A 56,308-nucleotide genomic window follows, 5' to 3' on the forward strand; every position below is an offset into this window, starting at 1 on the left:
GGGCGCCGGGAGGCTTCTCCCCGCGCCCCGCCCCTACTGTGCCTGCTGGCGCACGTTCAGGCCCGGCCGTCGCCGGCTGCCGCCAGCCCAAGAGTTTCGGCCGCCAACTGCCGCCGGTGCCCGTGTGTCTGCTCCAGGTCCGCCATCAGCCGCTCGGCGATGACGGCCGGCCTGATATCGAGCGGCTCGACGGGCGGGTGCCCCGCGGCGAGGATCTGCCGGTACCCCGGCAGTTCCTGCTCGCTCATCCGGTTCCGACCCAGTGCCGTTAGTGGCTGACCACGACCTTGCCGAAACGTGAGCCGTGTGCGAAGTGCTCGAATGCCTGTAGGGCCTCGGAGAAGGGGAAGACTCGATCGATCACGGGGCGGACGCGGTGTTGGGCTATGACGCGGTTCATCGCCTCCAGGTCGCTGCGGCTTCCGACGCCGATCGCGCGGAGTGTGGCGAAGCGCAGGGAGAGAGGCATCAGGTCCATGCCCTGCCCGGCGCCGCCGAGGTGGCCGACCAGGGAGATGGTGCCGTGCAGGGCGAGGGCCTCCACGGACTGGGAGATGGTGGCGGCACCGCCGACTTCGACGACGATGTCGACGCCACGGTCGTCGGTGACCTTGCGGACGACGGAGCCCCAGTCAGGGGTCTCGGCGTAGTTGACGACGTCGGAGGCGCCGAGTTCGAGCAGGCGCTCGGCCTTGGCCTCGCTGGAGGTGGTGGCGATGATTCGAGCGCCGACGGTGCGGGCGAACTGCAACGCGAACAGCGACACGCCGCCGCTGCCCTGCACCAGCACGGTGTCGCCAGGCCCGACGCCGGCCACGGCGGACCAACCGGTCAAGGCCGCGCACGGCAGCGTCGCGGCCTCTTCAAAGCTGAGGTGCTCGGGCATGGAGACCAGGACGTTCTCGTCGACGACGGCGTAGTCACTGAGCCAGCCGTCGATGTCGGTGCCGTACATCTGGCCCAGCTTTCGCACCGAGCCGCCATACCATGTCGGGTTGAACGAGTTGACCACGCGGTCGCCGACCCGGAACCGGGTGGTGTCCGGCCCAACAGCCTCGATCACGCCGGCGGCGTCGGAGAGCTGGATCAGGTTCGGCAGTGGCGGGAACGGGTAGAGGCCGCTGGCGATCACCAGGTCACGGCTGTTCAGGGAGGTGGCCATGACGCGGATCAGGACTTGGCCACGTCCGGGCGTGGGCGTGGGGCCCTCTACCAGTTCGAGGACGCGGTCGGCATTCAATCGGTATGACTGCATGATCGTGACACTAGGATGCCCGGGCTGGACGACCGGTATCCTGGAGTCCAAAGTTTGCAACCGATCGTCCAGGGCCCAGGAGTCATGGATCTCGTCGACACCGTGCTCACCACGATGAGCATCAGGCCCTCCCAGTACGCCCGGCTCAACATCGGCGCACCGTGGGGCATCTCCGTGCGGTCGCGCGACTCCGCCCGACTGCTGCTGGTCGCGGAGGGCTCCTGCTGGCTCGGCACGAAGTCGCTCGACGAACCGCAACTGCTCGTCGCCGGCGACTGCTGCCTGCTTCAGAGCAACGTCGAGTTCACGCTCCAGGACGCGCCAGGCCGCGCCCTCGTAGACTGCGAGTCGCTGTCCGAGGGCCACATCGCCGAGCACGGCGGCGATGGTGAGCGGACGCTGATCCTCTCCGGCCGGTTCTCCTTCGACGCCGCAGCCGCAGGACCGCTCTTCGACGCTTTGCCGCCGTTGCTGCGCATCGATCTTGGCAACGCCGCCGGCCAGTCGCTTCGTGCCACCTTCGACCTGCTCGACGCAGAGGCGTCCGAGGGCGGCATCGGCTCCGCACTGATCGCCAGCCGACTCGCCGATGTGCTTTTCGTGCAGGCGATGCGAGCCAGCTGCGCCTCCATCGGCAGCGGCGGCATCGGCTGGCTCGCCGCGCTCCGCGACCCTCAGCTCTCCGCCGCCATGAACGCCATGCACGGCGACCTCACGCAGGCTTGGACCGTCGCCGAACTCGCCCGTACCGCCGGCATGTCCCGCTCCGCCTTCGCCGCCGCATTCCATGCCAAGACCGGGGAGACGCCGCTGGGCCACCTCACCTCGTGGCGGCTCTACCGGGCCAAGACCCTGCTCCGTGACACCCCGTTGAGCGTCCAGGAGATCGCCGTGCGGGTCGGCTACGAGACCGGCACCGCCCTCAGTCGCGTCTTCTCCCGCCGTGAAGGCGTCTCCCCTGGCGCTTGGCGCAAAAGTCGACGGCGCCCGCAGGCCGCTTGATCCAGGATCGGCCGTATGGCAGACGAAAGCTCCACCCATCCCCCGCCCGCCGCCTTCTACGACGTGCACGAGGGCAACCCGTTCGACCTCGTCGGCGCTCTCGCCGGGGTGCTGCGGGGCCGGGGTCGTGGCCAGACAGGCCGATACGTTCCCCCTGGGGCCGGACCCGAAGGTCTGCTGGGGCTCGCTGTCGGCAGATGAACTGTCTACCCGTACGGAGCACAGCGGATGGGACCCGGGGCTGGATGCCTCAGTCGAAGAGCTGACGCCGCGGTGGACAACCTTTGACGGGGCACCACCATGGAGGAACTGGGCACGCCGAAGGTGCTGATGGACGAGCGGATGGGGCACATCGATACGTCGGTGTCGGCGCAGTACGCGCAGGTGACGCCGGCCATGCGGGCGGCGCTGGTGCGGGGGCTGACGGAGGTGGGGGAGGCATCCCTCGACGCGCGGCTTGAGCTGGCGGACGGCTCGGCTGTGGCGGTTCTGGATCGGCTGTTGGGGGAACGGGCCGCCTCAAGATCGACTCCCAGCTGACTCCCAGATGTGCCCGGAAATGCGTCAGGGCCTGTTCTCCGTGAGGGAGAACAGGCCCTGACCTGCATCTACACCGTCGGGACGACAGGATTTGAACCTGCGACCCCTTGACCCCCAGATCATGGGAGTGGGCATTTCCGCAGGTCAGACTGACCGGCGGAAACGAGATGACGTAGGTGGGAGGTGCTTCGGGGCTGGGCTGTGCGCGACGTGTGGTCCCAAAGTGGTCCCAGCCTTGCAGGGGCGCCCGGCATCGGAGTGGTCGCACAAACGCGCCGACCTGGTCGGACGCGGGCGCCGAGGGGACCTGCGGGGCGCGGCTGTGCTTGCACGGTGGCCGGACCGACGCGGGTGTCACGCACGGGGCAACGACCTCTGGAGGGCCGACGCACCCACCCACGCTTCCGCAGTGAAACGAAAGTCTATGCCCTGTTCCCCCTCTCGCCGCAGGACCATGTTCGCGTCCTGACGCGCGGACGCCGCTGGGTGGGAGGGCGCCCCATGCCCAGGCTCACTTCGTAGGGCGTACCCGGGAGGTGGAGGTGGCGGCCGCCGTGCCAGCGCCTCGTGAGCTGGCGGCGGTCGGTCCGCTGTTGCACCGGGAGCAGGCGGAGATCCTGACGATTCTGCGGCCGGTGCTGCCGGAGTCCTAGGCCCTGTTGCGAAAGTGAGTGCTGAGGCGCGTTAGCTATGGAGTTAGGTGAGTTGTCGGTTGTGCCCCTGCTGCCCTGAGGATTTCGGCAGTGTCAGGGTGAGGGCCGCTGTTCGCCCAGTCCAGCGGGGACTTGCCTGTGCCGTGGTCTTCGTGAATGTTCGGATCGGCGCCATGCGCCAACAACTGCCGGATCGTTTCGGTGTGCCCCCAGCAGGCGGCTGCGCAGAGCGGTGTGCCCTCAGAGCCGAGGCCGCTGCTTTCGGTGTCGGGAGAAGCACCGGCTTCCATGAGTAGACGAGCTATCTCGGTTTCGCCCTGCACTGAAGCCAGGTATAGCGGAGTGGTGCCGTCACTGTTCCGTCTCTCTGGACTTGCTCCACTGCGCAACAGGGCTTTAGTGCGCACGGCGTCACCTGCCAGGACTGCTTCGAAGAGGTGGCGGGAGAGCTTCTTCTGCTGGCGCTGCTTCATAGCCGGTGAGGCTAGCAATCATGAGTACGCCGGAGCCGTTGATATCCATTCGTTGATCGCCGCGACCAACACAGTGGCTTCGTAGCGGACGGCGAGTTTGTCGTATCTCGTGGCCACGGCCGGTGCCGCTTGAGGCGATTGATCCCGCACTCGACCGCGTGGCGCTCGCGGTAGTCGGCAGGATCGAAATGCGGCGGCCGGCCGCCACGGGAGCCGAGCTTCTGGCGGTTGCGTGCCTGGTCTGCCTTGTCGGGGATGGTGCAGCGGATCCCGCGTCGGCGCAGGTAGGCGCGGTTTCTGCGGGAGGCGTACGCCTTGTCGGCCCGCACGCGATCGGGGCGGACGCGTGGCCGGCCCGGCCCGATGCGGGGTACGCGAACCTTCTCCAGCACGGGTTCGAACTGCGGTGAGTCCCCGCTCTGCCCGGCGGTCACCACGATCGACATAGGCTTTTGACCCTGCTCGACGGCCAGGTGCAGCTTGGTGGTAAACCCGCCGCGCGAGCGTCCCAGTCCGTGATCTCCGGGCTCGGTGAACACACCGCCCGGTGGTTCCTTCTGCAGGTCACCCTGCTTGCAGGCCCCAGCCGCATGCTGATGGGCGCGGCACACGGTGGGGTCGACACTCAGGTCCCACGCGATTGCGCCTTTCGCGTCGGCCAGGGACTGGAGCTGGGTGAGAATCCGGTGCCACGTGCCGTTCCGCTGCCACCGGCGGAACAGGTCGTAGACCCGGTTCCACGGTCCGTATCCGACCGGGATATCTCGCCACGGAACTCCGGTTCGGACCCTGAACCGTATGCCGTCGATCAGTTGCCGTCGGGGCCAGACCGGTGGCCGCCCCGCCCTGGCACCCTTCGGCAACAGTGGCTCCAGCACTGCCCACTGCTCATCTGTGAGATCTCCCCGACCCATGACCTGTGATCATTCACAACCCAAGATCCACTTTCGATACACGGCCTAGGCCACCGCAATGGGGAAGATCATCCTGGCGCGGCTGATGGGCGAGCGCCCTGAGCTGGAGCTGGCCGAGACGCTGCCGTAAGCGGCGATGTTCCTCGCGGAGAAGGGCCACACGCCGAAGACCGTCAGCCGGTTTCAGTCGAGCTTCGGCGCGCGGGTGTCCAACCGCTTCGGTGGCAGTGCACGCGCCAAGCGGCGCGAAGGCTCAACGGATGCAGACGTTGGCCCCTGCTCTGCCTGCCGATACCACCAGAGCTTCGTGGCCGCGAGTGCCTTCGTTCCCGGGCGGCCACAACGCATCTCAGCTCACTGCTTTACTGTCCACTCTTGCTGAGCGGGCTTCTTGTGTCCTCTGCCTGCCGGCCTTGCCCTGCTTGAGCAGATTCATCGCTGAACAGATGCGATGGCACCTCTGGCTCGACAACTCACTAACCTCCCCATTTCGCTTCGGGTGGCTGAGCTGGAGTGATGGCTGTGTAGTGGGGTTTCTGATCGTTGGCTGCCGGGCGGGCATGGTCGAGGCCCGACGCGCGGGTCGGGTTCTCCAGGGTTTCCTCGGGTCGTGGGTGTGCAGGGACGGTGCCGAGGTTCAGGTGGCTGGCCGTGGCAGTGCCGCAAGGCGGGAGAATGCGCTGGTCAGATCGTTTCGCCAGGGCCAGTTTGCGGCGATCCGCAGGTGCATGCGGCGCCCGCCGCGGGTGATGCGGGCAGCCGCGTGCAGCAGCCGGTAGCGGAGCTTCTTCGGCTCGGCGGCTGCCAGTTCGCCCTCCAGCAGCAGGAGGCGGGTCCAGGCGAGCAGGTCCAGGGTGGTCAGGGACAGCTCCAGCCACGCCTGGTTGACGTGGAAGTGCCGGGAGGGGAAGCGGCCGAAACCGGTCGTCTTGCCGCAGCGGATGCGGTCCTCGACGCGGGCGTGCGCGCGGTGGCGGACTTCCAGATACTGCAAGGAGCCTTCGCCGTAGGGGGTGTCGGTGAGGAAGACCTGGTGGCGCATGCCCTCGTCGAGATCGAACAGGGACAGTTGGGCGCCGGGATGCGGGCGCTCGCGGCGGACGATGATCCGTGTGTCCTCGGGCAGGCCCGGCAGGTCGACCAGGCCGGTGAGCTCGGCGACCTGGGCGCCTGGTCGCAGGGTGCCGTCCTGTTCGAGGGCAGGGTGCCAGACCTGGTCGGGCAGTTGGCGTATCGCCCGGCGGACCGGTTCGGTGATGGACCATCCGACGGAGAAGGAGGTGTGGATCCCGCGCGAGCGCAGGTGGCGGATGTGGGCCAGGAACGCTTTGGTGGATCCGGCGCTGTCCGCGCGGATGAGGATGCTGGTGCCGTGGCGGTGGGCGTTGGGGAGCTGGGCGAGTGCGGCGTCGAGCACGGTGATGTGGTCGGTGGCGGTGTTGGCCGCGGCGTTGCCGGGCCGCAGCAGGCCGGCCAGGGCCTCGCCGGTGTTGTCGAGGAAGCACAGCAAGCGCAGGGCCGTCTCCATCAGGTCGCCCGCCTCGCGCAGCCGCTGGTTGTACGCGCTTTGCGACAGCAGCCGGGGGAAGAGGTGCCCGACCAGAGCCGGGGCCGAGCGCAGCCAGTGCCGCTCGTCGTTGAACCGCAGCAGCACCTGGGCCACGGCCAGGCACACCAGCTCCGCGTCGGTCACCTCCCGTGGACGGCCGGGACCCGAACGCGGCATGCGCGAGGGGATGATGCCGTCGTCCAGCTCGACATACAGTGCGGTCAGGAGAGTGTCCAGATCGGTGTGCATGGCGATCCCTCGGGGTCGAACGGGCTTCAACACCACCGATTCTGGACACTCTTCGCCTTTCCGGGCAGCCCGCAAAGCAGATCAACCATCTGGAGGCAGGTCCTCGAGGTTCGGTAGCGGTGCATCGGCGACCGCCGCGGATCAGGTAGACGCACTCACGGGACAACTCTGCCGCTTCGGCGACGGCGGTGGCCAGGGCCTTGTTGCGGGCGAGGGCCGCCAGGATGGCCGGACGTCAAGGTCGCCGGAACCAGTGGACTGTGGTGCACGACCCACGGCCGAGAGCCTCTCGAGGTCGAGCCGGACCCCCGGTTCGACAAACTTACAGTCAAGCTTGTAGCGTGACTGTAAGTCGAGAGGAAGAAGGACCATGTCCAACGAACAGCGCAGTCTTGAGATCGCGATCGTGGTGTGCCCCGACTATGCACCGGTCGACGTCATCGCGTTCCACGCCGCCCTGGGCTGCATGCCCGGAGTGAATCTGCACCTCGTCTGGAAGGACTTGGAGGAGTTCTCGGGTTTCGCGGGGTTCCCCACACGCGCGACCACCACTTTCGCGGACTGTCCCGCCGACCTGGACGCCCTGTTGATCGGGGCGACGCCGCCCGAGCTGATGGAGGACCCCGACACGCTTGCGTTTCTCGCCGACCGGGGCTCCCGTGCGAAGTGGGTCGCTGGCGTGTGCGAGGGCAGCCTGGTTCTGGGTGCAGCCGGTCTGCTCCGCGGATACCGAGCCACGACCAACTACCACTTCTACGGCCTGCTGGGTCAGTTCGGTGCGACGGTGGTCGAGACCAGCGAAGTCGTGGAGGACCGGAGCCGGATCACCGCGGGCCCGCCGGCGACCGGGTGTTTCGAGATCGCAGAGCGGCTGATCCAGGACTTCTTCGGCACCGAAGCCGCGCGCCGGATGGAGCTGAATGCCGAGTACGCGCCGCACCCCCTGTTCGGAGTGGGCACCCCCGAGCTGGCCGGCCCGGAACTCACCCGGGATGCCCTCGCGGAAACGCACGCGTGGACAGAGGCCGTCTCCCCGATCGCACGTCGGGCTGCGGAACGGCTGGGGATCTCCGATCCGGTGTGATCCCCTGAGTCTGGGAGACTGTGCCGGAAGCATCCGACATGGGGAGAGACTCAGATGAGCGGCGAGGCGTCGGAGAGTGCACTGTCGACCGTGATGCTGCTGATCACTGGCGGCCGCCGTCTGCAGGAGAGACTGGACGAGCGGCTCGCCGGCCTCGGCCTGTCGATGCGCCTGCTCGGGGCCCTTGGCCACGTCGCCCGCGACAGCGACCTGTCCTACAGCGACCTGGCCCGCAGAGCCGGCGTCACGAGCCAGAGCATGCGCGCCACCATCCTCATGCTCGAGCAGCTTGGGGCGGTGCGCCGCACGCTGCCCGGACAGGGACATCGGGCACGTCTCGAACTGACCGACCGCGGCAGCTCACTGCTCTCCGACGCCCGCACCGTCGCCGCCGAGCTGGACGCCGAGCTGTTGGCCGGCATCACGGCGGAGAACAAGCGAGCACTGGATCACGTCCTGCTCCACGCCCTGGGGCCGGTCGGCGCCGGATCGCCCCCGACCGCTCCCGGCTCCCTGGGCTGAGCGGCACTTATTCGCAACCTCGCGGTCATGGACTCATGGAGCGGGCCGAACTCCTCGACACGAACCGCACCGCACTCCCGCACCCCGTCGGCCGGAAAGAAGGAGAGAAGGGGGTGCGGTGCGGCGCGGGAGTGCCTCCGGGGCGGTGCGTCGTCTGGCGGGTTGTGTGTCGGCGTGGCCCGCGTGCTGCACGCGCCGAAGAAGACCGAGACTAGAGAAGGGGCGAGAGGGAGTTGGTGGCGCGGCGTTATGGGGGAGAGGACAGTGCTTGCGGATCACCACCGAGCTGCGTGTCCTGATCACCCACACCGCGGCCCAACTGCTCGCGCTACCAAGCGTCGGCACCGAAACCGCCGGGCAGCTGTTGGTCACCGCCGGGGCCAACCCCGACAGTGAAGCTTCCCCTTGATCGTGGACACCTGGAGACTGGGACCTAGGCCGCTTCGTTTGGATCAGTCGGTCGTCGGTCGGGGTGTGCCGTTGACTGATGCGCAGTGGGCGCGGATCGAGCCGTTGCTCCCGGACCGGACGCCGAAGCGGGGTGGCCGCTGGCGTGACCATCGTGAGGTGATCGACGCGATCGCCTACACGTTCCAGACCGGCACGCGGTGGGTCCACCTGCCGGAGAAGTACGGTAACTGGCGAGGGGTCTACAACCGGCTGCGGATGTGGGCCGTCGACGGCACCTGGGAGCGGGTGTTCACCGCTCTGGTGGCGCAGGCCGACGCGGACGAGGACCTCAACTGGGCCGTCTCGGTCGACTCCACGATCGTGCGGGCCCACCAGCACGCGGCCGGAGCCCGCAAAAAGGGGCCCCGGCCGGCGAGCCGCCCGATCACGCCATCGGCCGCTCCCGCGGCGGACTGACCACAAAGATCCACCTCGCCGCCGATGCCCGCTGCCGGCCCCTCGCGTTCGTCCTCACCGCAGGCCAGGCCGGTGATGCACCTGCCTTCACCGAGGTCATGGCCCGCCTGCGTGTTCCCCGTCCGCGAGGCCGGCCCCGCACCGGACCGGACGTGGTCCTGGCCGACAAGGCGTACTCCTCCCGCGCGATCCGCGCACACCTGCGCAAGCGCGGTATCCGGGCCGTGATCCCCGTTCGCGCAGACCAGCGCAGCCACCGGCTCCGCCGAGGCAGCCGAGGCGGCAGGCCACCGGCATTCGACCGCGAGACCTACAAGCAGCGCAACACCGTCGAGCGGTGCATCAATCGCCTGAAGCAGTGGCGAGGCATCGCCACCCGCTACGAGAAGACCGCCACCATCTACCTTGCCGGACTCCACATAGCGGGCATCTTCCTCTGGTCCGCCCGATGATCCAAACGAAACCGCCTAGCTCGCGGGGCTGGCGCACGGTGATCGAGGCCATCAGGGTCTCGATGACGGCTTGGTGGTCGTCGTAGAGGTAGAACGCCTCCAGCGGACTTACCGTGCGTGGGGTGCCGAGGGGGAGATTGCCGAGTGAGACCGACGGCAGCAGCATCACGTTCAGCAGCTGCGTGAGTTGGCCGGCCTTTTCCTCCTCGGTGCCAATGAGGGAGTGGAGCACCCACTCCTCGAGAAGCACGACGAACCGGTGCCGGCCCTCATACAGGTACCGGGCGCGGGACAGGCGCGCGCAGACCGCCTCGGCGACGTCGTCGGGGGCGCCCTGGAAGTCGGCGATGCTGCGCACCAGGGCGGTGGCGTAGGGGGCGGTCTGGAAGAAGCCGGGATGACGTTGGAGGTGTAGACGCGGCAGGTCAGGGAGGCAGCGGTGTGGGTGAGGACGTCGTCCTGGCCGCGGCGCATCCCAGCGCGGTGCAGGCGGCGCCACTCCACGTACAGGAAGTCCGCGGCGCGGGCGGTGGCGACGAGGTCCTCGGTTTGGTCCCGGCGCCGCAGGACGGTGGTCCAGGCGCGCAGGTCGGCGTCGGAGGGGGTGGCTCTGGCGGTGATGATGCGGGAGTTCTCGGCCGGGTGCCAGCCGCACCGGGCGAACAGAGGCCGGCCCAGTCGACGGCGGTGTCCAGTTGGGCGCGGGTCTCCCTGGGGGTGATGCCGCGGTGTAGGAGGTTGAGGAAGAAGTCCTCGCGCAGAGTGCGCAGGGCACGGGCGACGACTGGACCAGCGGGGCGCGGGCGAGGGCGTGGCGGGAGAAGAGTTCCTTGAGCCGCAGGATGCCAGCTCCCGTGTACTCGCGGCCCGCCGGGGTGAGGGAGATGCGGGCGCGGGCGGCGCCGGCGAGGCCGAGCAGCATGGCCGCGGTGACCAGGGGCAGCGCGTTGCCTAGGCTGGAGCCGGAGGGCCGCCACCCGGTTGTTGCCGAGGTGACGACGGTCGTCGCGTAGGTGGTGTGGTTCATTGCCAGTCGTGGGAACGTGTCCTCCGCACTGTCGGCCGAACACTTGGGGCCAGCAAGGGGCCAGCTCGTGATCTTGGTGCGCCGCGGCGGGCGTGGGTCTTCGGGAGAAACCGCAGGCCGGGCGCTTGCGTGCCCGGCCTGCCGGGGTGGGGCGGGTGGGACTCGAACCCACGGCCGACGGATTATGAGTCCGTTGATGCTCTTGGGATTCCCGCTGTGTGAGATTACGTGATTGCTGGGTGCTGTTTTCCGGGATGGTGATTCTGCCCCAGGAGAACTTGTATCACGTTTGTTGGGGTGGCCGGAATTCTCTGGCTAATGTTCCGGGCTGCCAGCTCATATTGGGCGGGCGACCCGGAAGGAGATTCTGTGCGGAAAATTTCTCGGGGCGGCAATGTGGTGACGATTGCCCAACTGGCAGGGCTATTGGGGCAGGCGGGGGAGCAGGGGGGCGCGGATGGTCCCGCTGATCTTCTGCACCAGGGCTGGTATACGACCGAAGAGGTCGCGTCCTTGATAGATGTGGATGCTTCGACGCTGCGGCGGCGGACGGTATCGCCTCTTCAGGGGCCTCCGTTCGTGCGGCTGACGTCGCGGACGACCGTGTACAGCGCGCCCGATGTCGAAGCCTGGCTGGCCTCACGCCGTATCGTCCCCGACGTGGCTGCCTGATGATGGTGCGGCTGCCTCCGATGGGGGTGAAACTGTCGGAGGACATCGAGTTCCGGGAAGGCAATCCCCATCCTTTCCGGGCCCGTGTGCGCTGGTTCGATCCGGAAACCCGGCGCCGCCTGTCCCGCTCGGAAATGCTGCCGGATGAAGTTGCGGCCAAACAGTGGCTGGAGCGCATGCGCCGGGCGGCGAACCGGGGCATCACACCGGATCGTGCGGCGGCGAAACTCGCCGATTACGGGGAGAGCGAATGGGCCCTTGCGATGCGGGGCCTGGAAGCGAAATCCATGGACCCCTACGGTGCCGGATGGCGCCTTCGGATCGTTCCCGCACTCGGGCATCTGGAAGTGCGGGACATCCTCGCCGGGACCGTGGACCGGGCCGCCTACGGGTGGATCGCCGATGGCTGCGGCATGTCCACCGTCAAGAACACCCTCGCCGCGCTGGTGCGGGTAATGGAACAGGCGGTGCGCGACGGCATCATCGACATCAACCCGGCCCGCATCACCGGCTGGAAAGGCGAGTTCAAGCGCGCCGAGGACGAACTGGATGACCCGCGCTCACTTGCCCTGCGGGACTGGCAGGCCCTGGAGGAACTCGCCCAGGCCCTCGTCGAGCGATCGGCCGACCAGTACGCCGGCTGGGGCAGCGCCGTGAAGTTCACCGCCTGCACCGCAGCGCGGATCGGTGAGACGTCCGGGGTGCGGACCAAGGACATCAACACCCGCACCTGGGAATGGGACGTGTGCCGCCAGACCACGCCTGGCCCCGGCGGGCTGATGGACAAGGCGACCAAGGGCAAGCGGCGGCGGACGGTGCCGATCATTCCGCAGATCCGGCCTCTGGTGATCCAGCGCCTGGAAGCCGTCGGATACCGGCCCATGGCCCGTCTGTTCACCGGTCCCAGGGGCGGGAGGATCACCACCGCCGTCCTGCGTGACGCCACGCACTGGGACGAGGTCGTCGTCGCTCTCGGATACGAACATCTGCGCCGTCACGATCTGCGGCACACCGGGCTGACGTGGATGGCCGACGCGGGGGTCAAGGTGCACGTGCTGCGGCTGATCGCCGGACACGGATCGCTGTCACCACGCAGCGGTATCTGCATCCCGACCGCCGGGCCATCGGGGAGGCCGGAATGGCCCTGGCAGCTCACCTCGCGGAGGGCCGGGAGGCGGCTGGTCCCAAAGTGGTCCCAAAGGAGAGGCCTCAGCGGCATCTGCGCGTCGTCCGGTGAACCAGAATCGGAGCATAGAAAGGGCCGGTGAGCTGGGAGGATTCTCCCGGCCCACCGGCCCTTCGCACCGTCGGGACGACAGGATTTGAACCTGCGACCCCTTGACCCCCAGTCAAGTGCGCTACCAAGCTGCGCCACGTCCCGGTGCCTTGTGACCTGGGGCTTTGCCCCTCGTCTGCGTGCAGTAGAACCATACCGCATTTCAGCTGGTGCTTGCTCCGGGTGGCTGTTGGCGGCGCCGGGGCGGGAGGTGATCGCCCAGCTCGGTGCGGTGCCACCAGGCGTGGGTGGTGCGGTGTTCCGCCCGGGTCGTGAAGCGGTAGCGGTACAGGCGGGCCCTGATGTATGTGGGCGGGGTGTCGGGGAAGGGGTTGACGCGCAGCAGGCGCAGGGTGGGGCGGTCGCCGGCCAGGAGGCGGTCGACGAGGCGGGGGAGCCAGGGGGCCGGGTAGCCGGGGGTGAGGGCCGCGAACCACATGAGCCAGTCCAGGCGCAGATGGAACGGGGCGAACTGGCGCGGCCTGCGGTGCACCGCCCCCGGCTTGCCGTGGAACTCGTACGCCCGCCACTGGGTGAGCCTGCCCGGCTCCGGGTCGTCGGTGCCCTCCAGGATCACCTCGTACCGCTGCCGGGTCACGGTTCCGAACGCTCCGTAGGTGTTGACCAGATGGAGGCTGTTGAAGGACCGGTTCATCGCCTGGGCGGGGGAGAGGAGGTTGCGGACCGGCCAGTAGCTGAGCACGGCGATCAGCACCGTCACCGCCCCGACCAGGACGGCGAACCACACCGGGGCCTCGCCCTGGCCGCCACCCGGCGGGGCCGGCAGGGGCAGGTGGCGGGCCGCCAGGGCGCCGTCCACCGCCGCCACGGCCAGCAGCAGGGTGAGCCAGTTGAGCCAGGCGAAGTTCCCCGAGGCGATCAGCCACAGCTGGGTCACGATCACCACCGCGGCCGCCCAGCTGCCCACCGGCTGCGGTGCGAACAGCGCGAAGGGGACGATCAGCTGGGCCACGTGGTTGGCGGCGGTCTCCACCCGGTGCAGCGGCCGGGGCAGGTGGTGGAACCACCAGCTGAGCGGTCCTGGCATCGGCTGGGTCTCGTGGTGGTAGTACAGGCAGGTCAGTCGCCGCCAGCAGCGGTCACCGCGCCATTTGATCAGTCCGGCGCCCAGTTCGACCCGGAAGACCAGCCAGATCAGCAGGTACAGGGTGAGCACCGGCGGGTCGATCCGCGCGTTTCCCAGGAAGATCGCCACGAAGCCCGCCTCCAGCAGCAGCGTCTCCCAGCCGAACGCGTACCAGACCTGGCCGATGTTCACGATGGACAGATACAGCGCCCACAGAACGAACCACAGCAGCATCGACGTCCACAGCGGGACCGCGTCCGCCGCGCCCAGGGCCACCGCGGCCGCCAGCGCTGCGCCGGTTGCCGCCACCACGGTCAGCCGGCGGTCGGTGTAGCCGAGCGAGAGGAGGCCGGGGGCGTCCCGGAACCGCACGGACCGCAGGAACGACGGCGCCGGGGTGATGCCCCGCTCCCCGGCCAGCGGGCGGAACTCCCGCAGCGCCCCGAGGAAGGCGAGCAGGTAGATCAGGGCCAGTCCGCGCTGGATCACCACTCTGCTGAGCCAAGCGTCGGGGTCGCCGAACCACTCCATGCCGTATCCGTATCATCCACCCGTTGACCACGGCGGGAACTGCGGCTTGGCTTCTGCCCTGGTAAGCGCTTGAACAGCGAGAAAACGAGGACCCTGATGCCGCTGACCGATCTGCCGCTCGATGAGCTGCGCGAGTACCGTCCCGAGGTGCCGGCCCCTGCCGACTTCGACGACTTCTGGGCCAGGACCCTGGCCACCGCGCGCGCCGCCGCCGGGCAGCCCGCCACCTACACCCCGGTCACCGACTCGCCGCTGGCCGCCGTCGATGTCTTCGACGTGCGGTTCCCCGGCTGGGGCGGCCAGCCCATCGCCGCCTGGCTGCTGCTGCCGCGCGGCGCGCGGGGACCGCTGCCCGCGGTGGTGCAGTACATCGGGTACAGCGGCGGGCGGGGGCTGCACACCGAGCACCTGCTGTGGAGCGCCGCCGGGTACGCGCACCTGATCGTGGACAGCCGCGGCCAGGGCCACGACACTCCCGACCCGGACCCGGTGCCCTTCCCGCAGCACGTCAGGGGCTTCATGACCCGCGGCATCGAGGATCCGGAGCACTACTACTACCGCCGGATCATGACCGACTGCGTCCGCGCGGTCGACGCGCTGCGCGAGCACCCGGCCATCGACCCCGCCCGCGTCATCGTGGCCGGCGGCAGCCAGGGTGGCGGGCTCGCCCTGTCCACCGCCGGGCTGTTGGGCGACGCGGTGGCGGCGGCGCTGGTCGATGTGCCGTTCCTGTGCCACTACCGGCGCTCCGCCGACATCGCGAGCGCCGGCCCCTATCCCGAGATAGCCGACTACCTCGGGGTCCACCAGCGGGAGAACCCGGACCGGGTCTTCCGTACCCTGAGCTACTTCGACGGGCTGCACTTCGCTCCGCGGGCCTCCGCGCCCACCCTCTTCAGCGTGGCCCTGATGGACCCGGTCTGCCCGCCCTCCACCGTCTTCGCCGCCTACAACCGTTACGCCGGCGAGAAGGACATCACCGTCTGGCAGTTCGGCGACCACGCGGGCGGCCGGGCCTCGCAGCCGGTCGAGCAGCTGCGCTGGCTCGGGGCCCGAGGGCTCGGCGGCGCGACGCTGAGCTGATCACTCTTCCCCCCACCGCCCCCGGTCATCCACCGGGGGCGGTGTCATGTCCGTCACCCGGCTCGCCCTTCCCCGTCTCCTGCCCGTGCGATTTAATTGCGAACGTTTTGCAGGAGCGTCTGGTGATCAGAAGAAGGTGCACATGACGGCCCGGACCGTACGTACGGCGGTCGCGGCACTCGCCGCCGGCTCACTGCTGGCGCTCGCCGCCTGCTCCACGCCCTCCCAAGGCGACAACGGCGACGACGGTGCCCCGGGCGGCGCTGACTCCCTGGTCGTCGGCATCGCGAACGAGCCCGACACCCTCAGCCCGCTGCTCGGCTACGGCAAGGACGGGAACTCCAAGATCTTCGACGGCCTGCTGCGCCGCGACGCCGGAATGAACCTCCAGCCGGCCCTCGCCGCCACCCTCCCCGAGGTCAGCGACGACGGACTCACCTACACCTATCCGCTGCGCGAGGACATCACCTTCAGCGACGGCAAGCCCTTCACCGCCGAGGATGTCGTCTTCACCTACGAGACGATCCTCGACGACACCACCCTCAACCCCAACAAGGACGAACTCGACGCCGTGGAGTCGGTCGAGGCCCCCGACGAGCACACCGTCGTCTTCACCCTCGGCTACCCCTACGCGCCGTTCGCCGAGCGCACCGTGCTGCCCATCGCCGCCGCCCACGCCGCCGCCGGCCAGGACATCAACACCGGCCCGTACAACACCGACCCCATCGGCACCGGCCCCTACCTGCTGACCGGCTGGACCAGGGGCGAACGCCTCACCTTCGAGGCGAACCCCGACTACTGGGGCGGAGCACCCGACATCACCCGGCTCACCATGGCCGTCATCCCCGACGACGACGTCCGCGCCACCCGGCTGCGCACCGGGGACCTCGACGCCGCCGTCCTGCCCCCCAACCTCGCCGCCACCTTCGACGGCGAGCCCGGCCTCACCACCCTCCAGGCCGAGAGCGCCGACTTCCGCGCCGTCACCCTGCCCACCGGCCACCCCGTCACCGGCGACCGCGACATCCGCCGCGCCCTCGACCTGGCCGCCAACCGCGAACTGATGGTCGACAGCATCCTCACCGGGGCCGGCCACGCCGCGTACGGCCCGGTTCCCACCGCCAGCGACTGGTTCGCGCGGGGCACCGAGCGCCCGTACGACCCCGAGGCCGCAGCCCGGCTGCTGGAGGAGGGCGGCTGGGAGGCGGGCGGTGACGGCATCCGCGCCAAGGACGGACAGCGCGCCGCCTTCACCCTGTGGTACCCGGCCGGCGACCGGCTGCGCCAGGAACACGCCCTCGCCTACGCCTCGGACGCCAGGGAGATCGGCGTCGACATCACCGTGGAGTCCGGTTCCTGGGAGGTCATCGAGGGCCGCCTGGCCACCGACGCCGTGCTCTCCGGCGGCGGCGACCCCGCCGACCCCGACTTCGAGCTGTACGGACTGCTGGCCTCCTCACTGGCCGGCGACGGCTGGAACAACATGGGCCACTACGACAACCCCGCCGTCGACGCACAGCTCGACCTCGGCCGCCGCAGCGCCGACCCCGCCGAACGGTCCGCCGCCTACGACGCCGTACAGCGCGAGTTCGCCGCCGACCCCGGCTACACCTTCCTCACCCACATCGACCACATGTACGTGATGAAGGACGCCTGGGAGAACGTCACCACCCAGGTCGAACCGCACGACCACGGACTCGGCCACGGCCCCTGGTGGAACGTCGAGGAATGGACGATCCGTCCGTGACCACCGCCGGCACCGGGGCCCGGGCCCGTACCGGCCGCGCGCGCGGTACGGGCACTGGCCGTTCCGGGCCGCCCTGGGCCGCCATGGCCCGGCTCGCCGGCCGCCGCGCGCTGGCCGCCGTCCCGGTCCTCGCCGTGGTCACGCTCGGCATGTTCGCCGTCGCCGCCGCCTCGCCCTTCGACCCGGTACGCCAGTACGTCGGCTCCGACGCCCTCGGCGCCTCCCAGGACACCCTCGACACCCTGCGCGCGAACCTCGCAGCCTCCGGCGGCTTCGCCGAACAGTGGTGGGCCTGGCTGCGCTCCGCCCTCACCGGCGACCTCGGCCAGTCCCTGACCCTGCGCCAGCCCGTCACTCAGGTCATCGCCGAACGCGCCGGCTGGTCCCTGCTGCTGTGCGGCACCGCGTTCGTCATCTCCCTCACCCTGGGCACCGCGCTCGGCGTCCTCGCGGCCCGCCGCCCCGGCTCCGTCCTCGACCGCTGCGTCAGCTCCCTGAGCTACGTCCTGCAGGCCGCCCCGCCCTTCTGGCTCGCGCTCCTCGCCATCTGGTTCTTCGCCCTCCAGCTCGGCGTGCTGCCGGCCGGCGGCCTCACCGACACCGGCTCGGACACGGTCACCGCGGGCGCCGTCGCCCGCCACCTGGTGCTGCCCGTCGCCGTGCTCGCCATCTCCCAACTGCCGTGGTTCGTCCTCTACACCCGGCAGGGTGTCCTGGACGCGCTCGGCGAGGACCCGGTACGCGGCGCCCGCGCCCGCGGCATCGGAGAACGCACCGTGCTGCTCGGCCACGCCCTGCGCTCCGGCCTGCTCCCCGTCCTCACCCTCATCGGCACCCGCGTGCCCGAACTCATCACCGGCGCCCTGCTGGTGGAGACCGTCTTCAGCTGGCCCGGCATGGCCTCGGCGACCGTACGGGCCGCCACCGCCGCCGACTTCCCGCTGCTGGCCGCGCTCACCGTGATCTCGGCGCTCGCCGTCCTGGCCGGCAACCTGCTCGCCGACCTCCTGTACGGGCTGGCCGACCCGCGCGTCGACCACGACGAGATGTGACCCCGCCATGACCGACACCCACACCGACCTGCCCTGGCGGGAACCCGCCGCCACCGCCCGGCGGCGCGGCACCCGCACCGTACGCGTCTGGTCCGCCGGCGTGCTGGCCGCCGCCGCGGGCGCGGCCGCCCTGCTCGTCCCGCTGTTCGCCCCGCTCGACCAGCAGGCCGTGGACCTGACCGCCAAGCTGCTGGCACCCTCCGCCGACCACCCCTTCGGCACCGACGAGGTGGGCCGCGACATCCTGCTGCGCTCCGTCCACGGACTGCGCGTGTCCCTGCTGGTCGGTATCACCGCCGCCCTCGTCGCCTCGGTGCTCGGCCTGCTCGTCGGCGCCGCCGCCGGAGCCCTCGGCGGGCGCACCGACCGCCTCGTGATGCGTGCCGTGGACACCTTCACCGCCGTGCCGCACCTGCTCATGGGCATCTTCATCGTCGCGATGTTCCGCCCCGGGATCTGGCCCGTGGTCGCCTCGGTGGGCCTCACCCACTGGGTCTCCACCGCCCGCATCGTGCGGGCCGAGGTGCTGTCGCTGCGCTCACGCCCCTACATCGACGCGGCCATCTCCGGCGGCGCCTCCCGCCTGCGGGTCGCCCGCCGCCACCTGGTGCCCGCCGTCCTGCCCCAGGCCGGGCTCGCCGCCGTGCTGATGGTGCCGCACGCCATCTGGCACGAATCAGCGCTGTCCTTCCTCGGCCTGGGCATCCCCGCCCACCAGGCGAGCCTGGGCACCATGATCAACGGCGCGCGTGGTTCCCTGCTCACCGGGGAGTGGTGGCCCACCCTTTTCCCGGGGCTGTTCATCATCGTGCCCACCCTCGCCATCGCCGGACTGGCCGGCGTGTGGCGGGAGCGGATCAACCCGCGCCGCCGATCGGAGCTGGTGCTGTGACCACCCCTCTGCTGTCCGTACGCCGGCTGTCGGTGCGCTTCCTGATGCCCGGCGGGGCAGACATCGCCGCCGTCGATGACGTCTCCTTCGACCTCGCCGCGGGGGAGTGCCTGGCCCTGGTGGGGGAGAGCGGCTGCGGCAAATCCGTCCTCGCAGGCGCCCTCCTGGGGCTGCTGCCCGGCAACGCCCGCACCCGGGGCAGCGCCCTCCTCGCCCCGGACCCGGCGGCCCCCGGGAGCGGTGCCCGGCCGCTGGACCTGCTGGCAGCCGACGAGCGCACCCTCGCCCGTACGGTACGGGGACGCCGGCTGGGCCTGGTGCCGCAGAGCCCGGCCGACCACCTCACCCCGGTGCGCACCGTGCGCTCCCACCTGCGCGAGACCATCCGCGCGCTGCACGGCACCCGCGGCACCGCCCTCGCCGCCGCCACCGAGGCGGCGGCCGCCCGCGCCGCCTTCCCCGCCGACCACCTCGACCGCTACCCGCACCAGCTCTCCGGCGGCCTCGCCCAGCGCGCCGCCACCGCCCTCGCCCTGGTCGGTGACGCCCCGCTGCTCATCGCCGACGAACCCACCACGGGGCTCGACCGCGACCTCGTCGCCCGCACCGTCGGCGAACTGCGCCGCCACACCGACGACGGACGCGGCCTGCTCGTCATCACCCACGACCTGGCCGCAGCCGAACGCGTCGCCGACCGGGTCGCCGTCATGTACGCCGGCCGCATCGTCGAACTCACCCCGGCGGCCGGCTTCTTCGGCACGCCCGGCCCCCGCCACCCGTACGCCGCCGGATTGCTGGGCGCCCTGCCGGAACGGGACTTCACCCCCATCCCGGGACAACCCCCGGGGCTCGACGCCCTGCCCGGGGGCTGCGCCTTCGCCCCGCGCTGCGCCCGTGCCACCGCCCTGTGCGCCGAACAGCCCGAGCTGATCGAGGGCACGGCCTGCCACCACCTCCCGGAGCCCGCCGATGCCTGACCCCACGGCACCGACCCCCGCCGTACCCGTACCCGCGCTCGACCTCACCGCGATCACCGCCGGTTACGAGCGCCGCCCCCCGGTCGTCCGCGACGTCTCGCTGCGGGTCGCGGACGGCGAGGCGGTGGGTCTGCTCGGCCCCTCCGGCTGCGGCAAATCCACCCTGGCCCGCGTCGCCGCCCTGCTGCACCGCCCCCGCTCCGGCACCGTGCACCTGGCCGGACAGCCGGCCACCGGCTTCCGGCACCGCGCCCCGCGCGCCCTGCGCACCCGCGTCGGCGTCGTCTTCCAGCAGCCCCGGCAGGCCGCCGACCCCCGTCTCACCCTCCACGACCTGATCGCCGAACCGCTGCGCGCCACCGCCGACACCGCCGCGCTGCCCGACCGCGTCGCCGCCCTCGCCGACGCCACCGGACTCGGCACCGAACTGCTGCACCGCCACCCCCACCAGGTCAGCGACGGACAACTGCAGCGTGCCTGCCTGGCGCGCGCCCTCGTCCTGCGCCCCGCCCTGCTGATCTGCGACGAGATGACGGCGATGCTGGACGCCTCCACCACCGCCGCGCTGGTGGCCGTCGTCGAGGACTACCGGCGCGAGACCGGCGCCGCGCTGCTCGCGGTCGGCCACGACCGGGTGCTGCTGCGCCGCTGGTGCGACCGGGTCGAGGACTTCCCGCTCCCGCTCACCCCGGCCGCCTGAGCCATCCGGCACGCGCGCACACCACGATCCCCAGCACGATCAGCACGAGGTTCGCGAAGATCTCCATCCCCTCCAGCGGTCCCGCGATCCGGTGCACCAGCGACCACGCCCCGCACCGGCCGCTCGCCTCATGGGCCAGCCCGGCCGCCCCGTTCAGCACCAGCAGCACGCCCACGGCCCCCAGCAGACTCCTCATGCCACCACCCTCACCCCGGCCACCGCCGACGGGCAGCCGCCGAAGGTATCCCCCGGCCCGACTTTGGTACCGCACTCCCGGCGGCCCCGCCGGCCGCCCCGGCCCGCCCGCTACCGTCGGAGCATGGTCACCCGCAGCAGACGCGACTGGATCGTCGACATCACCGCCATCGCCGTCGCCGCCTGCTTCTCCGTGCTCACCTCCGGGGTGCTCTTCGGCGAGGTGCGCCATCCGCACTGGCTGCTGGTGCTCGACCAGATCGCGGCCGCCGGGGCCTGCGCCGCCCTGTGGCTGCGCCGCCGCCACCCCTTCGCGCTCGCCCTCGTCCTCGTCGTGCTGAGCGCCTTCTCGCACTTCATGGGCGGCCCGCTGTGGGTGGCGCTGTTCACCGCCGCCGTCCACTGCCGGCCCCGCGCGGTGGCCCTGCTGGTCGGCATCCAGCTCCTCCTGCGCCCCATCGGGCTGGCGCTGCGCCCCGAGTCGCAGGTCCCGGACGAACTGGCCCTCGCCGCGTCGCTGGTGGCGATGACCGCCGTCATCAGCTGGGGGATGACCGTACGGTACCGGCGCCGGCTGATCGCCACCCTCTACGAGCAGGCCCAGCGCGCCACCCGGGAGAGCATCGCCCGCGAGATGCACGACGTCCTCGCCCACCGGCTCTCGCTGCTCAGCGTGCACGCGGGCGCCCTGGAGTACGCCGCGGGGGCCTCACCGCAGGACGTGCGGCGGGCCGCCGGGGTGATCCGGTCATCCGCCCACCAGGCCCTGGAGGAACTGCGCGACGTCATCGGCGTGCTGCGCGCCGCCCCCGGGGAGGAACCGGGCACCGAAGGCACCCGCCCCCAGCCCACCCACCGCGAACTGCCGCGGCTGGCCGAGGAGTCCCGGCTGGCCGGTGCCCGCGTCACCCTGGACCAGCGGCTGGCCCCACCCGACGCCGACGCCCTGCCGGAGAACACCGGACGCACGGTGTACCGGATCGTCCAGGAAGGGCTCACCAACGCCCGCAAGCACGCCCCCGGCGCCGAGACCACCGTCACGGTGGACGGCGCCCGCGGCACCGGCGTCACCGTCGAGATCCGCAACCCGCTCGGCGCCCCGCAACGCCCCGGCGCCCGGCTGATCCCGGGATCGGGGCGCGGCCTGACGGGACTGCGCGAACGCGTGGCGCTCGCGGGCGGCCGGATCGAGGCCGGCCGGGACCGGGGACACTTCCGGCTGCACGCCTGGCTACCGTGGCCCCCATGACGATCCGGGTACTCCTCGTGGACGATGATCCGCTGGTCCGTGCCGGGCTGCGGCTGATGCTCGGCGCCGCCCCCGACCTGCGGGTGGTGGGGGAGGCGGCGGACGGTGCGGAGGTCGGCGCGCTGGTGGCGCGGCTGGCGCCCGACGTGGTGCTGATGGACATCAGGATGCCGGGGACGGACGGGCTCACCGCCACCGAGGCCCTGCGCGCCGCGCCCGACCCGCCCGAGGTGGTGGTGCTGACCACCTTCCACGCCGATGACCAGGTGCTGCGGGCGCTGCGCGCCGGGGCGGCCGGCTACGTCCTCAAGGACACCCCGCCCGCCGAGATCGTTGAGGCGGTACGCCGGGTCGCGGCCGGTGACCCGGTGCTCTCCCCGGCCGTCACCCGGCGGCTGATCGGCACCCTCACCAGCGCCGGACGCGACACCCGCCGCGCCCGCCGCCGGCTGGACTCCCTCGCGGAGCGCGAACGGGAGGTCGCCGTCGCGGTGGGCCGCGGACTGTCCAACGCCGAGATCGCCGCCGCCCTGTATCTGAGCGTCCCCACCGTCAAGGCGTACGTCTCCCGCGTCCTCACCAAGCTGGACCTGAACAACCGGGTGCAGATCGCGCTGCTCGCCCAGGACGCCGGCGTCATCGACCGGGAATCCTGAGCGCCCACCGCTGTTGCATCTGGTGTGGATGCGACAACGAGGACGGTGCGCTGGTCGGTACTGGACCGGGCGCTGATCAGGCGCGGGCAGAGTGCCGCCGGGGCGCTGCGGGAGACGGTGGAGTTCGCGGCGGAGATCGAACGGCTCGGCTACCGGCGGTTCTGGGTCGCGGAACACCACGCGGTGCCGGGCATCGCCGGCTCCGCGCCCACCGTGCTGGCCGCGGCCGTGGCGGCCGCCACCTCCCGCATCAGGGTCGGGACGGGCGGGGTGATGCTCCCCAACCACCGGCCGCTGGTGGTCGCCGAGCAGTTCGGCGTGCTGGAGGCGCTCTTCCCGGGCCGCATCGACATGGGGCTCGGCCGCTCGGTCGGCTTCACCGGGCCGGTCCGCCGCGCCCTCGGTGTCGACAAGTCGGCCGCCGACCGCTTCGACGAACAACTCACCGAGCTGCTGAGCTACTTCGGGGAGATCCCCACCGACGGTGCGGTCCTGACCGCGATGCCCTCCCAGGGGCTGCGGGTCCCGGCCCATCTGCTGGCGGTCGGCTCCGGCGCGGAGATCGCCGCCGCCCACGGGCTGCCCGTGGTGATGGCCCTGCACGCCGACACCGACCGGACCGTGGCCGCGCTGGAGCGCTACCGGGCCGGCTTCCGGCCCTCCGCCCAGCAGCCGCGGCCGTACGTCCTGCTCGCCGTCAACGCCGCCGTCGCCGCGACCCACGAGGAGGCGGCACTGCTCCAGCTCCCCGAGGCGTGGGCCACCGCCCGCTCGCGGATCGACGGGGTCTTCCCGCCGCTGGACCCGCCCCGGGAGATCGCCGCCCGCTCGATGACCGAGCGCGAGCGCGGCTACGTCGAGCAGACCAGGGCCGGTCAGCTGTACGGGGACGCGCCCGCGATGGCCGCGCGGCTCGACGCGCTGATCGCGCGGACCGGCGCGGACGAGGTGCTGGTCACGCTCAACACCCACGATCCGGCCGACCGCCTCGACTCCTACCGGCGGCTGGCCGCGCTCGCCGCTCTGCCCGGCGGCGCGGCCTGAACCCGCGGTCCTACTTCTTGTACGCGATGCCGCCGCTCATCAGCCGCTGCGCCACGCTCAGCGGCTCGTCGACCGGCTGCTCGGGGCGCCATTGCGGCAGGGCCACCACGCCGGGCTCCTGGAGGTCGTACCCCTCGAAGTAGTCCTCGATCTCCGCCATCGTGCGGAACCGGCCGGTGCCCAGGAACTCCAGCATCGTCTCCTCCACGGCGCGGGCCTCCGGGCCCGTGTCGCTGAAGCAGGTGATGGCCAGGTAACTGCCGGACGGCACCGCCGACATGTACGACTGGACGATCCCCTTGGGGTCCTCGTCGTCGTGCAGGTGGTGCAGGATGCCGATCAGCAGCACCCCGACCGGCTGCGAGAAGTCGATCAGCCGCCGCACGTCGGGGTGGCCGAGCACCCCCTGCGGATCGCGCAGGTCCGCCGTGACCACGGCCGTCTGGTCATCGACCTGGAGCAGCGCCTGGCCGTGGGCGAGCACGATCGGGTCGTTGTCGACGTAGACCACGCGCGCCTCGGGGGCGTGCCGCTGCGCCACCTGGTGGGTGTTCTCCAGGGTCGGCAGCCCCGCGCCGAGGTCGATGAACTGGCGTATGCCGGCCTCGGCGGCCAGATACCGGACGATCCGGCCCAGGATCTGCCGGTTGTACTGACCCACGTCGCCGATGTGCGGCATGGTGACGCGCACCTGGTCGGCGACGACCCGGTCGACGTCGTAATGGTCCTTGCCACCGAGAACGGCGTCGTACACCCGTGCGATGCTCGGCTTGCTGGTATCGATGAAAGTGGACTTGCCCTGCTCGGAGGCGGTGTTCTCGTGTGACATCGCGGTTCTCCATCCCTCAGCACGTGCGGGTCAGACTAACCGCGCCCCACCAGCCCCGCGAAGGTGCCCCGAGCTAAGCCGACATCGTGTCAAGTACACGAAAAGCGAATGGAGTTACTCATCGGGCAGTACCTGCGGGAAGAGGGTGCGGAACGCCTCCGTCGAGTCGGAGAGCCCACGGGCGAACGGGGCGTCGAAATGCCAGATGAGGTACAGCAGGAACACGATCAGTGCGCTGAAGAGCCCCGCCAGCAGCAATTCGCGCCCGGTGCGCCGGATCTGGAGCGCGAACAGCATCCCCACCACCACGACGGCCCCGGTGATCAGCCCCAGCCACACCACGCCCGGCAGCGTGGACTCCGCGCTCATCCCCCGGGAGGTGCGCGCCTCCGAGGCGGTCGCCAGCTGATGGTGCATGCCCTCGTACGCGTAGCTCTCCGGCGCCGTGAATGGCTCCAGCGCGGCCACGCTCTGCCGCACCGCGGCGAACAGCAGATCGCCCTCCTCGCTCAGCCCCTCGTTGTCGATCATGTACGGCCACTCCTCGTCGACCGTGTAACCGACGTACGCCTCCACGGACTCCCGTACGCCCTCCTGGCTCGCGGCGGGGAACGCCTGGGCGCGCTCGCCGAGTTCGTGCAGCGCCTGGGCCTCCTGGCGCACCCATTCCTCGGCCGCGCCGCGTTCCTCCCAGACACCGGCGATGGCCAGTCCGAGCACGATGGCGTACACCACGCCCACCATCATCGTCATGTACTCGATCACGTCCGGGGTTTCGGACGGATCGGCCGCTTGATCGTGGACGGTCGCGCGGCGGTGCCGCAGCTGCACGATCACGAAGATCACCGCGCAGGTGGCGATGATCAGGAGCAGGAGAGTGAACCAGTCGGACAATCGGGTCTCCTAGGAGGTGCCGCGCGCGCCCGGCCGGGTCCGCGGGCGAAGGATCGCGGCGGCCAGCACAGCGGGGGCGAGGATGAGCAGGGTGCGGGTGGTCATCGGCATGCCGTGGTCGGGCCGGTCCGGGCCGGCCGGGGGCGGCCCGGCGACGATCTGCACCGGCGCGGATTCCGGCTCGGGTTCGGGTTCCGGCTCGGGGGCCGGCCGGGGTGCGGGTTCCGGCTCGGGCGCCGGCGGCGGGGCGGTCGCCGGTGGCGGTTCGGGGGCCGGCGCCGGGGGAACGGCCTCCGGCTCGGGTTCCGGCTCCGGCTCGGGCTCGGGTTCCGGCTCGGGCGCCGGTGGCGGCACCGGTTCGGAGGGCTCGGGTGGCGCGGGCGGTTCGGGCACGGGCGGCGTCGGTGGCTCGGTGGGCTCCGGAGGCTCGGGCGGGAGACAGATCCCGTCGGAGATCACCACGGACGAGCCGCCGCGCGACGCGCTCACCGACACCGAGGAACACCCGCAGCGACCGCCGGCCCGGATCACCACGGAGGCGGAGCCACCAGGGCCGTCCGCCTCGATGGTCAGGCTGAGATCGGAGCCGGGGCCGAACGGCTCCGGCCCCGGCGTCTTGGCGGCCGCCCCCGAGGCGGCGGCCAGCACGAGGAACGCGCACCCGACACCGACCGCGCCGCGTCGCATTTGCTGCCCAGTGGTCACGGGGGCGATTGTGCGCGGGGCGTCCGCGAGGTCGCACGGCCGAGACCATGTTTTCGCCTGATGTGATGAAAAACGGTTCAGGGGCGCATGATGCGGCGCGGCACGCTCACGCGACCCCGAACTGCCTCTGAACGCCGCCTCATCAGGCCATCCGACCGTCCCCGGGCGGCGCCAGCAGCCGGGCGGGCGTATCCAGCGCGCCCCGCACCGCGCTGCGCGCCGCTCCCAACAGCGGCCCCGCCGGGCCGATCAGCGAACCGGTCACCGGCGTCTCGGTGGTACGGCCGCCCGCCGTCAGCATGGTGCGGCGCGCCAGTTCCCGGCGGACCGGCGGCAGCAGCCAGGGTGTGAGCCGCGCCAGCGAACCGCCGATCACCACCCGCTGCGGATCCAGCAGATTGACCGCCCCCGACAGCGCGATGCCCAGTGCCGTACCCGCCTGCCGCACCGCCCGCAGCGCGGCCGGGTCCTGCGCCGTGCAGCGGTCGGCCAGTTCACCGGTACGCTCCCCGGGATCGCCCCGGAGGTCCAGCCCCGCGGCGCGCAACAGCGCCGCCTCTCCGGCATAGGTCTCCAGGCAGCCCCGGGCGCCGCACGAGCACAGCGGCCCACCGGGCCGCACCGGAACATGGCCCAACTCGCCCGCGAAACCGTGTGCACCGCGCAGCACGGCCCCGTCGACCACGATCGCGGCCCCGATCCCGATCCGGGCGGACACATGGACGAAGCTGCCGGGCCCGTCCGCGCCCGGATCCCCCCACAACTCGGCCAGCGCCCCGTAGTTGGCCTCGTTGTCGACCCTCAGCGGGAACGGTCCCGACGGCAGCAGCGGCGCGAGATCCACCTCGCTCCACCCCAGGTTGGGCGCGCGGGTGACCGTCGCGGTGCCCCGGGCCACCAGCCCCGGCACCGCCACCGCCAGCCCCGCCGGCCACAGGCCGAGCGCGCCGGCCTCGGCGGCCAGCGCCTCCAGCAGCGTGGCCAGTTCGGCCAGCACCGGCTCCGGATCGCTGCCCGCCGGCCGCAGCCGCCGCTCCAGGCGGGCCCGCACCGTACCGCGCAGATCCATCGCACACACCGTCAGGTGATCGACCCCGATCTCGGCCCCGAACCCGCACGGCCCCCGGTTCGCGAGCAGGAGTTGGCTGCCCGGGCGCCCCACCGACCCGGACCGGCCGGGACCGCGCTCGCTGAGCAGCCCGCCCCGCAGCAACTCGTCCACCAGCGTGGACACCGCCGCTCTGGTCAGCCCGATCCGCCCGGCCACTTCCGCGCGCGACAGCGCTCCCTGGTCGGCGAGGGAGTGCAGCACCCGCGAGAGGTTGTGCTGCCGCAACTGCGCCTGGGACTGCGGGGATCTGGGCGTCAACGGACCTCCTGGGCCAGGATCGACGGATGGGGGAGCGGGGCGGCGAACGGAGCCCGCGGGCGGTCCCCGGTGCCGCGAGCGGCGCGGGTGGCCGGAACGGGCGGCGAACCGCCGCGGACGCCCGCCACCCGCCCCGCACCGCTCCCGGTGCCGCTCAAGGGCGGCCCAGCAGCGGACCCGCGTCACGCAGCGTCGCCGACAGCCGCTCCAGCGCCGCCTCGTCGCGCTCCACCGCCGCGTACGCCGGGCCCTGCGCGGTGTCCCACTCCCGGGCCACCGCCGCCGCCTCGCGGCCCAGCAGCAGGCCCGCGGCCTGTGCCGCCGCGCCCAGGGCGACCAGTTCCTGGGCCCGGGGGACGACGACCGGACGCCCGGACAGCCGGCGGACCGTCTCGCGCCAGGCCACCCCGCGCGCTCCGCCGCCGATCAGCAGGATCGGCGCCGCCGGGTCGGCGTCCTCGTCCAGGACCCGGTCCAGCGCCTCCAGGAGGGCGAACACCGCCCCGTCGTAGGCCGCCTGCAGCACCTGGCCGCCGCTCGTGTCGTGCCGCAGGCCGGTCAGCAGCCCGCTCGCGTACGGCAGGTCCGGGGTGCGCTCACCGTCGAGGAACGGCAGCACCACGGCCTCGCCGCCGCTCTCCACCGCCTCGCGCTCGCGGCCCAGCAGGGCCGCGAACCGGTCCACGGCCACCGTGCAGTTGAGCGTGCAGGCCAGCGGCAGCCAGTGCCGCCCCGCGTCCGCGAACCCGGCCACCACGCCGCTGCCGTCCGCCGACCGCCGTTCGGAGACCGCGTACACCGTGCCCGAGGTGCCCAGGCTCAGGACCGGCTGCCCGGGCGCCAGGCCGAGCCCCAGCGCGCCCGCCATGTTGTCGCCGGTGCCGCCCGCCACCAGGATGCCCTCGGGCAGCGGCAGCCCGGCCCGCACCGTCCCCGCCGGCTCACCGGCCGCCACCACACGCGGCAGCGCGGCGGGGTCCAGGCCGATGTGGGCCAGGATCTCCGCGTCGTAGGACTCGCTCGCCGAGGACCACCAGCCGCTGCCCGAGGCGTCACCGCGATCGGTGGTGCCACCGCTCACCCCCTGCCCGGTCAGCCGCCCGGTCAGATAGTCGTGCGGCAGCCGCACCGCCCGCGTGGCGGCCGCCGCGTGCGGCTCGTGCTCGCGCAGCCAGGCCCACTTGGTGGCCGTGAAGGAGGTGGCCGGCACGCTGCCGGTGCGCTCCGCCCACCAGGCCGCCCCGCCCAGCTCCTCGACCAGCCGGTCGCGCTGCGGAGCCGAACGGGTGTCGTTCCACAGCAGCGCGTTGCGCACCGGGAGGCCGTCCGCGTCCAGCGTCACCAGGCCGTGCTGCTGCCCGGCCACCGAGACCGCCGCGGCCTCCCGTATCACCGGACCGCACTGGTCCAGGGCCTCGCCCAGCGCCTGCCACCACTGCTCGGGGTCGCTGTCGCCCTCCGCGGTGACGACGTGCGGCGCCTGGCCGCGCGCCACCACCGTGCCGGTGGCGGCGTCCACCACGAGCGCCTTGGTGGACTGCGTGGAGGAATCCACGCCCACCACGAGGGGTCCATCGGGTGCGGCCATGATCGCGTCCTTCCGTCGCCCGGCGCCGATGGTGGCGGCCGGGGGCTTCCACTCCGGGGCAGGGGCATACTAATTTGTCAACGGACATGACGAATAGCCGCAGCACACGCCGAGGAGCCGCGATGTCTTACCAGCCCACCCCCGACGACAGGTTCACCTTCGGTCTGTGGACCGTCGGCTGGCGCGGCAACGACCCGTTCGGGGACGCCACCCGCCCCGCCCTGGACCCGGTCGAGTCCGTCCACCGGCTCGCCGAGCTGGGCGCGCACGGCGTGACCTTCCACGACAACGACCTCATCCCCTTCGACGCCACCGAGACCGAGCGCGACGCCATCGTCAAGCGCTTCAAGGCCGCCCTGGAGGCCACCGGGATGAAGGTCCCGATGGCCACCACCAACCTCTTCACCCACCCCGTCTTCAAGGACGGCGGCTTCACCGCCAACGACCGCGACGTGCGCCGCTACGCCCTGCGCAAGACCATCCGCAACATCGACCTCGCCGTCGAACTGGGCGCCCAGACCTACGTCGCCTGGGGCGGGCGCGAGGGCGCCGAGTCCGGCGGGGCCAAGGACGTCCGCGACGCCCTGGACCGGATGAAGGAGGCCTTCGACCTGCTCGGCGACTACGTCACCGAGCAGGGCTACGACCTGCGCTTCGCCATCGAGCCCAAGCCCAACGAGCCGCGCGGCGACATCCTGCTGCCCACCGTCGGCCACGCCCTCGCGTTCATCGAGCGCCTGGAGCGACCCGAGCTGTTCGGCGTCAACCCCGAGGTCGGCCACGAGCAGATGGCCGGGCTCAACTTCCCGCACGGCATCGCCCAGGCGCTGTGGGCGGGCAAGCTCTACCACATCGACCTCAACGGCCAGCACGGCACCAGGTACGACCAGGACCTGCGGTTCGGCGCCGGCGACACCCGCGCCGCGTTCTGGCTCGTCGACCTGCTGGAGCGGTCCGACTACACCGGCCCGCGGCACTTCGACTTCAAGCCGCCGCGCACCGAGGACATCTCCGGTGTGTGGGCCTCGGCCGCCGGCTGCATGCGCAACTACCTGATCCTCAAGGACCGGGCCGCCGCCTTCCGCGCCGACCCGGAGGTCGCCGAGGCGCTGCGTGCCTCCCGCCTGGACGAGCTGGCCAGGCCCACGCTGGAGCCTGGGGAGACCGCCGCCGCGCTGCTGGCCGACAAGAGCGCCTTCGAGGAGTTCGACGCGACCGCCGCCGCCGAGCGCGGCATGGCGTTCGAGGCCCTGGACCAGCTGGCGATGGACCACCTGCTGGGCGTCCGCGGCTGACCCCGGCACCCGCCCGGCCGCCGTACTCGCCTCTGGAGGGCCGGTACGGCGGTCAGGCCGGTGCCCCGGTGGCGGCACGGGTGCGGGGCGGCGCGGTGGAGTCGCGCAGCACCAGGCGGGTGGACAGCTCGGTACGCACTTCTTCCGGCCGGTCGCCCGCCATCGTCCGCAGCAGCAGCCGCAGCGCGGTGCCCGCCATCTCGGCCAGCGGCTGGCGCACCGTGGTCAGCCCCGGACTCGCCCAGCGGGCCTGGGGCAGATCGTCGAAGGACACCACACTCATCTCGCGCGGCACCCGCAGCCCGCGCGCGGCCAGCGCCCGGTACGCGCCGAGCCCCATCGGATCGGAGCAGGTGAACACGGCGGTCGGCGGCTCGGGCAGTGCCAGCAGCCGTTCCATCTCCCGCCGGGCGCCCTCCTCGCAGAACCCTCCGTACCTCACGTACTCCGGCGGTACCCGCAGCCCGGCCGCCGCCATCGCCGAGCGGTAGCCGGCCATCCGCGCCGTGCTGCACTGCTTGCGCCGGAAGCCGCCGATCACCGCGATCCGCCGGTGTCCCAGGGCGATCAGATGCTCGGTGGCACTCACCCCGCCCTGCCAGTTGGTGGCGCCCACCGAGGGGACCCCGGGCGGAGGTTCGAGCACCGGGTCGATCAGCACGAACGGGATGCCGTGCCGGTCCAGCCAGGTGTACTGGGCGGTGCTCAGCTCGGCCAGATTGAACAGCATCCCGGCCGACCCCCTGGCGCGCAGCCGGTCGAGCCAGCCGCGCTCGGGACGGCCGCCACGCGTCCTGGTCAGCGCGGCCGAGACCACCACGGACACCCCTGCCTCGTGCGCGGCCTCCTCCACCCCGTGCAGCACCGCGCCCGACCACGGCGAATCCAGCTGATGCATCACCAGATCGACCAGCGCCGGGGCCCGTCCGGCGGTGATCCGGGGCCGGCGCACATAGCCCAGCCGGTCCAGCGCCTCGGTGACCCGCCGCCGGGTCTCGGGGGAGACGTCCTCACGCCCGTTGGCGACCTTGGAGGCGGTGGGCACCGACACCCCCGCCTCCCTGGCGATCACGGCGAGTGTCGGCCCTGCGGCCGTCGCTGCGGGACGGACCATGCGAACTCCTACTCTCCCGGCCCCGTCCGGCGAGAATTCCCACTCTCCCGGGTGCACCGGTCGGCGCATTGACCTGGCAGCAAGCGCTTCCTACGGTAATGGCGGCCCACCGGCCTGGGAAGGGCCCCACGAGCGAGCGCGGCCACCACGGACGGCTTTCGCGACCCCTGCCCGACATCCCGAACAGTCGCCCGCCCCGCCCCGCCCCGCTCCGTCGGAGGCGCCTTCCCGTCCTTTCCTCCGGCGTGCCCGTCACGCCCGTGGTACCCACACCCGCATCGCGCCGTCCGCGCGGTTGGCCCAGGCGCAGTACGGCACTGCCGTCAGTTCGACCGGTTCGCCCGCCGGTTCCGGTGCGTCCGCTCCGTAGGGCCACCCCTCCTCGCGGTACCCGGCGGCGCGGGCCCGGCCGCCCGCCGTCAGGACCGTGACGCCGCCCAGCAGTTCCGGCCGGTGTTCGGCCTCGGGGGTGATCGCCGGATCCAGGGTCAGCGCGTCCAGGCGTACTCCCGGCGGCAGATCGGTCTGCTCCAGGCAGTACACCAGCGGCCCCCGCTCCAGCGCGAGGGTGCCGCGCAACGCGTCGACGCGCGGGTCCGGCCGGGTGAAGCGGACCTCCAGCGGCAGCTCCAGCACCACCCGCTCCCCGGCCGACCAGGCCCGCTCAAGACGCAGCCAGCCGGTGTCCGGTCGCTCCAGCGTCCGGCCGTCCAGCCGGACGCGGTCCGCCCACGGCGGGACGCGCAGCGCCAGCGTCCAGGAGCCGGCCGGTGCCTCGTCCACCGTGATCGCGATCCGCCCGTCCCACGGATAGTCACCGGCCACCGTCACCGTGCCGCCGCCCGCCGTGTACGTACCGGCCGCGTACTGGTGCAGTTGCAGGCCCGTGCCGTCGCCGCTGGCCAGGTAGTGCGGCAACGAGGCGAGCAGCCGCATCACATTGGGCGGGCAGCAGGCGCACCGGAACCACGGCGTGCGGCGCGCCGTGTGGTCGCCGGGCCGGAACTCGTACTCCTCGCGCACCTGGAGCGGGTTGACGTACAGCCAGTGCTCCCCGTCCAGGCCCACCCCGGACAGGAAGCCGTTGTACAGCGTGCGTTCGATCAGGTCCGAGTAGCGTGCCTCTCCCGTCAGCAGCGCCATCCGCCAGCTGAACTGGACGGAGGCGATGGCGGCGCAGGTCTCCGCGTACGCCCGGTCCGGCGGCAGTTCGTACGCCTCGCCGAAAGCCTCGCCCTCGTGGCGGGCGCCGACCCCGCCGGTCAGATACGTCTTGGTGGCCGCCGTCACCGTCCACAGCCGCGCCAGGGCGTCCCGCAGTTCCGCCTCCCCGGTCTCGGTGGCCAGATCGGCGGCCCCGGCCAGCAGGTACAGCTGCCGTACTGCGTGGCCGGTGGCGGTCCGCGCCTCGCGCACCGGCTCCTGGTCCTGCCAGTAGGGGGAGCCGGGCGTGGGCGCACCGCCCCGCCGGAAGCCGGCCTCCAGCGAGCCGTGGCCGCGCAGGTCAACGAAGTACGCGGCGAGGTCGAGCCAGCGCCGCTCGCCGGTCTCCCGGTACAGCTCCACCAGGGCGGTCTCGATCTCCGGGTGCCCGCACACGGCGTCCACGGCCCGGCCTTCACCGAAGGTGGCCTCGATATGGGCGGCGAACCGCAGCGCCACCTCCAGCAGGGCGGTGCGTCCGGTGGCCCGGTGGTGCGCGACGGCGGCCTGGATGAGGTGGCCCGCGCAGTACAGCTCGTGGCCCCAGCCCAGCTCCTTCCACCGGCGTTCGGGGTGCTTGACCTGGTAGTAGGTCTGGAGGTACCCGTCGGGTTCCTGGGCGGCGGCCAGCAGCGCGATCAACCGGTCCACCTCCCGCTCCAGCTCCCCGTCCGGGCCGTGCGCCAGCTGCCAGGACGCCGCTTCGAGCCATTTGTGCACATCGGAGTCCTGGAACGGGAAATCCCCGGTGAAAGCCGTCTCGGTGCCACCGGCCGCGGCCCGCAGATTGGCGAGATTTCCGGCCGCCTCCAGCTTCGCCGGGCCCTGCGGAATGCTGACGGCGGCATTGGTCCGCCGCCTCGCCGCCCAGAATCCGCCGGTGATCCGTGCGTCGTCGGCCGGCCGCAGCCGGGCGTGCGCGCCGTGCGTCAGTCGTATCGGGCCGTCCGTCATACCGAACTTCCTTTCCGCAAGCGTTTACTGCGACGCAGATCGACAGTCATACGTCCGTTTTCTGTTTCTTTCGAAAGTTCTCGGCTGCCCGGGAGGACTCCCGCCCGGGCGGTGCGGCGCTTACCGTAACGGGCATGTCCCACCATGCGCCGTCGTACACCAATCCCCTGATCCGGCAGCGCGCCGATCCGCACATCACGCGACGCCCGGACGGCCGTTACTGGTTCACCGCCACCGTGCCCGCGTACGACCGCATCGTGCTGCGCCACGCCGACACGCTCCAGGGCCTGTCCACGGCGCGCGAACACACCGTCTGGAAACGCCACGCCGGCGGAGAGATGAGCTCCCACATCTGGGCGCCCGAACTCCACTACATCGACGGCGCCTGGTACCTCTACTTCGCCGCCGGGCGCGCCGAGGACCCGTGGGCGATCCGCATGTACGTCCTGCGCAACGCCTCGCCCGACCCACTGACCGGAGTGTGGAGCGAACTGGGTCAACTGCGCACCCCGTGGGACAGCTTCTCGCTGGACGCCACCACCTTCGAGCACCGGGGCACCCGTTACCTCGCCTGGGCCCAGCACCACCCGCAGCGGGAGAACAACACCTCGCTGTTCCTGGCCGCGATGGACACCCCGTGGTCGGTCACCGGTGCTCCGCTGGAGGTCAGCCACCCGGAACTGGACTGGGAGACCGTCGGGTTCAAGGTGAACGAGGGCCCGGCCGTGCTGATCCGCAACGGCCGGGTGTTCCTCACCTACTCGGCCGCCGCCACCGACGCCAACTACTGCGTGGGGCTGCTCACCGCCGACGCCGACAGCGATCTGCTGGACGCGGCCTCCTGGACGAAGAGCCCGGTGCCCGTGTTCCGCAGCAGCGAGCAGACGGGCCAGTACGGCCCCGGGCACAACAGCTTCACCGTCGCGGAGGACGGTACGACCGACATCCTGGTCCACCACGCGCGCGGCTACCGCGACATCACCGGCGACCCCCTGGACGACCCCAACCGGCACACCCGGATCCAGCCGCTGGGCTGGCACCCGGACGGCACGCCCGACTTCGGGGTGCCCGCCGCGGACGGACGCACCGATCCGCTCCCGGTGACGGGAGCGTCGACCGGCTTCCGGTACACGCTGACGGGCTTCACCCAGCACGGCGAGGCGTCCCTGTTCACCGCCGAGTCCGCCGACGCGCTGCACTACGAGCCGCTGCCCGGGCCCGGTTACGTCCCGCCCGCCGGCCTGCTGCGCGACCCCAGCCTGCTGCGGCACACCGACGGTTACTACTACCTCGTCTACACCACCGGCTGGGAGGGCGACACCATCGGCTTCGCACGCAGCGCCGACCGGCTGCGCTGGAGCCATCTGCGCGACCACCGGCTGCGGGTGCCGGGCCTGGCGCGCACCTGGGCGCCGGAGTTCTTCCGCGACGAGGACGGCAGCATCCATGTGATCGTCTCCCTGGACACCACGGGGGACCATCGCTTCACCCCCCACGTGCTCACCGCGACCGGCGGGAGCCTGACCTCCTGGACGGAGCCGCAGCCGATGGCAGGTCTTGACGGGTCCAACTACATCGACACCTGTGTGATCCGCGTGGACGGCACCTATCACGCGATCACCAAGCAGGAGACCACCAAATACCTGGAGCACGCCACCGCCCCGTCCCTGCGGGGCCCGTACACCGTGAAGGGCACCGGCGACTGGGCCGGCTGGGGCAACTGGGTCGAGGGCCCATCCCTGGTGCCGCTGGACGGCGGCGGCTGGCGGCTGTACTACGACGCGTACCGGGACGGCGCCTATCGCTACAGCGACACCCACGACGGGCTGCGCACCTGGAGCACCCCGCGCGAGCTGCCCGGACTGTCCGGCACCGTACGGCACTTCTCGGTCCTGCGGGAGGAGATATGAGGACCTCGCGCGGAGCGTGGCGGCTGTCGGTCGCCGCTGTCCTGGGGCTGCTGCTCTCGCTGCTGACGGTCTCCCCGGCGCAGGCCGCCCCGGTGTCGGTGCTCAACGGCACCCAGTTCACGGACCCAGGCGGCCAGCCGGTGCACGCGCACGGCGGCGGGGTCATCGAGGTGGACGGCTACTACTACTGGTTCGGTGAGAACCGGCAGGAGAACAGCAACGGCTTCCGCTACGTCTCCGCCTACCGTTCCACCGATCTGCGGAACTGGGAGTTCCGCAACCATGTGCTCACCCAGGCGTCCGCCCCCGAGTTGCAGGCCGCCAACATTGAGCGGCCCAAGGTCATCCACAACCGGGCCACCGGCCAGTTCGTGATGTGGATGCACAAGGAGAACGACCAGAACTACGCCGAGGCCCGCGCCGCCGTCGCCGTCTCCGACACGGTGGACGGCGACTACACCTGGCGCGGCAGCTTCCGCCCGCTGGACCACATGTCGCGCGACATCACCGCGTTCGTCGACGACGACGGGACCGGCTACATGGTCTCCGCCGCGCGCGAGAACTACGACCTGCACATCTACCGGCTGACCGCCGACTACACCGCCGTCGCCGCGCTGGTCGCCAACCCGTGGCCGGGCGGCCACCGCGAGGCACCCGCCCTCTTCAAGCGCGACGGCGTCTACTTCATGCTGACCTCCGGCGCCACCGGCTGGAACCCCAACCAGCAGCAGTACGCCACCGCCACCTCGCTCGCGGGACCGTGGAGCGCGATGGCCGACGTCGGCGACTCCACCACCTTCAACTCGCAGACCGCCTACGTGCTGACCATCCAGGGCACCGCCGGCACCTCCTACCTCTACATGGGCGACCGCTGGGGCAACTCCTTCGGCGGCCGGGTCAACGACTCCCGCTACGTGTGGCTGCCGCTGACCTTCCCCACCTCCCGCACCCTGAGCATGAGCTGGTCGCCCCAGCTCACCATCGACACCGCCGCGGGTACGGTGCGCGGCGAGGGCGGACCGTACCGGACGCTGGCCGCGCGGCACTCCGGCAAGTGCGTCGACATCCCCGGCCAGTCCCAGACGGTGGGGGCCCAGGCCATTCAGTACAGCTGCAACAGCGGCCTCAACCAGCGCTTCTGGACCCGGGACGCGGGCGGCGGGTACGTCGAGCTGATCTCGCGGCACAGCTCGCTGTGTCTGGCCGCCTCCGGTGGTTCGACGGCGGACGGCGCGGCCGTGGTGCAGACCACCTGTTCGGGGGCGGGCAGCCAGCAGTGGCGGCTCGCGGACGCCGGGAGCGGCCATGTCCAGCTGATCGCCCGGCACTCCGGCAAGTGCCTGGACGTCTCGGACGAGTCCACCGCCGACAACGCCCGGCTGATCCAGTACGGGTGCGGGTCCGGCGGTCACCAGCAGTGGCGGACCACGACGGTGTGAGCCGGTACGCGGTGCGCGGCGCTCCTCCCTCCCCGCGCCGGGGGAGGGAGGAGCGCCTTCGCGAACTCAGCGGCGCCGTACGGTGAGCACCAGCAGCCCGGCGACCACCAGCGCCACCCCGCCCCAGCCCCATGGGTTCAGCCGTTCACCGACCACGGCCACGCCGAGCGCGGCGGCCACCACGGGCTCGAACAGCGTCAGTACGGTCGCGGCGCTGGCCCGGACCCGGACCAGGCCCGCGCCGAAGAGCAGATAGGCCAGGCACATCGGGATCACCGCGAGATAGCCGACGACGGCGAGCCCCCGCTCCGATGCCAGCAGTTCCCCGCCGGTCAGCGCGAACAGCGGCACCAGCAGGACGGCGCCCAGCCCGAAGAGCGCGCCCATCGCGGCGCGTGAGGAGTGGCCGTGCCGGATGAGGCGCCCGGCGTAGTAGGCGTACCCGGCGTACGCGGCGCCCGCCAGCAGGCCGAGTGCCACCCCGGCCGGCACCCGCGCCCCGTCGGAGTGGCCGTGACCGCCGGCCACCACCAGGAGGGCACAGCCGCCGGCCGCCGCCCCGGTCGCGGCGACCCAGCGGCGGGTCAGTACGGCGCCGTCCAGCACGCGTTCGAGGAGGGCGGCGAAGACGGGGGCACAGCCGAGGGAGACCACCGTGCCCACGGCGACCCCGGCCCAGGCCATCGAGGTGTAGAAGGCCAGCGGGTAGATCACCACGCCCAGGGCGCCCAGCAGCGCCCAACGCAGCACCTGGGGTCCGCGGCGCAGCACGGCGAGGGCCGAGCGGCCGGCCAGGGCGAGGGTCAGCAGCCCGCCGATGCCCATGGTGCCGGCGCCGATGGCCAGGGGTGAGGCACCGGCGGGGGCGAAGGAGGCCACGGTGCCGGTGGTGCCCCACAGGGTGGCGGCGGCCAGGATCAGCGGTGTCCCGCCGCCCGTGCGGCCCCTGGAGGTGTGCGGGCCGTCCGGTACGGCGGGGGAGCCGGGGGCCGGGGAGGAAGGTGAGGGGGATGATGCGGTCGAAGACATGAGGTGAGTGCGTCCTGCTCCGTCGAGATCCGGTCGGGGATGCGGAGTGAGGACACACGGAACGAAGGCTCCGGCCCGGATCAGGTTCCGGGCGGGCCGGTCACGCGGGGATGCGCCGTGCCGTGGGCCCTCAGCGGGCGGACGGCGGCGGAGTGACGGCGTGCCAGTATGTCGATCGCATGAGCGTAAGAATAGGGGATCGGTTCAGCCCTGTGGCCCCCCGGCGCCGGTCCGCGCGCACCACCCGATCAGCAGCTCCACCAGCTCCGCGGGGCGCTCCTCGTGCGGGTAATGCCCGGTGCCCTCCCACAGCACCGCCCGCGAGAGCGGATGGTTGAACGTCGTCTCCTCCCAGCGCGCCGCCGGCCGCCCGGTGTGCAACCCCAGGGCCGGGCAGCGCCGCCGCGCCAGATACCCCTCGGCGGCCGGCCGCAGCCCGAAGGCGCCGGGCGCCAGATACATCGCCTCGCGGTACGCCAGCAGCACCGCGGGATCCATCGCCGCCATCAGCCGCTCGTGACGGGCACGCACCCACGCCGGCGTCGCCTCGGTGAAGGCGCCCCGGACGAAGCGCAGCGCCCACGCGACTCCCTCACGGCGCAGCGCCTCCTGCTCACCCGGCAGCCGGCCCGCCCGTGCCGGATCGCCGCCGTAGGCGGTGGCGATGGTCACCACCGAGCGCACCAGCTCCGGATGCTCCACCGCCAGCGCGGTCACCACCTGCCCGCCCATCGAGTGCCCCACGGCCACCACGGGGCCCGTACGGCTGCGGTGCAGCTCGGCGGCCAGCCGGTGGGCGACGGCGAGCGGCGACAGTTCGAACCCGGCCGCCGGGGTACGCCCGTGCCCCGGCAGATCGGGCACCAGCACCCGGTGCCGGGCGGCCAGCGCCGGAAGATGCGGCGCCCAGTCCTCCCCGTCGCTGCCCCAGCCGTGCACCAGCAGCAGCGGTGCCGTGCCCGTGCCACCGGGGACCTCCCCGGAATCCGTCATCCACCATGTCATCGCACACCCCCGTGGTCGCCCCACCGCCCGGCCCGGCGCGGGCAGCACAGCGGCGCCCCGTCGGCGACCCCCGGGCGGGAGAACCCGAGCGGGCCACGGCAACCCCGCCGAGGCGGGAACCGGGGGGGAAATCCGCCGCATCGGCGTCCGCGACCCGCGCACGTTCGCGCCGCACTCCCCGCCGCTACGCCAACGCGCCCTCCAGCGCGAAGGCCGCCGCCCCCAGACTCACCGGATCACCCTCGACCGGCGAGAGCACGATCTCGGCGCTCGCCAGCGGACGCCCCAGAGCGTACCGGCCGACCGCCCCCCGTACCGCCTCCAGCAGCGGCACCCCCCACTCCCGCGCCACCCAGCTACTGAGCACCACCACCTCGGGGTTGAGCAGATTCACCAGGTCGGCGACCGCAGCCCCCAGCTGGTCCGCGCACACCTCCAGTACCCGCCGCGCCACCGGATCCCCGGCAGCGCAACCGGCCGCCAGCGCCGCGATCGTGCCCATCTGGTCCCCGGGCCGCAGCAGGGTGCTCCCGGGGGCCACTTCCGTCAGCGTCCGGATGATCCCCGGCGCCCCCACATAGCTCTCCACACATCCGTGCCGCCCGCAGCGGCACGACCGGCCCCCGTGCACGAGCGTGGTGTGCCCCCACTCCCCGGCACTGTTGGAGGCACCCCGGTGTACCGCCCCGCCCAGTGCGAGCCCGGCCCCCACCCCGGTGCCCAGGTTCACCACCACCGCGTCCCGCCGCCCGCGCGCCGCCCCGAACCACAGCTCGGCCACGGTGGTGGCCCGCAGCGGATTGTCCAGGTACAGGCGGTACGGGATGTGGCGGGCCAGCAGCCCCAGCAGCGGAACCCCGTGCCAGTCCCAGTTCGCGGCGAAGACCGAGACGCCGCCCTCCCGGTCCACCATGCCCGGCATGGCGACGCCCACGCCCAGCACCGGCACCCCGGGCGGTGCCCCCCGCTCCCGCACCCGGGAGACGGCCTCGGCCGTCCGCTCCACCACCAGCTCCGGGCCGTCCTCACCGGGCGCCAGCGGCAGCCGTACGGTGGCCAGCACCCGCAGCGTGAGATCGAACAGGTCGGCGTGCACATAGGTCTCGGCCACATCGACCCCGATCAGCGCACCGCCCACCGGATCCACCGCCAGCAGCGCGGCCGGCCGGCCCCCTGCCGCATCCTCGAAACCGGCCACCCGCACCAGACCCCGCCGGTACAGCTCCCCGGTGACGGTGGCCACCGTCGCCCGGCTGAGCCCGGTGGCCGCGGCCAGCGCGGGCCGCGAGACGGGGCCGTCGGCCAGCACCTGCCGCAGCACCCGGTAACGGTTGGCGGTACGGATGAGCCGGGAGGCATCCCGCGCCCCCCGGCCGCCCGCCGCGCTCACTCCTGCTCGTCGCCCTTGTTCTTGCGACGGAACCAGCGCCGCTTGCGCGGACGCTGCGCCCGCTGCCGCCGCCGGGACGAGCTGAAGATCCAGCCTGCCGGCGGCTCGTCCGAGCGCCACGGCTGCGGGTCCGGAGCCTCGTTCTTCCAGCGCTCGGTCAGCATCCTGGTACGCGCGGTCGGCTCGGACACCTCCGCGCCACGGACGAAGTTCTCGTCCAGTACCACGTCGTCCCAGCTGTCACCGGGCTCGGGCTCGTCCTCGCCACCCCGCTCGTCCCGGCTCTTCGGCCCCGTCCCCATGACCCGCCTCCCGTCCCGCCGACTGCGTGCGGACGTCACACCCAAAGGAGTAAACGTTCCATCTCCCTGTCGTGTTCCTGCCCGCACGCACCCTACCGAAGACCTCAGGAACCGGTCTTCGAGCCCTCCCGCGTCTTCCTGGTGGCGTACAGCGAGGTGATGGTGGTGATGACCAGCACGCCGCCGATCACGGTGAGCGAGAGCGGGATACCGATCTCCGGCACGTGCACCCCGCTCTCGTGCAGCGCGTGCAGCACCAGCTTGACGCCGATGAAGCCCAGGATGATGGACAGCCCGTAGGACAGGTGGACCAGCTTCTTCAGCAGCCCGCCGATGAGGAAGTACAGCTGCCGCAGCCCCATGAGGGCGAAGGCGTTGGCGGTGAAGACGATGTACGGGTCCTGGGTGAGCCCGAAGATCGCCGGGATCGAGTCCAGCGCGAACAGCACATCGGTGCTGCCGATCGCCAGCATCACGATCAGCATCGGGGTGATCAGGCGCTTGCCGTTCTCCACGATCGTCAGCTTGGTGCCGTGGTACTCGTCGGTCGCCGGGAAGCGCCGCTCGACCGCCTTCATGAAGCGGTTCTCCTCGAAGTCCTCCTCCTCGTCGCTGCGCGCGTCCTTGATCAGCTTCCAGGCGGTCCAGATGAGGAAGGCGCCGAAGATGTAGAAGACCCACGAGAAGGTGGAGATGAGCGCCGCGCCGGCGGCGATGAAGATCGCCCGCAGCACCAGGGCGATCAGCACACCGACCAGCAGGACCCGCGACTGGTACTGGGGCGGCACCGAGAACTTCGCCATGATCAGCACGAAGACGAACAGATTGTCCACACTCAACGACTTCTCGGTGACATAACCGGCGAAGAATTCACCGGACGCCTGGCCACCTCCGAACACCGCGATGCCGATGCCGAACAGCACGGCCAGGAGTATCCAGATGACGGTCCAGGTTCCCGCCTCTTTGAGCGAGACCTCATGGGGCTTGCGCCCGAAGAAGAAGTCCACAGCGATGAAGGCGCACAGCACCACGATGGTGAGCACCCACATGGGCAACGAGACGTCCACTGATCCTCCGGTATATCCGTTGTCCCGTCCCATCCTGCCCGACGCCGCCCCAAGACCCCTGATGCCCCCGTATTCGCACGCATGCGGTACCCATCACGCACACATCCGGCGCCCACTGTTTCCCTGAGCGTTCACCCCCGTTCATCCGACCGGCCGACGGCGGCACTCCGCCATCGGCGAAATGCGGGTGCGCGCCTCCACCCCGACCGGAATGATGCGGATCATGGGACAGACTGCCGCGGGGCTGCGGAGCTACGGTGAGATCTTCCGGGTACCGGGCGCCAAGCAGTTCATAGCGGCAGGCTTCATCGGCCGGATGCCCGCGGCGATGCTCTCGCTCGGCACCGTCTTCCTGATCACCGCGATCACCGACAGCTACGCCACGGCCGGCCTGGCCTCCGCGGCCGGTGCCCTGTGCTACGCGCTGATCGTCCCGCAGCTGGGCTACCTCATCGACCGCTTCGGCCAGCGCCGCGTGCTGCGCCCCCTGGCCGCCGCCTTCGGCACCGCCGCCGCGCTCTTCCTGCTCGCCGCGCAACTGGACGCCCCGGTGTGGCTGCTGTGCGCCTCCGGGGCGGCCTTCGGCGCCTTCATGCCCCCGCTGGGAGCGCTGGTCCGCGCCCGCTGGAGCCATCTGGCCGAGCGGGACGAGGGCGGGCGACTGCTGAAATCCGCCTTCTCCTTCGAGTCCGTCGCCGACGAGCTGATCTGGGCCGTCGGCCCGCTGCTCGTCGCCTTCGCCGTGCTCGTCCACCCGGCCGCCGGGGTCGCCGCCGCCGCGCTGACCGGGGTGACCGGCTGCCTGCTGCTGGCCCAGCAGCGCGGCACCGAGCCGCCGGTCGCCCCGGTGCAGAAAGTCCGCGCCCGGGCCATCACCGCGCCCGGCATGCCCTGGATGTGCGCGGTCTACCTCTTCACCGGGGCCATGTTCGCCGCCTTCGAACTCGCCACCATCGCCTTCGTCGACCGGTACGGCGAGACCTGGATGACCGGCGCCGTGCTGGGCACCTACGCCGTCGGCAGCGCGATCGGCGGCCTGTGGTACGGCGCCCGCGACTGGTCGCTGCCGCTGGACCGGCTGTTCCTGCTCGCCATCGCGTCCGTGGTGGCGGGCATGGCACCGTTGTGGGCCATGCCAGGCGTCCCGGCCCTGTGGGCGATCTCGCTGTTCGCCGGCATCCTCACCGCGCCCGCGATCATCGCCGGCTACAGCCTGGTCCGCGAGGGGGTGCCCTCCCACATGATCACCGAGGGCCTCACCTGGCTGTCCACGGCGGTCGGCGTCGGCCGGGCCACCGGCGTGGGGCTGACCGGCCTGGTCATCGAACACCACGGGCCGCGCTGGGCGTACGCGCTGGCCCTGGGCTTCGGCGTGCTCGCGGTGGCCATGGGGCTGTCGGGCGCCCGCACCCTGCGTGCCATGGCCACCGCCCGGCTCACCCGCGCGGCGTGAGCAGGTAGACCTCTCCGGCCCGCGTCCCGAACTCCGTCACCCCGTCCGCGTCCCGACGGGCCACCACCTCGGCACCGTCCAGGGTGACCGTCACCGGCGCCGCCGTACGGATCCGGGCCGTCGTGCCGGCCCGCGAACCGATGCGCGCCCCGGCCAGGGCCCCGCCGGACCAGGACAGCGCCACCTCGAAACCGCCGCGCGCCAGCAACCCCCGCACCCGGCCCTCCGGCAGCGCCCCGGGCAGCGCGGGCAGCAGCTCGATCTCCGCGCCGTGGCTCTGCACCAGCCACTCGGTGATCCCGGCCGTGGCACCGAAGTTGCCGTCGATCTGGAACGGCGGATGGAGATCGAAGAGGTTCGGAGCGGTCCGCTCCGGCGTCAGCTGATCGGTCAGCAGCTTGTACGAACGGTCGCCCGCCGCCAGCCGCGCCCAGAAGTTGATCTTCCAGCCCAGCGACCAGCCGGTCCCCGCGTCCCCGCGCTGCTCCAGCGTCACCCGGGCCGCGTCGAACAGCTCGGGGGTGTGCCGGGTGATCTGCGCCCCCGGATGCAGCCCGTACAGGTGCGAGATGTGCCGGTGGCCCTGCTCGGGGGCCCGCGCGTCCCAGTCCTGCTGCCACTCCTGCAACTGCCCCTGGGCGCCGACGCGCATCGGCGGCAGCCGGTCGGCGGCGGCCCGCACCTCGGTACGCAGCTCCCCGTCCACCTCCAGCACCCCGGCGGCACCGTCCACCGCGGCGAACAGATCCCGCACGATCTGGCCGTCCATGGTCGGCCCCGCACACAGCGTGCCGCCCTCGCCCTCGTGGTGCGCATTCTCCGGGGAGATGGAGGGACAGGTCACCAGCTGGCCGGTACCGGGGTCCTCCACCAGGCTGTCCAGGAAGAACCGCGCGGCCTCCGCCAGTACCGGGTAGTCGGCGCGCAACCGCTCGGCGTCCCCGGTGAACCGGTAACGCTCCCACACCGCCAGCGCCAGCCAGGCCCCGCCGGTGGGCCACATCCCCCAGGTCGCCCCGTCCACCGGCGCGGTGCCCCGCCACAGATCCGTGTTGTGGTGCGCGACCCAGCCCCGGGCCCCGTACATCTGCCGGGCGCTGCGCGCACCGGACACCCGCAGGTCGTGCAGCAGGGCGAACAGCGGCTCCCAGCACTCCAGAAGGTTGGCCGGGCCGGCCGGCCAGTAGTTCATCTCGGTGTTGATGTTGATGGTGTACTTCGACCCCCACGGCGGATCGGTCAGGTCGTTCCACAGCCCCTGGAGGTTCGCCGGCTGGGTGCCCGCGCGGGAGGCGGCGATCAGCAGATAGCGGCCGTAGTGGAAGTAGAGCGCCACCAGTTGCGGGTCGTCACCGCCGTCCCCGAAGGCCGCGACCCGCTCGTCGGTGGGCAGCGCGGCCGCCCCGGTGGCCGGGATCTCCAGGGCCGTGCGGTCGAACAGAGCGGCATGATCGGCCACATGACGCGCCAGCAGTTCCTCGTAGGGCCACTTCGCCGCCTCGGTCAGATCGCGCAGCGCGCGGTCCGCCGGATCGGCGCCGAGGTCCTGCCAGTCGACGTGGTTGGTGCCCGCCGAGACCAGCAGCGTCACCGCGTCGGCCCCAAAGACGCGCAGGACCCCGTCCGCCGAGGAGACCTCGCCGCCGGTGGCCAGCGCCCGCACCAGCGCCCGGTAGCGCACCCGGCCCGCCACGCCGTCCCGGTCGCCGCCCCGGCCGTCCAGGGCGATCGTGGCACCGTCCGGGGACAGGGCGGTGCTCGCCATCGGGCTGTCGAAGGAGGCGGTGAACCCCACGGCGCCGGGCGCGTCCGCGCTCAGCCGCACGGCGATCACCCGGTCGGCGGCGGTGGCGATCACCTCCCTCCGGTGTCGTATCCCCGCGCGGACGAACTCCACGGTGTGCACCGCGCGGGACAGGTCCAGCTCCCGGCGGTAGCCGCTCACCGGCTCGTCGCCGCCGTCCAGGGCCAGCCGCAGGCTGCCCACCGTCTGATAGGGCATCTGCCGGACCGGAACGCCCATCACCTCGGCCTCCAGCAACCGGTGGGCCGCCGCCCACTCGCCGGCGAAGACCTGCCGCCGCGCCTCGGGCAGCGCGGCGGCCGCCCCCGGGTTGTCGTAGTCGTGCGGGCCGCCAGCCCACACCGTGTCCTCGCTGAGCTGCAACTCCTCGGTGTCCGTGCCGCCGTACACCATCGCGCCGAGCCGGCCGTTGCCGACCGGCAGCGCCCGCAGCCACTCATCGGCGGGACGCGGATACCACAACACGTACGGGGAGCCACTGCGCTGCATGCCGAACCTCTCGGTAAGTGCGGTACGCACGCCGGGAGGTGAGCCGGATCGGCGGGTGGGCACCGCTCAGCGTGCGGCCGGGCCGATCGCCAGGTCGGCCCAGACTACGTGCCCGGTGCCCGCGTCCCGGGGCCGTACCCCCCAGACCTCGGCGAGCGTGCACACCAGCAGGAGTCCCCGGCCGCCCTCGTCCTCCATGGCGGCCGCCGTGGGCATCCCGGCCGGACCCGCACCCGCGCTGGAGACCGCGATCCGCAGCAGCGATCCCAGTATCCGCACCTCGCAGCCCACCGACCGACTGCCGGTGTGCCGCAGGGCGTTGGTCACCAGCTCCGAGACGATCAACTGCGCGTTGTCCGTCAGCTCCACCGGGGACCGCCACTCGGTGAGCTGGGCCCGGACCCGGCGCCTGGCCTCGCCGACGGAGGCGTCCACGGCGGGCAGCCGGAAGATCAGACGCTCTTTCCCGAGAAGGGAGGTGTCATAACGCTCTAAGGGCTGAGCGTGTGAGGAGGAAGCCACCCCCATACTCTGAGTGTTGACCGTCGCATCCGGCAAGGGGCATCCTGCAAATTACAGAACCGTTGATATCACTCTGTTGTACTTGCCGGGCCGCGTGGCACACTGCTCTCCGATGACAGCAGCCGGATGGGGGCGGGCAGTGGCAGGAACGCCGGGCGCGGCACCGACCGCCCTGCGGGTGGTACTGGGCAGAAGGCTCCAGGACCTGCGCGAAGAAGCGGGCTACACCTTCGAGGAGGCCGCCGCCGCCCTCGACGTCACCCACGCCACCATCCGCCGGATGGAGAAGGCCCAGGTCGGGCTCAAGGTCCCGTACGTGGAGAAGCTGCTGCGGATCTACGGGGTGACCACCACCGAGGAGATCGACGGCTTCCTCAACCTCGCCCGCGAGGCGAATCGTCCCGGATGGTGGCACCACTACCGCGATGTGCTGCCAGAATGGTTCAGTGCCTTCGTCTCCCTGGAGGCAGAGGCCGACCAGATCCGTGCCTACGAACCGCACTACGTACCAGGGTTGTTGCAGACCGAGGCCTACGCCGCCACGGTGCTGCGCTCCGGGATGCCGCACGCACCGGCCAGCGAGATCGACCGGCTGGTCGCGCTGCGGCTCGCCCGCCAGGACCTGCTCCAGCGCAAGCAGCCGCCGCTGCTGTGGGTCGTCATCGACGAAACCGTGCTGCGCCGCCCCTTCGGCGGACCCAACGTCATGCGTGCCCAGATCTCCCGGCTGATCGAAGCCGTCTCCGCACCGCATGTACGGCTCCAGATCATGCCGTTCAGCGCGGGACCGCATCCCGCGATGTACGGCCCCTTCCACCTCTTCCGGTTCCCCATCCCCGAACTGCCCGACGTCGCCTGTGCGGAGAGCCTGATAGGCGCCGCGTACTTCGATCAGCGCGAGGATGTCTCACTGTTCCGGGAGGCGCTGGACCGGATGTGCGCACAGGCCGCGCAGGTGCACCGTACTGAGGTGATCCTCAGTCGTATTCGCAAGGAGATCTGACCATGGATCGGATATACAACGGCATGCCGGCCAGCCAACTGGCCGCCGAGGGCTGGCGGAAGCCCTGGAGCGGCGGCAACGGCGGCAGCTGCGTGGAGGCGCTGCGGCTGCGGGACGGCCGGGTGGCGCTGCGTCAGTCGACCGACCCGGACGGCCCCGCACTCATCTACTCCGGCCATGAGATGGCCGACTTCATCCAGGGAGTGAAGTCGGGGGACGCCGACTTCCTGCTGGTGTGATCCCCTACCGGTGGCCGGGACCGGCCACCGGGCTCCACCACCCGGTGGCCGCGGCCCCCCGCGCCGCTACGGGGCCGCCGTCACCCCCCGGGCTCCTCCGACGGATCCCGCCCGGCCCGCTGCGCCCGGCACGGCACCTCGCCGCGTTGCGGAGGCGCCCGGGTAACCCACGACGAGGGCGCCCCCGCGCCGTGTGATGCTCCCCCGGCCTTCGGCCGGGAGATGCCCCCAGCGCCGGACACCGCGGGCCCGACCGGCGCTATCCGTCGGACGAGCCCTGGCCCAGCGCCCTGAGGACCACCGAGAAGGCGGTCGGCTCGGGCGTCAGGTGGTACCGCGGCAGCGGACCCGGGCCGCAGGACTGTGAGCCGATGCCGTGCTGGCCGGCGTCCAGATGCACCCACACCGTGCCACCGGGCGTCAGATCCGGGGTGTGCGTGGCCGCCTCCAGCTCCCGGGTGCTCCAGCGGCGCGCGGTGAAGTACAGCGGCTGCTCGCCCGCGGCCAGCCGCAGCCCGGCGGTGTCGGGCCCCGTACCGGGCAGCGCGCGCAGCTCGGCCCAGCGGACGTCGGCGCGGGCGCCGTTCTCCTGCGGGCGCACATAGGGCGTGTGCAGGGCGTCCACGGTGGCCTCCCAGCGGCCGATCCTGGCGGCGGCCCGGGTGTCCGGGTACGCCTCGCCGGGCCCGCCGCCGTACCAGCGGGCGAGGCCGAGACCGGCCGGCAGACCCAGCCGCAGCCCCAGCCGGGGGAGCGGCACCTGCCAATCGCCCTGCGGGGTGACCTCGACCTCCAGGCGCAGCTCCCCGTCCTCGCCCGCACTCCAGCGGTAGACCGTGGCCAGTCCGACCTCGGCGGCGGCCGGGGCGACGCGGGTGCGCACGGTGAACGTGCCGTCCCCGGCGAGCTCCACGGCGTCCACCCGGTGACGCATCCGGTCCAGTCCCAGATCGCGCCAGCGCTTGGCGAGGCGCGTCTGGTTCACCCACTCCATGCCCTCGTCGTTGTCGGTCGGGGCGCGCCAGACATCCAGCCGGGGGCCCTGGTGGAGGGTCAGTCCGGACAGCGAGCGCAGTTCGCCGCTCGCCGCGTCGAAGACGGCCGGACCGAGCGCCACGGTGGTGCCCTCCCGGCGCGCGGCAACAGCGGACGCGCCCGCGCTCGGTGTAGTCCGGGGGCGCGCGACGTCGGGGAACTGACCCCAGGCCACCTCGTGCCCTGCCGGAGCCCAGGCGGTGTCCGCCGACAGCACGGCGGTGACGGTCCAGAATCCCTCGCCGGCCGCCGCGGTGTCGGGCGCCGCGGGCAGCGGGACATCGACGGACGCTCCGGGGGCCGCCTCCGGGACGGTCAGCTCGCCGGACGCGATGAGCTCGCCCTCGACCTCGTAGCGCCAGGCGAAGGAGAGGTGGGCCAGGCCGAGGAAGTCGTGGCCATTGCTGACGGTGATCGTTCCGGCGGCGGAGTCGCCGGTGATCCGCACCGGTTCGATGACCTTCTTGTATTCGATGAGGCCGGGGGAGGGGGTGCGGTCCGGGAACAGCAGCCCGTCGCACACGAAGTTGCCGTCGTGCAGTTCCTCCCCGAAGTCGCCGCCGTAGGCGTAGTAGGGGCGCCCGTCCGCCGTCCGCTTCGGCAGCCCGTGGTCGATCCACTCCCACACGAAGCCGCCCTGGCAGCGCTCGTAGGTCTCGAACAGCCGCTGGTACTCGCTGAGTCCGCCGGGGCCGTTGCCCATCGCGTGGGCGTACTCGCACAGCAGGAAGGGCAGCGAGGCACGGTGCGCCTCCAGCTCCGGGTCGGCCAGCGGCTCCTCGGCGCGCTGCCCGATCCGCTCCACCTCCTCGTGCGGCGCGTACATCCGTGAGTAGAAGTCGCTGTCGCGGTAGGTGGAGTCGTTCTCGTAGTGCACCGCCCGTGAGGGGTCGCGCTCGCGGATCCAGGCCGCCATCGCCGACAGACCCTGCCCGGCGCCGCATTCGTTGCCCAGCGACCAGATGACGACCGAGGGGTGGTTCTTGTCGCGCTCCACCATCCGCTGCGCCCGGTCGATCAGGGCGGGCGTCCACCGTTCGTCGGCGACGGGGTTGCCGCGCCAGTCGGGGAAGTAGCAGAAGCCGTGGGTCTCCAGGTCGGCCTCGTCGATCACCCACAGGCCCAGTTCGTCGCACAGGTCCAGGAAGGCGGGGTGCGGCGGGTAGTGGCTGGTGCGCACCGCGTTGATGTTGTGCCGCTTCATCAGCTCGATGTCGGCGCGCATGGTCGCCTCGTCGACGGCGCGGCCGGTTTCGGGGTGGAACTCGTGCCGGTTGACGCCCCTGAAGAGGATCCGCCTGCCGTTGGCCTGGAAGAGGCCGTCGCGCACGCCCACGGTGCGGAAGCCGACCCGCAGTGGGATGCGTTCGCCGGCGGTGGTCAGCTCACCCGCGTACAGCCGGGGGTGCTCGGCGGACCACGGCTGGACCGGGACCCGTACCTCCTCGCCGGTGGGCACCTCGATGCCCAGTTCGGGCACGGTCACGGTGCCGGCCCGGTCGCACTCCACGCGCAGGATGCCCTCGCCGGTGGTGTGGTCGTATCCGGCGTGCGTGAAGAAGTCGGTGGGTGCCTGCTCGGGGCGGTGCAGCACGGTGACGTCCCGGAAGATGCCCGGCAGCCACCACATGTCCTGGTCCTCCAGGTAGCTGCCCGCGGACCACTGGTGGACGCGGACCGCCAGGACGTTGCCCGCGGGCCGCAGCAGGTGCCCGACGGCGAACTCGTGCGGGAGCCTGCTGCCCTGGAAGGTGCCCAGCTCCCGGCCGTTGAGCCAGACCCGGGCGCAGGACTCCACGCCGTCGAAGCGCAGAACGGTGTCGCCGCCGGCCGGCCAGTCGCCGGGCAGGTCGAAGACGTGCCGGTGGTCGCCGGTGGGGTTCTCGGTGGGGGTGCGCGGCGGGTCCACCGGGAAGGGGTAGCTGACGTTGGTGTAGGCGGGGGCGCCGTGGCCCTGGAGCACCCAGTGACCGGGGACGGTGACGGTGTGCCAGTCGCCGGCGGCGAGCTCGGCGTCCTCGGCGGTGAAGCCGGTGTCCGCGCCCTCGGCGGTGGGTGAGAGGCGGAAGTCCCAGGTGCCGTTCAGGCTCAGACGGGCGGCGTCGGAGGCGGCGTACCAGGCGCGGGCGGGGAGGGTGCCGCTGCCGGGCGAGGGCTGCTCGTAGTAGGGGAGCGGATCGTCCTTGGGCCGGGTGTGCATGCGTCTCCTCGGGCGGCGTGGCGGAGCCCGCCGCGCGCGCCGTGATGTTGAAATGTGTTCTGCGCTGTTCGGTCACGCTAAAGCGCCAACCCCCTTCCGACAACCCCTGGGGAAAGTCGGAAAACCGACAAGAGGTGCGCGTCGGCCACAACTTCGATGCCCCTTTTGTCGTTGACGTTGACGCGCTGTTCATCTCCTTGGCATGGACGCGACTTGCGCCGGGTACAGCGCAGGCGGAGTGATCAGCCAACCCACCCCCCACAGACCTTCCTTGGGAGGCTCCATGAAGTTGAGCCGTATGGCGAAGGTGGCCGCTACCGCGGCCCTCGCCCTCTGCGTCACCGCCCTCGGCCCGGCCGCCGCATCCGCGCAGGACACCCCTGCCGCCGCGGCGGACGCCTATGTGGCGCTGGGGGACTCGTACTCCTCCGGCGTCGGCGCCGGCAGTTACGACGACGCCAGCGGTGACTGCCGCCGCTCCACCGTCGCCTATCCGCAGCTGTGGGCCAACGCGAACGCCCCCTCGTCCTTCGACTTCACCGCCTGCTCGGGGGCCCGCACGGCCGACGTCATCAACTCCCAGCTCGACCCGCTGAACGCGGGCACCACCCTGGTGAGCATCAGCATCGGCGGCAACGACGCGGGCTTCGCCGACACCATGCAGACCTGCGTGCTCAGCGGCACCAGCGCCTGCGTGGCCGCGGTGAACACGGCCAACGAGTACATCACCACCACCCTCCCGGGGCAGCTGGACACGGTCTACGACGCGATCCGGGCCAAGGCGCCCAACGCCCAGGTGGTCGTGCTCGGCTACCCGCGCATGTACCAGCTCGACGGCTCCTGCGCGGTGGGCATCAGCGAGGAGGCCCGGGCCGCGATCAACAGCGCCTCGGACAACCTGAGCGAGGTCACCGCCAAGCGGGCGGCGGATCACGGCTTCGGCTACGGCGACGTCCGCCCGGCCTTCTCCGGTCATGAGATCTGCTCGTCCGACTCCTGGCTGCACAGCGTGACCTGGCCGATCGGCGACTCCTACCACCCCACGGCGGCCGGTCAGTCCGGCGGCTACTACCCGGTCCTGGAGAACCTGGCCTGAGGCACCGGCAGCCCTCACCGGCGGGGCGCCCCCGACCCCGGGGGCGCCCCGCCGGTGCGCTCAGCCCCGCTCCGCCGCCTCACGGGCCGTCAGCAGGGCCCCGGCCGGGTCGGCGGCGGGCGCACCGGCCGGCGTCCAGCGGCCCGCCTCCTTGCGGAACGGCCACCACCGGCCGTCCGCCCCGTACCGCACCTGCGCGCCCTCGCCCACCACCGTCCAGTGCGTGCCCGACGCCCGCAGCCGCGGCCCGGCCGCCGCGTCGTCCGCCCACGCCGCCGCCAACTGCTCCACGGCCCGCGCCGGCGCCGGCCCTGGCGGATCCTCCAGCACCGCGAGCCCCGCGCCGCCGCCCGCCCGCCAGGCCCGTACCGCCAGCCGCAACTCCCGCGCCGTACGCCCGCAGCCGCGTGCCAGCCGCGCGGCCACCGGATCGGCCGGTCCCGCCGCGGCCAGCCGCACCGCGTCCTGCCACACCCCCTCCTCCTGCGGCACCGGCTGCCCGGCGTGCCCGGGGCGCAGCGCCAGCGTCAGCAACACCCGGGCGCGGGCCGCCGCGTCGGCGGCCAGGAACTCCAGCGCCGCCGCGTCCACCCCCGGCACGTCGCAGGGCACCAGCGCGGGCGGGACGCCCGCCCGCTCCACCGGTGGCGGAGGCGGCGGCAGCGCGGGATCGCCGTGCGCCGCCCGCGCCGCGTACCGCTCGGCGGCCGGCACCCCCGCGGGCTCGCGCGCCACCGGCACCCCGGCCGGCGCCGAGGCCGCCCGCAGCTCCCGCAGCAGTTCCTCCTCCCCGCGCCCGCGCAACAGCAGCAGCACCCACGGATCCTCGTCCAGCAGCCGCGCCGCCTGATAGCACAGCGCCGCGCTGTGCACGCAGTGGTCGAACTCCCCGCACTCGCACTGCGGCTCCAGATCACCGATCCCCGGCAGCAGGTCCACCCCGGCCGCGCCCGCGTCCGCCACCAGATCCGGAGGCATGTCCCGGTCCAGCAGCGCCGCGATGTGCCCGGCCTCGCCCGCCACCACGGCCAGCAGCCGCCGCCACTCGTCCGCCGTCAGCCGGCGCAGCGTCACATCCGCCCGCCGGCCCACCCCGTCCCGGTCGCGCACCACCGCGGTCAGCCGCCCCGGCCGTACCGACACCGCGCCCACCGCCCCGGCCCGCGCGGCGCGCCGCCCGTCCGCCATGCGCGCGCTCTCCAGCGCCGAGTCCTCGACCGCCCGCAACCAGCCGACCCCCCACCAACTGCTCGCGAACCCCCGGCCGCGGGCCGGCGGCAGCGCGGCGAACACCCGTTCATCCTCGTGCGGTGCTTCCTCGTCCCAGGTCATGACACCCTCCGCAGCGTCACCAGTTCGGCCAGCTCGGCATCCGACAGCTCGGTCAGCGCGGCCTCGCCCGCACCGCCGAGCACCGCGTCCGCGAGCGACTGCTTGCGCCGCAGCAGCGCCGCGATCCGGTCCTCGACCGTGCCCTCCGCGATCAGCCGGTGCACCTGGACGGGGCGGTCCTGCCCGATGCGGTACGCGCGGTCCGTCGCCTGCGCCTCGACCGCCGGGTTCCACCACCGGTCGAAGTGCACGACATGCTCGGCCCGGGTGAGGTTCAGGCCGGTCCCGGCCGCCTTGAGCGACAGCAGGAACACCGGCACCGCACCGCTCTGGAAGTCCCGTACCAGCTCCTCGCGCCGGGCCACCGGCAGCCCGCCGTGCAGCAGCGCGCTGGGCACCGCGCGGGCCCGCAGATGCTCCGTCAGCAGCCGTGCCATGCGCACGTACTGGGTGAAGACCAGCACCTGGGCACCCGAGGCCAGGATGTTCTCCAGCAGTTCGTCGAACGCCTCCAGCTTCCCGGAGCGGCCCCCCAGCCGGGGCGCGTCCTCCTCCTTCAGGAACTGCGCCGGGTGGTTGCAGATCTGCTTGAGGGAGGTGAGCAGCTTGACGATCAGGCCGCGCCGCGCGACGCCCCGGGCGCCGGAGATCTCGGCGAGGGTCTCGCGCACCACGGCTTCGTACAGCCCGGCCTGTTCGGGGGTGAGCGAGACCGCCCGGTCCGTCTCGGTCTTCGGCGGCAGCTCGGGCGCGATGCCGGGGTCGGACTTGCGGCGGCGCAGCAGGAACGGGCGTACCAGGGCGGCCAGTCGCTCGGCGGCGGCCGGATCGGCGCCCGACTCCACGGCGTCGGCGTAGCGGGTGCGGAAGGCCGGCAGGCGGCCCAGCAGGCCCGGCGTGGTCCAGTCCACGATGGCCCACAGCTCGGTGAGGTTGTTCTCCACGGGGGTGCCGGTCAGTGCGACGCGCGCCGAGGCGGGGAGCGTGCGCAGCGCCTTGGCGGTGGCGGAAGCGTGGTTCTTGATGTGCTGGGCCTCGTCCGCGACGACCAGACCCCAGTCGGCCGCGGCGGCCAGCTCCGCGGCGTCCAGCCGCATGGTGCCGTAGGTGGTGAGCACGAACTCGCCGTCCGCCAGGCCGGTCAGATCGCGGCCGCCCCCGTGGTGGCGGCGCACCGGTGTCCCGGGGGCGAACGCCTCGATCTCCCGCTGCCAGTTGCCCAGCAGCGACGCCGGGCACACCACCAGGGTCGGCCCCGTGTGCTCCGCCGTGCTGTGGCGGTGCAGATGGAGCGCGATGAGGGTGATGGTCTTGCCGAGCCCCATGTCGTCGGCGAGCACCGCGCCCAGACCCAGCGAGGTGAGCCGGTGCAGCCAGCCCAGACCGCGCAGCTGGTAGTCGCGCAGGGTGGCGGCGAGCGCGGGTGGCTGCGGGACGGGCCGGTGCAGCGGGCTCTGCGGGTCGGCCAGTTGACGGCGCAGTTCCTCCAGAGCGCCGATGGCCCGTACCTCGATCGGCTCGCCGTCCTCGGCCTCCTCCGTTCCGCCACCGTCGCGCTCCACCTGTCCGGTGAGCGCGGCGCGCAGGGCCTCCACGGCGGTCAGCTTGCGGTCGGGGCGGGCTCGGGCGCGGCGCAGCGCCTCCGGATCGACCAGCACCCACTGGTCGCGCAGCCGCACCAGGGGGCGGCCGGACTCGGCGAGCCGGTCGAGTTCCTCGCGGGTCAGCGGGGTGTCGCCGAGGGCGAAGCGCCAGTCGAAGGCGGTGAGCGCTCCGGGGGACAGCAGGGAGGGCGCCGGACCGGGGCCGGGGTGGTCGGCGGAGCCGACGACGGCGTGGGTGGTGAGGGTACGTACCAGGTCCCGGGGCCAGTGCACCTGGACGCCGGCGGCGCCCAGCGCGCGGCTGACCGGTGCGCCGAGGAGCTCGGCGATCTCCTCGTCGGCGAGGTCGACGGCGTCGGGGACGGCGGCGGACAGCAGCGGCGTGAGGGCGTCCCAGGCGGCGGCCGCGCGGCGCAGTGTCAGCAGCGCGTCGGTGCGGGCGGCGGGGGAGAAGGCACCGGCGGGGGCGGTGCCCGCGAAGACCTGCGCGGCGTCGGCGACGACGGTGGGATCGGTGCGGCTGTGCAACTGCGCGACGGCCCGGAACCGGCCGCCGGGGAGGTCCGGCTGGTGCGCCTCCACCCGCAGGGACAACCGCACCCCGGCGTCCTGTCCCGCGGCGACCTCGGCGGCCCAGGCGCGCAGCCGGGGGCGGGGCTCGGGGCGGGCGGCACGGTCGGCGAAGGCCGGGCCGCCGGCCGCCAGCGCGGCGGCGGGGGTGCGCGGCAGGGTGTCGGCGACGGCGTCCAGGAAGGCACGCAGGAGGGAGTGGGGCGCGGGCAGCAGCGGCGGGTCGTCCGGTCCGTGCCCGGGCAGCGGCACGGCGTGGGCGTGCACCGGCATGGCGTCGGCCAGCTCCCGCAGCCGCTCGGCGTCGGAACCCTCCAGCGGCCCGAGCCGCCAGGCGTCGTGCTCCTGGCCGCTCAGCCCCGGCAGCAGCCGTCCCCGGGCGGCGAGTTGCAGGGCGAGGACGGCGGCGGCGCCCCAGAACGCGGCGGAGCCGGTGGCGGAACCCGACCTGGCCCGGGTGAGCAGCGGCAGCGCGTCGCGCACCGGCAGGACCAGCGCCGGCACGGTCACCGCCGTCACGGTGCCCCCGTCGGCCGGGAGGGCCACCGTCAGCTCCCTGGGCTCGGCCGTGACGGACGGGGGCAGGCGTCCCGGCAGCTCGGGGGGCGCGCCGTCCGGGCTCCAGAAGGCCACCTCGGAGGCACGCGGTGGGTCAGCCGGGAGAAAGACGGCGGCGCTCATGCATTCCTCAAAGTTGACTAGCTGGCGGGGCAGCGGCCGAGGGTACCCCATAGCCGGGGGAGGGCGGAAACCCCCGCCGGGGGGTGGGGCTGGGTACACCATGGCTCGGGGGCTGCGGCCATGGCCGGGGGCCACCGGCGGTTCATAGATTCGTCACGACCGATCCGATCAGCCCGTACCGGAGTTGCCATGCCCGAAGCCCCGGCCCCCGCCGCGCCCGTACCCCTTTCCGTGTCCGCGCCGGTGACCCCCGCGCCGCACGGGGACGAGTTCGCGCCACTGCTGCGGCAGATCAGGAGCCAGGGTCTGCTGGAGCGGAGGCGCGGCTGGTACGCGGCCTCCATCGCCGTCAACGCGCTGGCGCTGGCCGCGGTGATCGCGGCGATGGTGTGGCTGGGGGACACCTGGTGGACGCTGCTGCTGGCGATACCGCTGGCCC

General features: G+C 72.4%; 48 protein-coding genes, 2 tRNA genes and 4 pseudogenes (1 of these 54 only partly in view). 25 read left to right on the top strand and 29 right to left on the bottom strand.

Translation table 11 applies throughout. From position 1 onward, the window contains the following. Positions 1–56: 56 nt before the first annotated feature. Positions 57–248 (bottom strand): hypothetical protein, encoded by a 192-nt coding sequence (locus H7827_RS27890; RefSeq protein WP_432747792.1) that lies wholly within the window; start codon positions 246–248, stop codon positions 57–59. Between the two features lie 20 nt (positions 249–268). Then, positions 269–1,255, bottom strand: coding sequence for a zinc-dependent alcohol dehydrogenase family protein (locus H7827_RS27895; protein WP_432747793.1), 987 nt, complete (start codon positions 1,253–1,255; stop codon positions 269–271). A gap of 84 nt (positions 1,256–1,339) precedes the next feature. Between H7827_RS27895 and H7827_RS27900 the strand changes: the two genes are divergently transcribed. The 3 genes and pseudogenes from H7827_RS27900 to H7827_RS27910 form a co-directional block, all read left to right on the top strand. After that, the gene (locus H7827_RS27900; RefSeq protein ID WP_432747794.1) at positions 1,340–2,257 is read left to right on the top strand and encodes a cupin domain-containing protein; all 918 of its coding nucleotides are present in this window, start codon (positions 1,340–1,342) and stop codon (positions 2,255–2,257) included. A gap of 15 nt (positions 2,258–2,272) precedes the next feature. Next, positions 2,273–2,458, top strand: coding sequence for a hypothetical protein (locus H7827_RS27905; RefSeq protein WP_432747795.1), 186 nt, complete (start codon positions 2,273–2,275; stop codon positions 2,456–2,458). 93 nt (positions 2,459–2,551) lie between these two features. Further along, positions 2,552–2,797 (top strand): annotated as a pseudogene (locus H7827_RS27910) (LacI family transcriptional regulator); the annotation flags it as partial. 688 nt (positions 2,798–3,485) lie between these two features. Here the strand turns inward: H7827_RS27910 and H7827_RS27915 are convergent. The 4 genes and pseudogenes from H7827_RS27915 to H7827_RS27930 form a co-directional block, all read right to left on the bottom strand. Further along, complete coding sequence (locus H7827_RS27915) at positions 3,486–3,923, bottom strand: ankyrin repeat domain-containing protein (protein WP_432747796.1); 438 nt, start codon at positions 3,921–3,923, stop codon at positions 3,486–3,488. An 18-nt stretch (positions 3,924–3,941) separates the two neighbouring features. Beyond that, a protein-coding gene (locus H7827_RS27920) for an IS5 family transposase (RefSeq protein WP_432747797.1) occupies positions 3,942–4,837 on the bottom strand; the annotation gives its coding sequence in 2 pieces (ribosomal slippage) (positions 3,942–4,042 and positions 4,042–4,837; 897 coding nt in all). 637 nt (positions 4,838–5,474) lie between these two features. Further along, positions 5,475–6,347, bottom strand: a pseudogene (locus H7827_RS27925) (transposase); the annotation flags it as partial. Next, positions 6,342–6,635: pseudogene (locus H7827_RS27930) on the bottom strand (IS982 family transposase); the annotation flags it as partial. The pseudogenes H7827_RS27925 and H7827_RS27930, both read right to left, overlap by 6 nt. A gap of 370 nt (positions 6,636–7,005) precedes the next feature. On the opposite strand from H7827_RS27930, the gene H7827_RS27935 reads away from it, so the two are divergent. From H7827_RS27935 to H7827_RS27950, 4 genes are all read left to right on the top strand, one after another. Next, the gene (locus H7827_RS27935) at positions 7,006–7,719 is read left to right on the top strand and encodes a DJ-1/PfpI family protein (RefSeq protein WP_432747799.1); all 714 of its coding nucleotides are present in this window, start codon (positions 7,006–7,008) and stop codon (positions 7,717–7,719) included. Between the two features lie 93 nt (positions 7,720–7,812). Continuing rightward, positions 7,813–8,241: a MarR family winged helix-turn-helix transcriptional regulator gene (locus H7827_RS27940; RefSeq protein WP_432747800.1), complete on the top strand. Its 429-nt coding sequence runs from the start codon at positions 7,813–7,815 to the stop codon at positions 8,239–8,241. A gap of 268 nt (positions 8,242–8,509) precedes the next feature. Next, positions 8,510–8,650, top strand: coding sequence for a hypothetical protein (locus tag H7827_RS27945; RefSeq protein WP_432747801.1), 141 nt, complete (start codon positions 8,510–8,512; stop codon positions 8,648–8,650). A 38-nt stretch (positions 8,651–8,688) separates the two neighbouring features. Beyond that, positions 8,689–9,560, top strand: a protein-coding gene (locus tag H7827_RS27950; RefSeq protein WP_432747802.1) for an IS5 family transposase whose coding sequence is annotated in 2 segments (ribosomal slippage) — positions 8,689–9,055 and positions 9,055–9,560 — 873 coding nt in all. Because the reading frame shifts where the segments join, the coding sequence is not laid out codon by codon here. Here H7827_RS27950 and H7827_RS27955 read toward each other — a convergent pair. From H7827_RS27955 to H7827_RS27965, 3 genes and pseudogenes are all read right to left on the bottom strand, one after another. After that, on the bottom strand, positions 9,451–9,918 hold the full coding sequence (locus H7827_RS27955) for a Scr1 family TA system antitoxin-like transcriptional regulator (protein WP_432748071.1): 468 nt from the start codon (positions 9,916–9,918) through the stop codon (positions 9,451–9,453). The two genes, H7827_RS27950 and H7827_RS27955, sit on opposite strands and share 110 nt — an antisense overlap. A gap of 438 nt (positions 9,919–10,356) precedes the next feature. Next, positions 10,357–10,587 (bottom strand): annotated as a pseudogene (locus H7827_RS27960) (AAA-associated domain-containing protein); the annotation flags it as partial. 147 nt (positions 10,588–10,734) lie between these two features. Continuing rightward, a tRNA-Ile gene (locus tag H7827_RS27965) sits at positions 10,735–10,805 on the bottom strand. A gap of 453 nt (positions 10,806–11,258) precedes the next feature. On the opposite strand from H7827_RS27965, the gene H7827_RS27970 reads away from it, so the two are divergent. Further along, positions 11,259–12,527, top strand: coding sequence for a site-specific integrase (locus H7827_RS27970; protein WP_432747803.1), 1,269 nt, complete (start codon positions 11,259–11,261; stop codon positions 12,525–12,527). A 39-nt stretch (positions 12,528–12,566) separates the two neighbouring features. Here H7827_RS27970 and H7827_RS27975 read toward each other — a convergent pair. Both H7827_RS27975 and H7827_RS27980 read right to left on the bottom strand, forming a co-directional pair. Then, positions 12,567–12,640, bottom strand: a tRNA-Pro gene (locus H7827_RS27975). A gap of 58 nt (positions 12,641–12,698) precedes the next feature. After that, positions 12,699–14,153: a lipase maturation factor family protein gene (locus H7827_RS27980; protein ID WP_432747804.1), complete on the bottom strand. Its 1,455-nt coding sequence runs from the start codon at positions 14,151–14,153 to the stop codon at positions 12,699–12,701. A gap of 96 nt (positions 14,154–14,249) precedes the next feature. Between H7827_RS27980 and H7827_RS27985 the strand changes: the two genes are divergently transcribed. The 6 genes from H7827_RS27985 (at position 14,250) to H7827_RS28010 (ending at position 20,604) form a co-directional block, all read left to right on the top strand. Continuing rightward, on the top strand, positions 14,250–15,236 hold the full coding sequence (locus H7827_RS27985; RefSeq protein WP_432747805.1) for an acetylxylan esterase: 987 nt from the start codon (positions 14,250–14,252) through the stop codon (positions 15,234–15,236). 142 nt (positions 15,237–15,378) lie between these two features. Beyond that, on the top strand, positions 15,379–16,983 hold the full coding sequence (locus tag H7827_RS27990) for an ABC transporter substrate-binding protein (RefSeq protein WP_432747806.1): 1,605 nt from the start codon (positions 15,379–15,381) through the stop codon (positions 16,981–16,983). Positions 16,984–17,066: 83 nt separating this feature from the next. After that, positions 17,067–18,035 carry an ABC transporter permease gene (locus H7827_RS27995; protein WP_432748072.1) on the top strand — a complete coding sequence of 323 codons (969 nt, stop codon included), beginning with the start codon at positions 17,067–17,069 and terminating at the stop codon, positions 18,033–18,035. Between the two features lie 7 nt (positions 18,036–18,042). Beyond that, positions 18,043–18,927, top strand: coding sequence for an ABC transporter permease (locus H7827_RS28000; RefSeq protein ID WP_432747807.1), 885 nt, complete (start codon positions 18,043–18,045; stop codon positions 18,925–18,927). Positions 18,928–18,971: 44 nt separating this feature from the next. Next, entirely contained in the window at positions 18,972–19,904 is a 933-nt protein-coding gene (locus H7827_RS28005) for an ABC transporter ATP-binding protein (RefSeq protein WP_432748073.1), read from the top strand. Continuing rightward, a complete protein-coding gene (locus H7827_RS28010; RefSeq protein WP_432747808.1) occupies positions 19,897–20,604 on the top strand; it encodes an ABC transporter ATP-binding protein in 708 nt (235 codons plus the stop codon). The genes H7827_RS28005 and H7827_RS28010 overlap by 8 nt, the downstream gene beginning before the upstream one ends. On the opposite strand, the gene H7827_RS28015 is transcribed toward H7827_RS28010, so the two are convergent. After that, on the bottom strand, positions 20,588–20,800 hold the full coding sequence (locus tag H7827_RS28015; protein WP_432747809.1) for a hypothetical protein: 213 nt from the start codon (positions 20,798–20,800) through the stop codon (positions 20,588–20,590). The two genes, H7827_RS28010 and H7827_RS28015, sit on opposite strands and share 17 nt — an antisense overlap. 123 nt (positions 20,801–20,923) lie before the next feature. Here H7827_RS28015 and H7827_RS28020 point away from each other — a divergent pair, with 123 nt between their 5' ends. From H7827_RS28020 to H7827_RS28030, 3 genes are read left to right on the top strand one after another with little or no spacing between them, the layout of a single operon-like run. Beyond that, positions 20,924–22,048, top strand: a complete 1,125-nt coding sequence (locus tag H7827_RS28020; RefSeq protein ID WP_432747810.1) for a sensor histidine kinase — start codon at positions 20,924–20,926, stop codon at positions 22,046–22,048. Then, positions 22,045–22,704 carry a response regulator gene (locus H7827_RS28025; RefSeq protein WP_432747811.1) on the top strand — a complete coding sequence of 220 codons (660 nt, stop codon included), beginning with the start codon at positions 22,045–22,047 and terminating at the stop codon, positions 22,702–22,704. The genes H7827_RS28020 and H7827_RS28025 overlap by 4 nt, the downstream gene beginning before the upstream one ends. A 45-nt stretch (positions 22,705–22,749) precedes the next feature. After that, complete coding sequence (locus tag H7827_RS28030) at positions 22,750–23,748, top strand: MsnO8 family LLM class oxidoreductase (RefSeq protein ID WP_432747812.1); 999 nt, start codon at positions 22,750–22,752, stop codon at positions 23,746–23,748. A 10-nt stretch (positions 23,749–23,758) separates the two neighbouring features. Here H7827_RS28030 and H7827_RS28035 read toward each other — a convergent pair whose 3' ends face one another. The 5 genes from H7827_RS28035 to xylB form a co-directional block, all read right to left on the bottom strand. Further along, positions 23,759–24,577: an SAM-dependent methyltransferase gene (locus tag H7827_RS28035; protein ID WP_386539759.1), complete on the bottom strand. Its 819-nt coding sequence runs from the start codon at positions 24,575–24,577 to the stop codon at positions 23,759–23,761. 114 nt (positions 24,578–24,691) lie between these two features. Further along, complete coding sequence (locus H7827_RS28040; RefSeq protein WP_262834330.1) at positions 24,692–25,471, bottom strand: DUF4239 domain-containing protein; 780 nt, start codon at positions 25,469–25,471, stop codon at positions 24,692–24,694. A gap of 9 nt (positions 25,472–25,480) precedes the next feature. Next, positions 25,481–26,176 carry a hypothetical protein gene (locus tag H7827_RS28045; RefSeq protein WP_432747814.1) on the bottom strand — a complete coding sequence of 232 codons (696 nt, stop codon included), beginning with the start codon at positions 26,174–26,176 and terminating at the stop codon, positions 25,481–25,483. A 142-nt stretch (positions 26,177–26,318) separates the two neighbouring features. Next, complete coding sequence (locus H7827_RS28050; protein ID WP_432747815.1) at positions 26,319–27,545, bottom strand: ROK family protein; 1,227 nt, start codon at positions 27,543–27,545, stop codon at positions 26,319–26,321. 154 nt (positions 27,546–27,699) lie between these two features. Next, a complete protein-coding gene (gene xylB / locus H7827_RS28055) occupies positions 27,700–29,133 on the bottom strand; it encodes a xylulokinase (protein WP_432747816.1) in 1,434 nt (477 codons plus the stop codon). A 122-nt stretch (positions 29,134–29,255) separates the two neighbouring features. On the opposite strand from xylB, the gene xylA reads away from it, so the two are divergent. Continuing rightward, the gene (gene xylA, locus H7827_RS28060) at positions 29,256–30,428 is read left to right on the top strand and encodes a xylose isomerase (RefSeq protein WP_432747817.1); all 1,173 of its coding nucleotides are present in this window, start codon (positions 29,256–29,258) and stop codon (positions 30,426–30,428) included. 52 nt (positions 30,429–30,480) lie between these two features. Here xylA and H7827_RS28065 read toward each other — a convergent pair whose 3' ends face one another. Together H7827_RS28065 and H7827_RS28070 are read right to left on the bottom strand one after the other, a co-directional pair. After that, a complete protein-coding gene (locus H7827_RS28065) occupies positions 30,481–31,542 on the bottom strand; it encodes a LacI family DNA-binding transcriptional regulator (RefSeq protein WP_432747818.1) in 1,062 nt (353 codons plus the stop codon). Between the two features lie 252 nt (positions 31,543–31,794). Further along, positions 31,795–33,699, bottom strand: a complete 1,905-nt coding sequence (locus H7827_RS28070) for a glycoside hydrolase family 127 protein (RefSeq protein WP_432747819.1) — start codon at positions 33,697–33,699, stop codon at positions 31,795–31,797. 134 nt (positions 33,700–33,833) lie between these two features. On the opposite strand from H7827_RS28070, the gene H7827_RS28075 reads away from it, so the two are divergent. Next, positions 33,834–35,609, top strand: coding sequence for a family 43 glycosylhydrolase (locus H7827_RS28075; RefSeq protein ID WP_432747820.1), 1,776 nt, complete (start codon positions 33,834–33,836; stop codon positions 35,607–35,609). Further along, on the top strand, positions 35,606–37,048 hold the full coding sequence (locus H7827_RS28080) for an RICIN domain-containing protein (RefSeq protein ID WP_386539751.1): 1,443 nt from the start codon (positions 35,606–35,608) through the stop codon (positions 37,046–37,048). Before H7827_RS28075 ends, H7827_RS28080 begins: the two co-directional genes overlap by 4 nt. Before the next feature lie 66 nt (positions 37,049–37,114). Here H7827_RS28080 and H7827_RS28085 read toward each other — a convergent pair whose 3' ends face one another. The 5 genes from H7827_RS28085 to H7827_RS28105 form a co-directional block, all read right to left on the bottom strand. After that, entirely contained in the window at positions 37,115–38,077 is a 963-nt protein-coding gene (locus H7827_RS28085) for a DMT family transporter (RefSeq protein WP_386539750.1), read from the bottom strand. Positions 38,078–38,281: 204 nt separating this feature from the next. Continuing rightward, entirely contained in the window at positions 38,282–39,070 is a 789-nt protein-coding gene (locus tag H7827_RS28090) for an alpha/beta fold hydrolase (protein ID WP_432747822.1), read from the bottom strand. A gap of 196 nt (positions 39,071–39,266) precedes the next feature. Then, complete coding sequence (locus H7827_RS28095) at positions 39,267–40,472, bottom strand: ROK family transcriptional regulator (RefSeq protein ID WP_432747823.1); 1,206 nt, start codon at positions 40,470–40,472, stop codon at positions 39,267–39,269. Continuing rightward, positions 40,469–40,774, bottom strand: coding sequence for a hypothetical protein (locus H7827_RS28100; protein ID WP_046722635.1), 306 nt, complete (start codon positions 40,772–40,774; stop codon positions 40,469–40,471). Before H7827_RS28100 ends, H7827_RS28095 begins: the two co-directional genes overlap by 4 nt. A 104-nt stretch (positions 40,775–40,878) precedes the next feature. Continuing rightward, positions 40,879–41,841, bottom strand: a complete 963-nt coding sequence (locus tag H7827_RS28105) for a TerC family protein (RefSeq protein WP_030726672.1) — start codon at positions 41,839–41,841, stop codon at positions 40,879–40,881. A 223-nt stretch (positions 41,842–42,064) separates the two neighbouring features. On the opposite strand from H7827_RS28105, the gene H7827_RS28110 reads away from it, so the two are divergent. Beyond that, the gene (locus H7827_RS28110) at positions 42,065–43,294 is read left to right on the top strand and encodes an MFS transporter (RefSeq protein ID WP_386539747.1); all 1,230 of its coding nucleotides are present in this window, start codon (positions 42,065–42,067) and stop codon (positions 43,292–43,294) included. Here H7827_RS28110 and H7827_RS28115 read toward each other — a convergent pair. Further along, a complete protein-coding gene (locus H7827_RS28115; protein WP_432747824.1) occupies positions 43,278–45,617 on the bottom strand; it encodes a glycoside hydrolase family 95 protein in 2,340 nt (779 codons plus the stop codon). The genes H7827_RS28110 and H7827_RS28115 overlap by 17 nt on opposite strands. Positions 45,618–45,653: 36 nt before the next feature. Then, the gene (locus H7827_RS28120; protein WP_432747825.1) at positions 45,654–46,022 is read right to left on the bottom strand and encodes an ATP-binding protein; all 369 of its coding nucleotides are present in this window, start codon (positions 46,020–46,022) and stop codon (positions 45,654–45,656) included. Between the two features lie 199 nt (positions 46,023–46,221). Here H7827_RS28120 and H7827_RS28125 point away from each other — a divergent pair, with 199 nt between their 5' ends. Together H7827_RS28125 and H7827_RS28130 are read left to right on the top strand one after the other, a co-directional pair. Then, positions 46,222–47,112 (top strand): helix-turn-helix domain-containing protein, encoded by an 891-nt coding sequence (locus tag H7827_RS28125; RefSeq protein ID WP_046722633.1) that lies wholly within the window; start codon positions 46,222–46,224, stop codon positions 47,110–47,112. Between the two features lie 2 nt (positions 47,113–47,114). Then, positions 47,115–47,351 carry a DUF397 domain-containing protein gene (locus H7827_RS28130; RefSeq protein ID WP_386539744.1) on the top strand — a complete coding sequence of 79 codons (237 nt, stop codon included), beginning with the start codon at positions 47,115–47,117 and terminating at the stop codon, positions 47,349–47,351. Between the two features lie 259 nt (positions 47,352–47,610). Here the strand turns inward: H7827_RS28130 and H7827_RS28135 are convergent, their stop codons facing one another. Continuing rightward, a complete protein-coding gene (locus H7827_RS28135) occupies positions 47,611–50,586 on the bottom strand; it encodes a glycoside hydrolase family 2 TIM barrel-domain containing protein (RefSeq protein ID WP_432747826.1) in 2,976 nt (991 codons plus the stop codon). A 283-nt stretch (positions 50,587–50,869) separates the two neighbouring features. On the opposite strand from H7827_RS28135, the gene H7827_RS28140 reads away from it, so the two are divergent. Next, positions 50,870–51,682 carry an SGNH/GDSL hydrolase family protein gene (locus H7827_RS28140; RefSeq protein WP_432747827.1) on the top strand — a complete coding sequence of 271 codons (813 nt, stop codon included), beginning with the start codon at positions 50,870–50,872 and terminating at the stop codon, positions 51,680–51,682. A gap of 60 nt (positions 51,683–51,742) precedes the next feature. Here the strand turns inward: H7827_RS28140 and H7827_RS28145 are convergent, their stop codons facing one another. Further along, the gene (locus H7827_RS28145; protein ID WP_432747828.1) at positions 51,743–53,014 is read right to left on the bottom strand and encodes an SWF or SNF family helicase; all 1,272 of its coding nucleotides are present in this window, start codon (positions 53,012–53,014) and stop codon (positions 51,743–51,745) included. Further along, on the bottom strand, positions 53,011–55,869 hold the full coding sequence (locus tag H7827_RS28150; protein ID WP_432747829.1) for an SNF2-related protein: 2,859 nt from the start codon (positions 55,867–55,869) through the stop codon (positions 53,011–53,013). The genes H7827_RS28145 and H7827_RS28150 overlap by 4 nt, the downstream gene beginning before the upstream one ends. Before the next feature lie 189 nt (positions 55,870–56,058). Between H7827_RS28150 and H7827_RS28155 the strand changes: the two genes are divergently transcribed. After that, positions 56,059–56,308, top strand: partial view of a fatty acid desaturase family protein gene (locus H7827_RS28155; protein WP_432747830.1) — the start only. It continues 869 nt past the right edge of the window; only the first 250 of its 1,119 coding nucleotides appear in the window; its start codon is at positions 56,059–56,061; its stop codon lies beyond the right edge, outside the window.

Source organism: Streptomyces sp. JH002, from assembly GCF_050916115.1.
In the GTDB taxonomy this organism is placed as follows: Bacteria; Actinomycetota; Actinomycetes; order Streptomycetales; family Streptomycetaceae; genus Streptomyces; species Streptomyces xiamenensis.

Excerpts from the sequence above, each read along its gene's own strand:
- H7827_RS27915 (WP_432747796.1), bottom strand. The coding sequence starts at position 3,923 with ATGAAGCAGCGCCAGCAGAAGAAGCTCTCCCGCCACCTCTTCGAAGCA.
- H7827_RS28135 (WP_432747826.1), bottom strand. The coding sequence starts at position 50,586 with ATGCACACCCGGCCCAAGGACGATCCGCTCCCCTACTACGAGCAGCCC.
- H7827_RS28000 (WP_432747807.1), top strand. The coding sequence starts at position 18,043 with ATGACCGACACCCACACCGACCTGCCCTGGCGGGAACCCGCCGCCACC.
- H7827_RS28065 (WP_432747818.1), bottom strand. The coding sequence starts at position 31,542 with ATGGTCCGTCCCGCAGCGACGGCCGCAGGGCCGACACTCGCCGTGATC.
- H7827_RS28145 (WP_432747828.1), bottom strand. The coding sequence starts at position 53,014 with ATGACCTGGGACGAGGAAGCACCGCACGAGGATGAACGGGTGTTCGCC.
- H7827_RS28015 (WP_432747809.1), bottom strand. The coding sequence starts at position 20,800 with ATGAGGAGTCTGCTGGGGGCCGTGGGCGTGCTGCTGGTGCTGAACGGG.
- H7827_RS27990 (WP_432747806.1), top strand. The coding sequence starts at position 15,379 with ATGACGGCCCGGACCGTACGTACGGCGGTCGCGGCACTCGCCGCCGGC.
- H7827_RS28035 (WP_386539759.1), bottom strand. The coding sequence starts at position 24,577 with ATGTCACACGAGAACACCGCCTCCGAGCAGGGCAAGTCCACTTTCATC.
- H7827_RS28130 (WP_386539744.1), top strand. The coding sequence starts at position 47,115 with ATGGATCGGATATACAACGGCATGCCGGCCAGCCAACTGGCCGCCGAG.
- H7827_RS28005 (WP_432748073.1), top strand. The coding sequence starts at position 18,972 with ATGCCCGGCGGGGCAGACATCGCCGCCGTCGATGACGTCTCCTTCGAC.
- H7827_RS27890 (WP_432747792.1), bottom strand. The coding sequence starts at position 248 with ATGAGCGAGCAGGAACTGCCGGGGTACCGGCAGATCCTCGCCGCGGGG.
- H7827_RS28140 (WP_432747827.1), top strand. The coding sequence starts at position 50,870 with ATGAAGTTGAGCCGTATGGCGAAGGTGGCCGCTACCGCGGCCCTCGCC.
- H7827_RS28150 (WP_432747829.1), bottom strand. The coding sequence starts at position 55,869 with ATGAGCGCCGCCGTCTTTCTCCCGGCTGACCCACCGCGTGCCTCCGAG.
- H7827_RS27970 (WP_432747803.1), top strand. The coding sequence starts at position 11,259 with ATGATGGTGCGGCTGCCTCCGATGGGGGTGAAACTGTCGGAGGACATC.
- H7827_RS28080 (WP_386539751.1), top strand. The coding sequence starts at position 35,606 with ATGAGGACCTCGCGCGGAGCGTGGCGGCTGTCGGTCGCCGCTGTCCTG.
- H7827_RS28010 (WP_432747808.1), top strand. The coding sequence starts at position 19,897 with ATGCCTGACCCCACGGCACCGACCCCCGCCGTACCCGTACCCGCGCTC.
- H7827_RS28020 (WP_432747810.1), top strand. The coding sequence starts at position 20,924 with ATGGTCACCCGCAGCAGACGCGACTGGATCGTCGACATCACCGCCATC.
- H7827_RS27900 (WP_432747794.1), top strand. The coding sequence starts at position 1,340 with ATGGATCTCGTCGACACCGTGCTCACCACGATGAGCATCAGGCCCTCC.
- H7827_RS28085 (WP_386539750.1), bottom strand. The coding sequence starts at position 38,077 with ATGTCTTCGACCGCATCATCCCCCTCACCTTCCTCCCCGGCCCCCGGC.
- H7827_RS27895 (WP_432747793.1), bottom strand. The coding sequence starts at position 1,255 with ATGCAGTCATACCGATTGAATGCCGACCGCGTCCTCGAACTGGTAGAG.
- H7827_RS27985 (WP_432747805.1), top strand. The coding sequence starts at position 14,250 with ATGCCGCTGACCGATCTGCCGCTCGATGAGCTGCGCGAGTACCGTCCC.
- H7827_RS27935 (WP_432747799.1), top strand. The coding sequence starts at position 7,006 with ATGTCCAACGAACAGCGCAGTCTTGAGATCGCGATCGTGGTGTGCCCC.
- H7827_RS27905 (WP_432747795.1), top strand. The coding sequence starts at position 2,273 with ATGGCAGACGAAAGCTCCACCCATCCCCCGCCCGCCGCCTTCTACGAC.
- H7827_RS28110 (WP_386539747.1), top strand. The coding sequence starts at position 42,065 with ATGGGACAGACTGCCGCGGGGCTGCGGAGCTACGGTGAGATCTTCCGG.
- H7827_RS27980 (WP_432747804.1), bottom strand. The coding sequence starts at position 14,153 with ATGGAGTGGTTCGGCGACCCCGACGCTTGGCTCAGCAGAGTGGTGATC.
- H7827_RS28125 (WP_046722633.1), top strand. The coding sequence starts at position 46,222 with ATGACAGCAGCCGGATGGGGGCGGGCAGTGGCAGGAACGCCGGGCGCG.
- H7827_RS28090 (WP_432747822.1), bottom strand. The coding sequence starts at position 39,070 with ATGACGGATTCCGGGGAGGTCCCCGGTGGCACGGGCACGGCACCGCTG.
- H7827_RS28070 (WP_432747819.1), bottom strand. The coding sequence starts at position 33,699 with ATGACGGACGGCCCGATACGACTGACGCACGGCGCGCACGCCCGGCTG.
- xylA (WP_432747817.1), top strand. The coding sequence starts at position 29,256 with ATGTCTTACCAGCCCACCCCCGACGACAGGTTCACCTTCGGTCTGTGG.
- H7827_RS27940 (WP_432747800.1), top strand. The coding sequence starts at position 7,813 with ATGCTGCTGATCACTGGCGGCCGCCGTCTGCAGGAGAGACTGGACGAG.
- H7827_RS28075 (WP_432747820.1), top strand. The coding sequence starts at position 33,834 with ATGTCCCACCATGCGCCGTCGTACACCAATCCCCTGATCCGGCAGCGC.
- H7827_RS28025 (WP_432747811.1), top strand. The coding sequence starts at position 22,045 with ATGACGATCCGGGTACTCCTCGTGGACGATGATCCGCTGGTCCGTGCC.
- H7827_RS28100 (WP_046722635.1), bottom strand. The coding sequence starts at position 40,774 with ATGGGGACGGGGCCGAAGAGCCGGGACGAGCGGGGTGGCGAGGACGAG.
- xylB (WP_432747816.1), bottom strand. The coding sequence starts at position 29,133 with ATGGCCGCACCCGATGGACCCCTCGTGGTGGGCGTGGATTCCTCCACG.
- H7827_RS27995 (WP_432748072.1), top strand. The coding sequence starts at position 17,067 with ATGGCCCGGCTCGCCGGCCGCCGCGCGCTGGCCGCCGTCCCGGTCCTC.